Here is a 41,445-nt window from a genome sequence, read left to right as displayed (position 1 = left end):
GCTTCACAGACCTCATCACCCAGGCACGTCAGATTGGCAATCCTTTGTCTGACACCAACGCGGAAAGAAGAACTTCCAACGAAAAGCCATCAGGAATTTCAACCCGCCACATCTCCACCGCTTTCACGCCGCCGCTGACAGCAAAAGACGGAGATGGACTGACTTCGGCTTTCTCGTATGCCGCACCAGATCAGGAACGTGCGATCGAAGTGTTGTGTCGACTCATTGAAGACTCCATAGAGCGAGGATGACGGGTGTCTTTTTCGCTGTGCCGCAGAAGCAAGTGGCTGGGTTGCTACAATGTTGGCTGTGTTATTGGGTCTTACAGCCGATTTTAGAGTGGATAATGGGGTCCAATGGGGTCGCGTCTAAAGAGTTGACAAACAGGGTCTCTTGAGTGAGATGCGGGTATGGCGAGTCCGTTGAGTTTAGATGTTGCGGGGGCGTGATCGGTTTGTCTCCAAGCTCCAGATTTAATTGTCAACTTTCTAGATGCGACCCCATTGGACCCCCCACGCCTCGGAGCAGGAGGAATTCGGACCGGAAACGTAGAGGGCGGCGCCCGCCTGGGCGAGGGGCGCATCGGTTGTTCCAGAGCGCTCCGCAATGCGTGCGGTTTTCTCCGCCGGGCTGAGAAGCCCGGCTCTACGGCAGGCAAGGATGCCCGCCGCTACGACCGAGCCGGCTAACTCCGTGAACGCCGACCACTTGCCGAAGCCGTAACGCGGTATCCAGCAACATCTTTGTCTCATCTAGTCTTACGCTTTATCTCATGAGGTTGGCGGACCGGAGGGTCGATTGGGGTGATCACCCGGATGTTGAAGTTTGGGCGCAAAGCGTGATCATCAGGCGGCTGCCGTCAAACCATGAAACTGATCCTTCGCCTCCGCTACTACACGCGTCTCGGGGAAAGTCTGCATGTCACCGGAAATATCCCCTCGCTCGGCAACAACGATCCGAGCAACGCGCTGCCAATGCAGTATCACAGCCACGATTATTGGCAGGCTGTGCTGGACTTGCACGCAGCGGCGATTCCCAAGGAGGGCCTGAACTACAGTTATGTTTTTCGCGACATCGACGGCAGCACCAACATGGATTGGGGTGCTGGGCGGCTTATCACGGCACCCATGATCAACCCAGTTGAAACGCTGATCCTCGACTCGTGGAACCCCGCGGGATATCCGGAGAACGCCTTGTACACACAGCCGTTTCGCGACGTGCTGTTAAAGGCTAGGGATGCGCGGGCGGCATCAGCCGTTCCGGATGCCGCCACCCACACCTTCAGGATCAAGGTCCCCGGCGTTCGGCCTGACGAACGCGTGGTTCTGCTCGGCAATGTGGAAGCCCTCGGTTACTGGGATCCAGCTCGCGGCGTTTCGATGCAGGCAATTGCAGGAGATGAATACCTGACAGCGCATCTCGATCTGGGTGGCGCGTTGTTTCCGATCGAATACAAATACGCCATCGTCAGCGCGAGCGGCGTTATTCGGTTTGAAAGCGGCAGCAATCGGAGAGTCGATGAAGGAGGATGGAACGAACGGCGCGTAATACTAAACGACGGCTTTATCAGGGTTCCCTCGATCGACTGGAATGGCGCAGGCGTTGCCATTCCGGTTTTCAGCCTTCGCTCAGAATCCAGTTGGGGAGTGGGCGAGTTCCGCGATCTTCAGCGACTTGCGGATTGGGGTGCGAAGGCCGGCCTTTCTCTCATACAGATCCTTCCAGTCAACGATACAACCGCGGCGCACACGTGGGTCGATTCCTATCCTTATGCCGCGGTATCCGCCTTTGCCTTGCATCCGCTTTATCTGAACCTCGATGAAGTCGCGACACGGTCCACCCGCGCATCGTTGAAGGAGTTTGCAGCGGAACGAAAACGGCTCAATGCGATGCCCGCCGTGGATTACGAAGCGGTTATGACGCTGAAATGGACAGTGATCAAACGCCTGTTCTCGTTGCAGAAGGAAGCGACCTTTCGCAGTTCCGCCTATCGCGAGTTTTTCAAGGCAAGTGAAGCCTGGCTTGTCCCGTATGCCGTGTTCTGTGCGTTGCGGGACGAATACGGCACAGCCGATTATCGAAAATGGCCAAAGCATCGCGAATGCAGCCCCGCAACGGTGGCCGACCTGAGTTCGCAGAAGTCGCCGCGGCATGATGCCGTCGCGCTGCATTACTTCGTGCAGTTCCATCTGGATCAGCAACTGCAAGCTGCAGCCGCGCACGCGCATCAGCTTGGAATCGTGCTGAAAGGTGACATCGCGATTGGTGTTGCGCGGAATGGCGCTGACACGTGGCAGCAGCCAGAGCTGTTTCATCTGGACCGGCAGGCCGGCGCGCCGCCGGATCCGTTTGCCGAGAAGGGACAGAACTGGGGCTTTCCCACCTACAACTGGCCGCGAATGCAGGAGGATGGATTCGCCTGGTGGAAGCAGCGTTTCTCGCAAATGTCGCGCTATTTCGACGCGTTCCGCATCGATCACATCCTGGGTTTTTTTCGCATCTGGAGTATTCCACTCGACGCCGTGGAAGGGATTCTCGGTTCGTTTGATCCCGCATTGTCCGTCGAACCGGCGGTGTTTGCCGCGCGTGGCATTGATTACGATCGGCAACGGTTCGTCGAGCCGTTCATCAATAGCGTGGTGCTCGAAGAAATCTTTGGCTCATCCGCTAATGAAGTGATGCGAGAGTTCCTCGGGAGAGCCGGCGCTGATCGCTATGCTTTGAAACCGGAATTTGCAACGCAGCTTCGAGTGCGAACCCATTTTGAAAAGATTGCTGCGAACGTGGAAAACAAGAAGCTGGAGGCAGGACTGTTCGACCTCATCAGCAATGTGATATTGCTGGAAGTGGCAACCGCTGCTGGACCGCAATTGCACTTCCGATTCGACATGGCGAAGACATCGTCGTTCCGGCAGTTGGACACAGCAACTCAGGCGAAGTTGAAGGATTTGTATAACGACTATTTTTTCCAGAGACAGGATGCGTTTTGGCGGGATCGAGCGATGCAAAAACTTCCCGCGCTGAAACGGGTCACGGACATGCTGATCTGCGGCGAAGACCTTGGGCTTGTTCCGCGATCTGTTCCTGGCGTGATGAAGGATCTGGGCTTGCTGAGCCTGGAGATTCAGCGCATGCCCAAGACGCCGGGCGTGTCGTTCTCGCGGCCTGCGGATGCGCCGTACCTGAGCGTCGTCACGCCATCGACGCATGACATGAGCACGATTCGTGGCTGGTGGACGGAAGATCCAGCGTTGACCCAGAAATTTTACCGAGAGGAATTGCAGCAGGAGGGAGGTGCCCCGGCCGAATGTTCACCGGAACTCAACGAACTGGTCGTGCGACAGCATCTGGCTTCTCCCGCGATGTGGAGCATTTTTCAGCTTCAGGATTTGATGGGAATGGATGGAACGTTGCGGAGTGCTGACGTCGATGCGGAGCGCATCAATATTCCGGCGAACCCGAAGCATTATTGGCGGTATCGGATGCACTTGACGCTGGAGCAGCTTTCGGAGGCGGAGGGGTTCAATGCAAAACTGCGCGGGTTGCTTGATGACTCTGGTCGGTTGCGGCGCGAGTAGGACAGGTCTGGAAACCTGTTGCGCTACGGCGGGTTCAGTTTGGCTTGTCCGGCTTTTCGTCGTCCTTTTGTTTCCCGAGCACCCAGGACTTCATCACAAAACCAAGAACCAGGGAAACCGCTGCCACGATCCAAAAATAAATGACCTGCGTATCGTCGATTCCGTGGGCGAGATTCATGCCGAATAGACTTGCGACAGCTGTCAGGGGGAAGAAGAGCGCCGCGAGGATATTAAGGCGGTGACTGGCTTGGAGGGCTTGCTTTGAGAGCCGCGCCTGAACCTCGCTTTCACGCGCGGTGCGATATTGCAGTGCATTGCGGCAATCCTCCAGCAGCAGGTCCAGGTTGCGTTCAAGGGCATAGGCCTGGTCGCGCATTTCGATGAGAAACGTGTCATTGCCGATTTCATCACGGGCTGTTTGCAGCGCCTGGTGCAGGTTTCGGGCGGATCGGACAAGCGGCGTGAGGGATTCAATCAACTCGAAGAGTGACCGCGTATCGGTCGCGACATCGTATTGCTGTGCGAGGCTGGCCTCGAGATCGGTATACGACTGAAGGAACCGCTTGAGGCTTCCGGGACCCGGCCCGCCCCGGCTGAACTGCCATTCACCCTTCGGCGTCCTCCAGAACAACGCGGCTTCGCGATCGCGATCGTCGGGTCCCGGCGGCTGATTTAGAATAAGGAGCAGGTGGCCATCTTCGACGATCGCGCGCTGGCGTCCGAATGTGGATTGACCCAGGCGAACGCGGATGGCTTCGGGAAGGGACCAGGTGGGAGGTGTGATCATAGTGGCGCTCCGTCAGGTTTCTCGGCCGTGACAATGTCCAGCCCCAGCGTGCCGGTCAACGCAGAACTTGCCGAGCGAAGGAGGTTGTCGCAATGTGCGCAAGCCACGATGCCGCGCATCATTTTTCATCTGGATATGGACGCGTTCTACGCTTCAGTGGAGCAGCGCGATCAACCTGCTTTGCGCGGAAAACCGGTGATCGTTGGCGCACCGGCAAATCAGCGGGGGGTTGTCTGTGCCGCCAGTTACGAGGCGCGGAAATTCGGCGTGCGCTCAGCCATGCCCAGCGCGACTGCAGGGCGGATGTGTCCCAATGGGATTTTTGTTCGACCGCGCATGGAACAGTACAAGCACGAGTCGCGCGAGATCATGCGCATCGTTGCTGCCACAGGGGCGATCGTGGAGCAGATGTCCATCGACGAAGCTTATGTCGATGTTTCCGAGCTCGCCTGCGTTGACGACCTGGACGCAGCACTTCTCGCGAGCCGTCCCCTTGCGGAGGAATTGAAACAACGAATTCGCAGCGAACGCGGATTGACTGCGACGATTGGGATCGCTTCGAACAAGTTGCTGGCGAAGATTGCGAGCGATCACCAAAAGCCGGACGGGCTGACGGTGATTCTGGATTCGGAGAAGGTGGGTTTTCTTCGGCCGCTCGCGGTGCGTGCGTTGTACGGCGTTGGCCGCGTCACCGAACAGGTGTTGAAACAGGCGGGCATCAATACGGTGGGAGATTTGCAGGATTATCCCGGTGACCTGCGGGCACTCGCGGGATCCTTCGGACCGAAGCTGAAGCAGTTTGCGTTTGGGATCGATGACCGTCCGCTTGAACTCGGAGATGAGATCAAGAGCATCAGCGGCGAGGAAACTTTCGCCCGCGACACAGAGGATCGTGTCGTCCTGCGCGCCTGCCTGAGAACGCAGGCTGACGACATCGCCAACAAGCTGAAGCGCCGCCGCTTGGGCGCGCACACGGTGCAGGTGAAGGTGCGTTACAGCGATTTCACAACCTTAACGCGGCAGATCACGGTTGAGGAGCCACTTACGGAGGCGCGCGAGATCTACAGGCTCGGCTGCTTCCTGCTTGGGCGCGAGAAACTGGTGAAACGTCCGCTGCGATTATTGAGCCTGGGTGTCACCGGGTTGCGCGATCCCGTTGCGCAACAGCTGCAATTGAATTACCAGGCGCCTCGATAGCGTCCCCACCGGCTCATCGTCACGCCAGACTTCGAAGCGCGAGCAACTGGAGCTGCGGCTGGCCGGTTGTCCTGGCCTCAGCCAGATCCACTTGGAATTCCACCATCCAGTCGTTGTGTTCTTCAGGATCCACAAGCATCTGCTGTATTCGCCAGGTCTTCTTGTCTTCGCTTGGAACGACATAGGTGTGCCGCGCGTTGCGTGCATTCGGATCGAGGCAAATCCGGCCGTGCTCAGCTTCGAAAGCCTCGGTCGCCGACTGGAGTCGCTGTGCGGTCCACCCTTCGGTTCCTCCGTCGGCGGACGTTGTGGCTTGTCCACATTCTTTCTCCTCGTCGCGCAGCGAGATCAACGCACCTTCGAAGTCGCGCACGACCAAGCCGCGGAGAAAAGTGAAAATGCGATTTCGGATCAGCGCGGTGAAGGCCCGGGTGTCGCGCGTGATGTCCGCGGCGGCTTCGTCTGCTCCCGGTGGCCGGATCTCCTTTGCTTCGGCTGGTTGGAAGTTGGGATTGCGCATCTTTTCCCATTCGTCGAGCAAACTGGAATCGACCTGCCGAATCATTGATCCCAGAAAGACTTCCATTTCATGCACCTGATCGTTCTTGGCCGATTCCGGAACGGTTTGCGTCAGCACCTTGAACACGCTGTTGAGGTGCCGCAGCAGCACGCCTTCCGCGCGCTGGAGTTCGTAGTCGCGGATGTAATCCGCAAACGAGCGAAACTGCTCAAACATTTCACGAACGATGGATTTCGGTTTGATGTTTTCCTGCCCGACCCACGGGTGCCGATCCGCAAAGGCGTTGAAGGTCGAGTAGACGAACTCACGATTTGGTTTTGGGTATTCAAGCTTCTCCAATTCCTCAATGCGTTCGTCGTATTCGACGCCCGCCATTTTCATCTCGGCCATCTTTGCCGATTTCACCTTATCCAGCTGTTTGCGCAGGATGATGTCGGGATTTTCGAGAATCGATTCCACCAGCGTGATCAGCACCAGGTCGTAATCCGGCTGCTGGGTATCAACGAGCGGGAGCGTTTCGAGCAGATACAACGACAAGGTCTGGTCCATCGAGAAGTCGTCCTGCAATTCAACATTCACTCGAACCTTCGCACGGTTCGCAGCGGCTGCGCCGTGAACCGGCGGTATGAATTCAATGATCCTGCGTTCGACGAGCGAGCGGAACAACTGCCAGCCACGCCGGATGTGCGCCTGCTTCTGCCTGGGTGAATCATGGCAATCGCGAATGAGCGCCTGCATGGCGGCGCATCCATCGGTCTGGCGGCTGAGGACGTTCAGCAACATTCCGTGCGTGACCTGGAAGCGGGACGTCAGGCGTTCGGGTTGGGCGGCGATGAGGCGCAAAAACGTGTTCTTGTCCCAGTTCACGAAGTTCTTTTCAGGCGGCTGGCGTTTCACCGTTTTCTTGCCATCGCGCGCCGATTTTTCCGCCAGCTTCAGGTTTTCAATGACATGCTCCGGCGCCTGTGCCACGACCCAGCCGCGATCGTCGAAGCCCTTGCGGCCGGCGCGTCCGCTGATTTGATGAAAGTCTCGCGCGCTGAGAATCCCGGTTTTTTGGCCATCGAATTTGCAAAGCCGGGTGAATAGGACGGTGCGGATGGGAACGTTGATACCGACACCGAGCGTGTCGGTTCCGCAAATGACCTTTAGCAGGCCGCGCTGGGCGAGTTGCTCAACCAGCACGCGATATTTCGGCAGCAGGCCGGCGTGGTGCACACCGATTCCATGGCGCAGCCACTTTTTGATTTCAGGACCGTACGGGCTGTTGAACTTGAATCCTGCAACAGCGTCCCCGATCGCCGCCTTTTCCTCGCGGGTACAGACGTTGATGCTCGTGAAATCCTGGGCACTCTGCGCTGCTTCGAGTTGCGTGAAGTGCACGACATACACAGGGGCCTTTCCATCTGCGACCAACGTCTCCAGCGTGCGCGCGAGGGGCAATTCGGAGTAAGCGTGTTCCAGCGGGACCGGGCGGTTGGTCGATGACACCGTGACGCTTTCGCGGCCTGTGCGGCGCCGGAGTTCCTCCTCGAAGAAGACCGTATCGCCCAGCGTGGCTGACATCAGAAGAAAGCGGGATTGCGGCAATGTCAGCAAGGGAACCTGCCACGCCCAACCTCGCTCGCGGTCGGCGTAGTAATGGAACTCGTCCATGACGACATCCTGGACGTTGGCGTCGGCACCCTCGCGCAGTGCAATGTTGGCCAGGATCTCGGCCGTGCAACAGAGGATCGGTGCGTTGCGGTTGACGGAAGCGTCGCCTGTGCTGAGCCCGACGTTGTCAGGCCCGAACTCGCGGCAGAGCGCGAGCCATTTTTCGTTTACGAGGGCCTTGATCGGACACGTATAGATCGAGCGCCGGCCTTGCGCGAGTGCCTTGAAGTGCAAGGCTGCGGCGACGAGGGACTTGCCGGATCCCGTGGTGGTGTTGAGAATCACGTTTCGCTCTTCAAACAACTCCAGGATCGCGGATTCCTGGGCGGGATACAGTTGCAATCCCCGCGCGTCGGCGTAGTCGAGAAATCGTCCGAGCAAAATGTCGTTGCTGAGACGCTCGTTGCGAGGAATAAGATCGTAGAGGGTTTTTGACACCGCGCCGAATGTAAGGATCGGGAGGCGGAATGAGAAGGCTATGCTTGCGGGGAGCGGCGGCCTGTTGCCCCCGTGGCGGCTGGCATCCTTGCCTGCCGTGGAGCCGGGCTTCCAGCCCGGTGGAGGACCCTCAAACCACGCCGAGCGCACGGACAGGATCTGAGTGTCTCTCGCACTTATCGGTTTTTCCGGGCGGCAAGGATGCATGCCCTCCACGTCAGGCAAGATGCCTGATGCCACGCTCATGCACCTTCTTCGCTGCGACCTCCGGAACGGCAGGGTTTCCGCGAATGCGCGAGTGTCGCGAGTTTTGAGGACAATACGCTGTGATGCGAATGTCTAAAGTGATAACATATTCAAACCGATTGCAGCATGTGCTTGTGTTCGATAATGCCGTGTTGAAGCCGTGAAGACTCCTGATTCTGAATTTTCCGCTTTGGTTTTCCGAAACGTCAGCGTTGTGATTCTGGCCGCTCTTCTTCTTGGCTGCAGTAAAGAGGAGGAGGTCGCGCCAGCGGCAGTTATTGAGACAAACACGTCGGTGGAGCCGTCGCGCGCGCCAGTGTATCAGGCGGGTCCTGCACCTGCGCCGGTTGCGACTCCGGCGGGCGAGCCGGATTTTGCGGCGATGAACCGGGAGTTGCGGCGCTGGATTCTCAGGAATCGAAAACCGCCAAAAGACTTTGAGGAATTCGCGGCGTCGGCAGGCACACAATTTCCGCCGCCCCCTCCCGGCAAACGTTACGCGATCGACAAAACCATGCACGTGGTGCTGGTCAACCGGTGAACTATGATCCCCGTGGATTTCCAATCTCCTGTGCTGCGCAAACCCAACCTGCGCGGATTCACCCTGATTGAATTGCTTGTCGTCATTGCCATCATCGCGATCCTCGCGGCGATGCTGCTGCCGGCTTTGGCTTCGGCGAAGGCGAAGGCGCAGCGCACGCAGTGCCTGTCGCAGCAGAAACAAATCAACGTGGCGTTCAACATGTTCGCCGCGGACCGGAACGATAAGTTCCCCGCGGCGGGGCTTGGTTTCGGCGGAGGGCAGCTGTCGTGGGACTCTTTCATCCATCGTTATATAGGCGGCAATGCGTCCGATGCGGATCTGGCGGTCGGCATTCTGGATGTTGAAGTCACGCCCAGGGTGCTTCTCTGCCCTGCTGATCGCGGCATCAAGGTGTCATGGCTTGGCAACCCCGCGTTTTTCGGCCTGCGTTCCTATGCCATGAACAGCGTCGGGCCCAATTGGGGAACTGAATACCAGGTGGACACACTGTTGCGCCGCTATCCCCTGCCATCGCTGAACGCAGCTGGCCGTCGTGGAGTGGGCATATATTGGCGCGACAACGGGCCCGTGCCGGATTATGAAGCACCCGGTTATAAAACCTCTGCGGTGAAGGATCCTGCTGGCACGTTGCTGCTGGTGGAACAAACGGGCGGACAACAAGCGGCTGGCAACGAGTGGACGTGCGTCTCAATCGGACCGGAAACTTCGCAAAATGGCGGAGCCAATGGTAACCTCTACCAGATTGACAAGAACGCACCGAACCAGAATCCGAATGGCGAGCAGGGTGTCAACCAGGGCAAGGCGTTGTACGCGATGCATCGCAAGCGGTTCAATTACCTGTTCACCGACGGACATGTCGAAGGGCTTCGCATTGAACAAACGGTGGGTTCGGGGACCCTTGGCAATCCTCGCGGCATGTGGACCAATCAAGGCGGGGATTAAAGTATGTTCCCGGTTGCACTGTCGCCCATTTTGATGACATGTCACATGCAGGCCTGCTGATAGTATGGCCAACGATTCAAAGGAAACTTCGCGCGTCGAGCAGTTTGATTTTGAAGCAAACCTCCAACCTGATTAGTTCATATATGAAAAAACCAAACTTCGGAAAGTGGGCAGCTCTCGCCGTGATTGGCGCGGCGCTCACGCTGGCGGGCAGCAATGCCAGTGCCGCAGAGACGGTCAATAAGTATCCTTTCGATACGGACATCAACGGCTGGCACATTGGCTGGGGTGGCCAGGGACAAGTCCTGTGGGATGGAGCCCAGGATGCGGGCGGAAATCCGAGTTCGGGTGCTTTGCACATCACCGCCAACGGGACAGCGGGCGATCAGCTCGTGGCTCTCGGGCATTTTTCGGGATCCGCATGGTGGAATCCCGGCAGTGCACGGGTCGACCTTACGGAATACACAAACATCACTTTCGACATCAAGTGGGACGCTGCAACTTCCACAGTTGAGTTGCCCACTTACAATTCAACGGGTGAAGCCCTGCAGTTTTGGGGAATTCCAGTTGAGAATGGTGCGCAGAACACCCCGCCCTGGATCACGATCGCCAACGCGCCAATCCCGGCCGCCGCCAGCAACGGTTGGACGCGCGTGAGCGTTCCAATTGATCCGTTTACGGCGAACATTGACGCCGTTTATGGCGTTGGCTTCAAGAAATACACGGCGGCGAACCTGACCGGCACCGCTGCCTTCTGGATTGACAACATTGTCCTGCAAGCGAAGCAAGTTGCGACTCCTCCGCCTTCGTTCACCAAGGCGTTCGGCAGCCCGGTGTCGGGGCTGAATTTGTTCTCAAGCCCTGGCGGCGGCGAATTCCAGCGCACGAGCGTGAAGGTCAGCAACCAGAGCGGCTTGGGCTTTACGGATCAACCTGGCGACGTGACGTATGCATTCACGATCAAGGAATTCCCCAGTCCTACTGTTTACACGAACTATCAAGCTCACATCTTTTTGACAACGGGGCCGGGAACAGCTTCAGCATTGGACTTCAATGAAGCTGATTTGATCTGGTTGAACGTCCAGCCCAACACCAACGGCGGTGGAACTGCTTATTTCCGCTACAAGATTAACGAACCGAACTCGAATACGAATTTGTTCGGTGCGGAATTCACTGGCGGTGACGCTTGGGCGGGACAGTTGACAAACCTTGTCGCAGCCACACCGGTAGGCACGTGGAGCATGACCTTCAACCAGAACACGAATGTCACCTTGAGGGGCCCTGGCGGCGTCAGCGTGGCGTTCACCATTCGCCCCGAAATCGCAACAAGGTTCATCGATCCGTTGAACCTCGTGTTTGGAGCCCAGCCGAATCGGGTGTCCGAAGAGCAACCGCAGTTTAACGTGGGGCAGAAGGTGGTGTTGTCGAATGCTGGAATGACAAACAATGGCGTGGCGGTGGTATGGGACAACTTCCTAGACGACGCAGTTCTGGATACGAACGTCTGGACGCGTCTTACAGGGTCCCCCAATACGGCATTCGTCATTCCTAACGATCCTGGACAGAAGCTTGTGCAATGGTCGCTTCCGGACACTGGATTTGTGCTGCGGACGGCAACGAACATCGCGGGACCGTGGATGAATGTCACTCCAGTCGCAAGCTGGGCGGCCGGCGCGTTCCGGAACACGGTGGTGCCTTCAAGCCAGCTGAGCTCCAGCCAGAGCTTCTTCCGCCTGGAGAAGCCCGTATTCACCCAGTTGCAGGTTCTTCTGCCGGGTGAAACTGCGGCTCCCGGCACTCCGACCGGCAAAACGGGAACGCCTGATCCGGTCAGCCTCTCAGGGGGCGGTGTGATCGATATCACGGTGCGTGCCGTTGATGCGAACTTCAACCTGGTGCCCTCGGCCTCCGACGAGGTCGCAATTACCAGCACGGATGGGACAGCAATCAATCCGTTGAATGCAAACCTGAGCAACGGGAGCGCCACCTTCCAGTTGCTGTTTGGTTCGCCCGGGGAATTCACGATCACCGCCACAGATGTGACGGATGGTTCCAAGACTGCAGGGGTGAGTGCGCCTGTCACAGTGACTCCGTAAGCTCGACTGCAGAATATACGGGCGCCGGCCCAGCGCCGGCGCCCCTTTCACAACCTTCTATACCACCGCCGCCTTCATGAAGATCAACCAGACTCACCGCGATCTCTTGCCAGCTTTCACACTCATTGAGTTGCTGGTTGTCATTGCGATTATCGCCATCCTGGCCGCGATGCTTCTGCCGGCGCTCGGTAAGGCAAAAGAAAAGGCGCAGGCAGTCGGTTGCCTCAACAATACGCGGCAGATCATGATCGGCTGGCGGATGTACGCGGAGGACAATAACGATCAGCTCGCTCCAAACGAATTTCCCTATACGACAGCGTACACGACCTATGCGAACAAGGATCAGATGCGGAACTGGGTTGTCGGAACCATGGCCCAGCCATTCGACTCGCTGACCGCAAATCCGTTGCTTGCCGAACACAGCGTCCTCTCGCAATACATCAGGCAGGTAGACACCTACAAGTGCCCCGCTGATCGGCTTTTGGTGCAAGGGCGGTCCCGATCCCGCAGCTATTCAATGAGCAATGCGGTGGGAACGCGCTGGTGGAACACGGCCCGAGGTGGCGGGGGCGGCAACTTCCCGGTCGGGTCGGCAGTCGGCGGTGGCTGGCTGTCGGGCACTTATGCGGATCCGGATCCCAATTATCTGACTTTTGGCCGCATGTCCCACTTCACCCGGCCTGGCCCATCTTCCACCTGGGTGATCATGGATGAAAATCCGAACACGATTAATGATGGGTTGATGGCGGTAGCGATGCCAAACAGTGCCGCAGCGACGAAGCTGGTGGACTATCCGGCGAGCAGTCATAACAAAGCGGCCGGGCTTTCCTTTGCCGATGGGCATTCGGAAATTCGCAAGTGGCGCGATCGGCGCACCTACACCCCCCCGGCCAGCGCAAACCCCGGCATGGTTGGAGCCAGCGATTCGCCGAACAACGAAGATGTCGTTTGGCTGGCAGAGCGAACATCCGTCCGCCGCTAATGGGGGGCCCCTAAGCCTGGGCCGGTCCAGTTCGCGGCACATCGATTACTTTCAAATCGGGACCGTGTTTATTGTGCGCCAATGGTTCGGGCATTTCCTCCTTCCATCATCAACCGACCTTCATGCGCGCAATCTATTTCAGAACTGCGGCATTTACCATTGCCCTCGTAGGCGTCAGTAGCGCGGTTTCGCCCACCAGGGCACAGACTCCGCTTTCCGTTTATTCGGATCAGCTGGCCAGCGGGTTTCAGGACTGGAGCTGGGGATCCCGGGATTTCGCGAATACCTCGCCCGTGTTTTCCGGGTCACGTTCCATCCAATTCAGCGGGGCGTTTTGGGAGGCGATCTCCTTTTACCACGCGGATGTGAACACCGGTCCGTATACATCGTTCACCTTCTCCGCCAATGGTGGGAGCACGGGAGGGCAGCGATTGCAACTTCAGGCACAGACTGGTGACACAGCGGGGCCCACATTCGTCCTGCAGGGGCGGCTGCCCACGAACGAATGGCGAACCTACTCCATCCCGCTGAGTTCATTGGGCATCTCCAATGTCGTGAACTTCAATCGGATCAACATCGTCCTTCGGAATGATGGGAGTTCCGCCCCGTATTTTCTTGATGAGTTGCTATTCGATCCGAAACCCGCGCCTGATTTGGTGCGGGTAAGCGTCGACGCATTGCGACCCTTGCACGTGGTTGACGAGCGGCACTTTGGAGTGAACCTCGCAATGTGGGATCCGTATTTCGATCCGCCCCATCACACGACGACCATTGGACTGCTCGAGGAAATGGGAACCCTGGTTGTGCGAATGCCCGGCGGATCGCTCTCCGATGAGTATCATTGGGGCTCCAACACCACGCTTTCGAACTCATGGCAATGGGCGACTTCGTTCGGTGACATGGTGCGGGTGGCGACCAACGCAGGTGTGCAGGCGTTCATCACTGTGAATTACGGCACGGGCACCCCCGAAGAAGCCGCGGCTTGGGTGCGTCATGCAAATGTCACGAACAACCTCGGCTATCGGTATTGGGAAATCGGCAACGAATGTTACGGCACCTGGGAGCGCGACACCAACACGCTGCCGCATCACGCTTTCACATACGCCACCCGCGCCGCGCAATACATGGCACAGATGCGGGCAGCGGATTCCAGCATTCGCATTGGAGTCGTCGCCGCGCCAGGCGAGGACGCCTATGCCAATGGTTATACGACCCATCCCGTCTTCAATGCCCGCACTGGCGGGACGCATTACGGATGGACGCCCATTCTGTTGACCACGTTCAAGAACCTTGGCGTCACGCCGGATTTCCTTGTGCACCATCATTACCCGAACTGGACTGACCCATCGAATCCCGGCCAGTCACCGAACAACGACGCCGCCATTCTGCAGGCCACAGGAAACTGGGCTGCGGACGCCGCGGATCTGAGACAGCAGATCATCGATTACTTCGGGCCGGGCGGAACCAACATCGAACTCGTGGTCACCGAGAACAACGTCGATGCAGGCGCGCAGGGACGTCAATCCACAAGCCTCGTGAACGCGTTGTATTACGCGGATAGTCTTGGTGAATTGCTGAAGACGGAGTTTCGCAGCTTTGTGTGGTGGGATTTTCGGAACGGAACGGACACGCAGGGATTCTTTGGAGCGGATATTTATGGCTGGCGTGCATACGGGGATCTCGGGATGGTCAATGGCCCAAGCACACGGCACCCCGCATTTTATGCCGCGAAGTTGATGAAGTGGTTTGCGCGGCCAGGCGACAAGGTGATACCGGCACAGAGCGATTACTCCGGGCTGGCAAGCCATGCCGTCCGTCGATCGAACGGGGAGTTGACGTTGCTCGTGATCAACAAGTCACTCGTCACCAACCAGAACGCGTCCATCGCGGTGAATGGTTATCTGCCAAATGGAACTGCCATCGTCAGGATGTATGGCATTCCGCAGGATGAAGCTGCGCGAACCAATGCACCGCTGGGCGACCGTGACATAGCGGTGGCGTCCTTGACGGGCGTCGGAACAAACTTCGGATACAACTTCGCGCCGATGTCCCTCACGCTTTTCACGATGGCTCCCGCGGCGCCGTCCGTGACTGTGTCTGGTCCGTCAGCAAATAGTCTCGCGCTAAACGTGGACGGACAGGTGGAGGTGCCGTATCGCATTGAATCGTCGACGAATCTTCTCGAATGGGATGTGAGCGCAACCAACGTATTTTCCGGCAGTTCGATCATTTTCACGAACGATCCGTCAGCGCCGGCAGTGTTCTGGCGCGCGGTGTGGGAGCCGTAAAAACCGGACGCGCCGTTCACGTCGATTCAGAAGCCGGATGCGAGAAGCCTGAACGCGGGCTTACAGACCTGCACGTTTTGAGCTGGATGCGGAATGACCGCGGGGCGCCTTGGAACGACTCGCAAGTTTCGAATTGCGGTCGATCAACTCACATCGCTGCGCAACGCAAACGGACGAGCGCATTCCATCGGCCGGAGTATTCATCACGTAATCCAACAGTTTTTCGATCGTGCTTGTGGCGACATGCGTGCGGGTATCGGAGGAACCGTAGTAGATGAACACGTCGCCGTTTTTCTGCGCGACCCACCCATTTGCAAACACGACATTCGACACATCGCCCACCCGTTCCTCGCCTTCAGGCGCCAGGAAATACCCGCCAGGCGCGTGGGTGACGCGCGTCGGGTTGTTGAGATCGCACAGGAATAAATACAGCACGTAGCGCATTCCGGCCGCGGTGTTGCGCACGCCGTGCGCGAGATGCAGCCAGCCTGCCTTTGTGCGAATTGGCGCTGGCCCGAGGCCGTTCTTGCCTTCCTTGATTGTGTGATAAAACCGCGGATCAATAATTTGCTCCGCATCAATCGCGGCGTGCGTGATGTCATCGCATACGCCCCAGCCAACCCCATCGCCTGTGCCTGTCGCAGCGAAGTCGGTCATTGGACGCGTGTAGAACGCGTATTTGCCGTTCACGAATTCCGGATGCAGCACGCAGTTTCGCTGATGCAATGAATTGGTTTTCAGGTCGGGAAGCCGTTCCCAGGTTACGAGATCGCGTGTTCGCGCGATTCCGCAGCGCGCAACCGCAGCTGAGAGATCGCCAGGCTTCGAGTCATCGTGGCGTTCGGCGCAGAAGAGCCCATAGATCCAGCCATCCTCATGCCGCACGAGGCGCATGTCATACAGGTTCGTTTCCCTGTGATCGAGCTCAGGCATGCGCACCGGATAATCCCAGAATCGGAAGCCATCGATGCCGTTCCGGCTTTCGGCGACGGCGAAGAACGATTTGCGATCCCATCCTTCCACGCGGACGATGAGCACGATATCCCCGTCCCAGTCCATGGCGCCAACGTTGAACGTGGCGTTGATTCCCAGCCGCGTCATGAGGTGCGGATTGGTTTGCGCATTCAGGTCATACCGCCAGGCCAATGGAACGTGTTCTGCGGTGAGAACGGGATATTGGAATCTCTGGAAAATGCCATTGCCAAGCACCTCACCGCGATTCCTTCGGCGAAGCAGTTTTTCGTGTTCGAACTGAAGGCGGCGCATGCGGGATGCGAATTGGACTCGGGTGAGTTGTGACATCGGGCACCTTGATAGCGATGCGGATGTCGCGGGTAATGTCATCAAAACGCCTGACAAAAGGCTGGACGCGAGGCCGGGATGGAACGCCGAAATGCAGCCGGCTCGCGAGGAGGAATGAATGGATCGCTGGGCTGCTACGGAGGAGGGGCGGCGGCCGCCCTCTGCGGCTCTATCCATGCTGGCGCACGGGCGGCGGTTGGCTTATTCTCCCCGCCGACGTAAATGAGCAAGTTGTTGTTGATTGATGACGAAGCGGATGTTCAGTACTCGTTCCAGCGGATTTTTGATTCGCCGGAAATCGAGCTGACCACTGCTTCCAGCGGGGAAGAAGGACTAAAACTGATTCCGCAGTTGCACCCCGATCTCGTTCTGATGGATATCCGCATGGGCGGGATGAATGGCCTGGAAACGCTGCGGCGCATCCGGGAGATCGACTCCAAGCTGCTGGTCATCCTCATGACCGCATACGGCACCACGCAGACAGCGATCGAAGCGATGAAGCTGGGTGCTTACGATTACCTGCTCAAGCCTTTCGACATCCCGAAGCTGAAGGAGATCGTCACCAACGCCATCAAGGCCGCGCACGACATGCGCCAGGTGGTTTCCTATCAACCGCTGCTCGAGTCCGAGGATTACGAACTTGGAATCGTGGGACGCAGTGAGGCCATGCAGCAGGTGTTCAAGCTCATCGGCCAGGTTGCGGCCACCGATGCCACATCGCTCGTGACGGGCGAAAGCGGGACGGGCAAGGAGTTGGTCGCGCGCGCGATTTATCACCACAGCAACCGCAGTGAAAAGCCGTTCCTGGCGGTGAATTGCGCGGCCATTCCGGAGCAGTTGCTCGAAAGCGAATTGTTCGGGCATGAACGCGGCGCATTCACCGGCGCGACGATGCAGAGGATCGGAAAATTTGAACAATGCAACGGCGGAACGATCTTCCTGGATGAAATCGGCGACATGACGCCGCCGACCCAGACGAAGATTCTTAGGGTCCTGCAGAGTGGAACGTTTGAGCGCGTTGGGGGCAACCAGCCCATTAGAGTGGATGTGCGCGTGATCGCGGCGACAAACAAGCCCTTGGAGGAAGCAGTCGCAGCGCGGCAGTTTCGAGAGGACCTGTTCTACCGCCTGAACGTCGTCCGCATTCACATTCCCCCTTTGCGGGAACGGCGCGAAGACGTGCGATTGCTCGTGAACTACTTTCTGAAGAAATTCGCGCGCGACCAGAAAAGCCATCCCAAATCGATTTCCTCGAGCGTGATTCGAATTTTGGAGCAGTATCATTGGCCCGGCAATGTGCGCGAACTCGAGAACGTGGTTCGGCGGGCATTGGTGGTGTCCAAGGGCGATGCCATCCTCGTCAGCGAACTCCCCCCAGAAATCATCGGCCAGGGTTCGCCGAGTGCTCCCGCCGCGTCCTCAACGGTTGCGGCGCCAGTTTTGGCGCCTGCTGACGGCACGGGGAACGATGTCGTGGGGCTTGCGCGGAGGCTTTTCCAATGGGCGCGGAAGGACCCAAAGATGAAGGTCATTCCAGCAGTGGAGCGCGAGTTGGTCGTGCAGGCGCTCAAGGAAACGAACGGAAACCAGGTTCAGGCTGCGAAGCTCCTCGGCATCACGCGCGCGACATTGCGCAAGCGCATCGAAAAATTTGGGATTCAGCGGGAATTGAACCTCAAGTAGCAGCGGATTGATTTTGGATCGGGCTCTGCTAAATCCATCGCGTGACCGAACCCAGCCTGCTACTTCTGATCCCGGCCTACAATGAGGAGCAGCGCATTGAGCCGGTGTTGCGCGAGTACGGCGGCTACTTCCAAAAGAAATACCACGGCAAGTTTCACCTCGTGGTGGTGTTGAACGGCTGCCGCGACAACACATTGGCGGTCGTGCAGAAGGTGGCCGCGGATTATCCGTTCATCCAGGCGCTTGAGTTCAAGGAGCCGATTGGCAAGGGCGGCGCATTGATCGAAGGACTGAAGCTTGCGCCGCTGGCTGATTACATCGGGTACGTGGATGCCGACGGTGCCACGCCGCCGCGCGCTTTTCATGACCTGACGAAATACCTTTCGCGGGCGGATTGTGTCATTGGATCGCGCTGGCTGCCGGGGGCGATCGTTCCGCAGGCACAAACCCGTCTGCGGCGCTTCACCAGCCGGACATTTCATCTGATCGTGGAGCTGCTGTTCTGGATGAACATCAAGGACACGCAATGTCCCTGCAAGGTCATGCGCCGCGGCGCCGTGGAAAAAATTCACTCGCGGTTGCGCATCGCGGACCTGGCGTTCGATGTCAACCTGATCGTCGCCATGAAACGTGCGGGGCTGCACGTGTTGGAGGTCCCGACCGAATGGTCGGATAAAGCCGGATCGAAGGTGACTGCGACGTTGTTTCGATCCTCGCTCACGATGTTCCTCTCGGTCGTTCGCATCTGGCTTATTTACAAGCCGTTTTACAAATGGCTGAAGCCACTGCGGCCGCTGGAGCAATGGATTTACGGGAAATTGAAGGCACCGCCTCCGCGCCCTTCCTGACGATCAGGCGGCAGGCTTCGGATGCGCCCCACGGCGCTTGGTCCAGACCGCCGCGCCTGAAGCGCAGAGCAGCAGCAGGTTAAATGCGCCAAGCACCTGCAGGAGCACCACTGGCGTGCGTTCGATATGGTTCAACGCATAAGGGAGCGTGACGCCATAGGCCACGACCAGGATCACGAGGGCCGGGACGATTCTGAAGTCGTCGCTCGCCAGCAGATCATTGATCAGGACGTTCGCCATCGCGAGCGGGATCATCGCACCGAGATACCACGGCAACAGCGCGACCGTTGGGACAATGTAGCTGTCGGGGTAAACAATTTTCACCACGATCGGGCTCGCGAGGTAGAGGCAGCCTGCTCCGATGATCGACAGGACCGCGGTTCCCAGCACCACCAATCCCAGCAAGTTGCTCTTCTGCGAACTTGCGCGGCTGTGCACCAGTTTTGGAAACATCACCGCAGCCATTGGAAGCACCAGCCAAAGCAGCGCGCGGGAAAGCGTTCCTGCGGCGTAGTAATAACCGACCACATCGTCCCCGGCAAAAAATGTCTGGGCGAACATTTGGTCCGACGTGAACATGAATTGAAACGCCCAGAAACCGAGAATCAATGGGATGGCGTGGCGCAGCAGATTTTTGGTTGGGAATCGTTGAATTGGCAGAAGCCATAAATCCCGGGTTCTCCACGCCGCAATACCGGCGGCCGCGGTCATTCCGACAAGCGCGCCGACCATCATTCCCGTCGCCCCCTGATGCAGCCCAATGACGAGTAGAACGGCAAACAGCAGCCGAAAAACTCCCATCGAGATGGCGGCGTTGCCCATCCAGAGGAAATCCTGCCGTCCCTGCAGCGTTCCCCCGAAGATGGGATTCCACAGCCCCATCAGGACCGTCAGCAAAGTGATCCACAGCGCCGATGCGCCGGGTAATTTCCATCGGGCCACGATGTCGTCCTGAAAAACAAAAACCGCGACTGCGGCTGCCATCCAGAAGGCGAACGTAACGATCAGCCCCAGCCGGATCGTCCAGCTCAATTCGCGCGGACGTCCCGTCGCCAGTGCCGCCGCGGTCTGCTGCGCATACAACATCTGCAGGGGAATCGCGGGAAGGCACGACGTGAGCATCAGCAGCGTGCCGAAGGCCGCGTATTGCGACTGGTCCACCCGACCCGAGAGGAAATGCACCCCGAGCGACATAAACCCGCCTGTGACGTTCGCAACCATCAGCCAGCCGCTCTGGCGGAAGAAGGTGAGATGGTGTTTGCGCTGTTCGGCAGCTGCGGTGATGTCCATGTTCAATTAAGTGGTTTCGACCTGCGCGTCCTGCAAGTGTTCAAGGCAAGCCGCGCAGAAAGCGGGTCAGCAGCGCGGTGGCTGAATTTAGCGAAGACCGCGAAATCCATTCGTCATCCGTGTGTGCCTGCGCAAGGCTCCCAGGGCCGAAAACAACAGACGGGATTCCCGCCGCCGCAAGAACAGCGGCATCGCAGAAAAAGTCAACTCCGGCTGGGCGACGCTGGCCTGCCGATGTGAGAAACTGGCTGACGTGTGGGATTTTGTGATCGGTCTCGAGCGGAAGGCAGGGCGCGGGCTTTTCGTTGTCGAACCGGGCTCGCAGGCCGTGTTGCTTCAGCAGAGCGTTGATCTCGCGACGAACGGAGTTTTCGTTCTCGCCTGGCAGCGTGCGTCGATCGATTGCAATGGAGCACGCCGACGGAACAATATTCGGCTGTGTCCCGCCGGCGATCGTTCCGACGTTGATCGTTCCCGATCCGAGCAGCGGGTGCCGCCGCTTGCGGAGCTGCGCCGCGTATTTCGTTTCGAGCAAGTCAACGATGCGGGCCATCTCGTGCACCGCATTGCGGCCGAGGTTTGGAGTTGAGCCGTGCGCGGCCTTCCCGCGCGTTTCCATTCGCAACCAGAGGCTTCCCTTGTGCGCCGTCACGATCTTGAGCTGTGTTGGCTCGCCAATGATTGCCAGGCTCGCCGAGATTCCGCTTTGTGCGAACCCCCTTGAACCCGCCTGCGCGTTTTCTTCATCGACAAGGCCGACGAAAACAATCTCCGTTTTCGCGGGCCGCTTTCCATCGCGCGCGATGGCCGCGACGGCCGAAAGCATGGCAGCGACGGAACCCTTGGTGTCGCACGCGCCGCGTCCATGGATTCGCAAGGAACGTGCACGCGGCGAGAATCCGTCCGCCGCCGCACCGACCGTGTCGAGGTGGGGAGCGAGTAGGATGCGCTGCGTGACGGGTCCCGATGGCGTGAGGCGCGCTACGAGATTGGCGCGATTTGGCAAGACGGCCTGGAATTCGACGTCGAGGCCCGCATTGGCTGCGACACTGGCGAGGAATTCAGCGACTCGCTGTTCGCCCGCATGAGGATCGTTGGACGGCAGGAAAGCTGGATTCACGCTCGGCAAAGCGATCAGTTCCATCAGCAGCTTTTCCGTTGAAGTCATGACGTGCTGGTTCGAGCCGCCGAGATTATGTGGCCGACCGGAAGCTGTCGAGAAAAGCCGGGTTATTTATGATGAATGATTTACGATTTGTGATTGGCTGTTCGGGTATTGCTGAATCATCAATCATCCATCGTAAATCGTTCATCCCAGAAGATGGTGCGCACGAAAGGACTTGAACCTTCACACCTTGCGGTACCAGATCCTAAGTCTGGCGTGTCTGCCATTCCACCACGTGCGCAATGCTGGTCGCCAACATATTGCACGCACTCTGCGGCATCAACTTTTGCTTTAACGCCGCTCCCGTGGACGAATCGTTCAAAATCGCTTCCGCGCATCCCCCGTATCGCAGACTTTCAAGTTTGTCCTTCTGCACGAGCCTGCTGCGGAGGGTGGAGAGTGGAAAACCTGCACTACGGACTGGAACCAGCTTCCGCCGCGCGATGGCCAGGAGCCTCAGTGGAAATGAGGCGTTGACTGGCAATCGCCTTTGCTTTGGCGTTCCTGCGTCTGATTACCAATGGCTTGAGCCACATGTAGACCCCGGATAACGAAAGCAGAATCAACAGCAGCGACACAAGGGACATGACAGCCTTGCCAGCTTCGCCACCGATCTTGCCGGTGTGAAGGTCGATGAGAATCTTGCCCCAATCGGTTGACCGCGTCGGTGTGCCGTCGAGGGCGGCTTTTCCGACGCGTTCATACGCACCCTTTTTCAGATGTGCGCCGGATACTGCATTGATCCACAATTCACTGCCGTTCTTGTGTTTGAACTTGTAGAGCATTTCGCCGCGCTCGTCTTTCAGTTCAACGCGTTCCAAAGGCACGTCTCCCCATTCGGCTCGCGCGATTTCAAAAGCCCGTTCGATGCTTACGGGCAGGGCGGCGAAACCGTTGCCCATCGACAACTGAGGCGGAAGCTGCTTCGTTTGGCGGTGTTCCTTTTTCGATTTGGGAACCCGCGTTTCAAGGCCCAAGGCAGAGAAGATCGGATGCTCGTAGTTCAACACGATCCCGGAAACTCCAACGACCAGCAGAAACAGCCCGGCGGCCAGTCCTGCCCAGGCATGCCATTGGCGCGATTTCGCAAGCAGCCAATATTTCGATTTCGAAACGGTGGGATTCTGCATTGGAACAGCAAGGTTGCCGCAGTTTCAGTCGTCCGAGTTCTCACCCTTGGATTCCTTGTCCTCGATTTTGGATTTAACTGCGACCACGTGCCCGTCTCCCATGACCTTGTTATAAAATTTGGCGTGCCACTTGACCGGCCCAAGCTCGCCCTTGGCAATCTTCTCCTGCACCTTGAGGTGGTCGTCACTGTCCCACGGTTTGAAAATATCGCGGATGACATCGCGGGTATGCATGTACGCGAACTTGTTCTTGAATTCGTCCCCGGCTTTGCGATTCAGCTCCGATCCTTCAGCCTCGAAGCTTGTCCCTTTTCTTTCGAACACAGGCGTCCTGTCACCGAAGTCGCCGGCGTCTGACGGACAGCGCCATACAAGACTCGCCTTTCCCCCGATTTCGGACGCGAGAAGCGTGTGCATGCCGTTGGTCAACGTTTGAAGCTGCTTGCCCTTCGTAATGTCCTCGGGCTTCAGAGCATTCTTCTTCACTTCAAATTTCGGCGGAAGGAAATCGCGATGATCGGAGGCGTAATTGGCGTACGCGATGTACACCTGTCGCAGGTTGGAATAGCATCCAATGCGTTTGGCCTTTTGCTTGGCGGACGCGAGCGCGGGGAGCAGCATGGCCGCCAGGATCGCAATGATGGCGATGACCACCAGGAGTTCAATCAATGTGAAAGCCGATGGTTTTGAGCGGGAGCGATTTTGTGTCTTCACGCGACCCAGCCTAACGGTAATTCAACGACTGGCTTCCTGGCGGTTGCGAAAGGCTGTCGACCGCTTGCACTGGTGGCCTTGAACAAAGCACAAAAGAGGATTGGAAAATGTCATGATCTGCAAAGCATCACGCGGCATGGCGCACGGCCGCGATTCAGTTTAAGCTCCGTCCATGCCTGCTGAAACGATAGAACGGCCAAAGGCGGCGGGAGGTCCGGCTGCGACGGAATTGATGGTGACTGGGATGGATTGCAGCAATTGCGTCCGCCATGTCACCGATGCGCTGCAGAGCGTTCCGGGTGTTCACAGCGCATGGGTGAGCCTCGAGACGAAACGAGCCGCGGTTCGATGGAACCCCGGAGCACAGCCATCGGCCGACGCGCTTTTCAAAGCCGTTTCCGGCGCGGGGTACAACGCCAGCCTCGCGCCCGCGGCCACTCCTAACTCAACGGATCACGGCGAACATAAAATGGCCGGCTGGGAATTCACGCTTTGGATCGGAGTGCTGGGAACGATTCCAATCATGCTCGGCGAATGGGTCTTCCATGTCGCAATGACCCCGTGGTTTCAGTGGGTCGCGTTCGTGCTGGCAAGCCTTGTGCAGGTCCTGGCCGGAGCCCAGTTTTATCGGGGCGCCTGGAACCAGTTAAAGGTGGGACGCTCGAACATGGACACACTGGTGGCGCTGGGTTCCACGACGGCCTACGCCTACAGCACGTGGGCCCTTGTGACTGGCCGCGGCGGTCACGTGTATTTCATGGAATCGGCGGCGATCATTACCCTGATCAGCCTCGGCCATTGGATGGAATCGCGCGTCAGCCTCAAGGCTTCAGGCGCGTTGCGACAGTTGCTGAACCTCGTTCCGCAAACGGCGCGGCGACTGGAGGCCGATAATTCCGAAACGGAAGTTCCCGCATCAATGCTGCACGTGGATGATCGTATTGTGCTGAGGCCCGGAGATCGGGTGCCGACCGACGCGGCCGTGCTTGAAGGGGAATCGGCTGTGGACGAATCGATGTTGACGGGCGAATCGATCCCTGTGGACAAGAAGCCGGAAAGCGCGCTGTTCGCAGGCACCGTGAATGCGAACGGGCGGCTCGTGGCACGCGTGACGGCCACGGGTGATGCGACTGCTGTCGCACACATCATCGCCGCAGTGCAGCGTGCGCAAACGAGCCGGGCTGGCATCCAAAGGCTGGGCGATCGGGTCAGCAGCGTGTTTGTTCCGATTGTCGTTGGCATCGCCGTGATCGCCGCATTGTGGTGGGGACTTGCGCCCCAGTCGGCCTTGCACGCGCATCAGGCGGTCGCACCGTATTTGTGGCCTGCGACGATTCCCGACGGCCGGACGGCAGCAGCCTTCATCATTGCCGCGGCGGTCTTGATCATAGCGTGCCCCTGCGCGATGGGCCTGGCCACGCCCACAGCAATCATGGCGGGTTCCAATGCCGCGGCTCAACGCGGCATTCTCGTACGCGACGGCGTGGCACTGGAGAAAGCGGGAACCGTCACCGGCGTTGTGTTTGACAAGACAGGCACGCTCACACTGGGAAAACCGGACGTCGCCAAAGTTCTGGAACTTCGTGGCGACCTCGACGTCAAGACGTTTGCCGCATCGCTGGCGCGAAATTCAAATCATCCCATCAGCCAGGCACTCGCCAAAATTGCGGAGGGTCAAACGCTCGTCAGCCGCTGGCGTGAACTCCGGGGCGCAGGGGTCGAAGGGTTTATTTCGATCGACGGGCAGGAAAAGCGATTGATCCAGGGATCGATCCCGTGGTTGCGCGAAAGCGGGGTGGACCTGGCCGCTGGTGAAAGCTTCGTGCACGAATGGGCCAGCCAGGGCGCGACGCTCGCCGGCCTAGCGGCGGAAGGCGAACTGCTCGCCGTGTTTGCGGTTCGCGACACGCTGAAACACGGCGCCGCGCAAGTGGTCGCCGATCTGCAGGCACGCGGGCTGAAAGTTTATCTGTTAACCGGGGACAATCCGGTCACTGCGGCCAGCGTGGCCCGGCAGGTGGGCATCGCGCCAGATAACGTGTTCGCCGGCGTGAAACCCGAACAAAAGGCGGGCTTTGTGGAACGGCTGCAGAAGAGCGGCGAGCGCATTGCATTTGTGGGCGACGGCATCAACGACGCGCCTGCACTGGAGCAAGCCGACTTGGGCGTGGCAGTCACGCGTGCGAGCGATGTGGCAAGAGAGGCGGCGGATATCATTCTGCTCAAGTCGGAAATCGAAGCGGTCCCCGAAGCCTTGGGGCTGGCGAGGGCCACGTTAAGAACGATCAAGCAGAACCTGTTCTGGGCATTTTTTTATAATGCCGTCGGGGTGCCGCTCGCGGCGCTGGGATTTTTAAGCCCGATACTGTGTGCTGCCGCGATGGGTGTGTCGGATATCATTGTCATCGGAAACGCACTGCGCCTGCGCCGGTGGAGGTTGCCCGCACGGAACTGACCGCCTGCGGTGGGTTTGGTTTTTCTGGTCTGCGCAGCGGCCCGGCATGAAAGTCCTTTTTCCTTCACTTGCGATGCGAATTCCGATTCACTCTCCGGCGTTTGAACTATGCCCAAGCGCAACGACATCCATAGCGTGCTGATCATCGGCGCCGGACCGATCATCATCGGCCAGGCAGTTGAATTCGATTACTCCGGCGTTCAGGCCTGCAAGGCGCTGAAGGAGGAGGGTTACCGCGTGGTGCTCGTGAATTCGAACCCGGCGACCATCATGACGGACCCGGAGTTCGCCGATCGCACCTACATTGAGCCAATCACGCCCGACTGCGTGGAGAAGATCATTGTGCGCGAAAAGGCGGAGATGGCGCGGATGGGCGCGCCCGGCAAGCTCGTGCTGCTGCCAACCCTCGGCGGGCAGACCGCGCTGAACACTGCGATGGCCCTGCATAAGAATGGCGCCCTGGAGCGGCATGACGTGGAGATGATCGGCGCGAAGGCGGAAGCCATTCACAAGGGCGAAAATCGCGAGGCGTTCAAGCAGCTCATGCTCAGCATCGGCCTGGACGTTCCGATTTCGGGAACGGCGCACACGATGGAAGAGGCTCGTGCGGTTGCGGAAAAGGTTGGGCGCCTGCCCTTGATCATTCGCCCTGCGTTTACGCTCGGCGGCACAGGCGGGGGCATTGCGTATAATCGCGACGAGTTCGAGGAAATCGCCAAGCGCGGCATGGAACTATCGCCCGTCTCTGAAATCCTGATCGAGGAATCGCTGCTCGGCTGGAAGGAATACGAGATGGAGGTCATGCGGGACAAGGCAGACAACTGCGTGATCATCTGCTCGATCGAGAATTTCGATCCCATGGGGGTTCACACGGGCGATTCAATCACGGTCGCGCCGATCCAGACACTGACGGACAAGGAATACCAGATCATGCGCGACCAGAGTTTCGCGGTGATTCGCGCGGTCGGCGTTGAAACCGGTGGATCGAACATCCAGTTCGGCGTGAACCCGGACAACGGCCGCATGGTTATCATCGAGATGAACCCGCGCGTCAGCCGCAGTTCGGCTCTCGCCTCCAAGGCAACCGGGTTTCCAATCGCGAAAATCGCCGCAAAGCTTGCGGTGGGATACCTGCTCGATGAGATCAAGAACGACATCACACGCGAAACACCCGCGAGCTTTGAGCCGACGATTGATTACGTGGTCACCAAGATCCCGCGCTTTGCGTTCGAGAAGTTTCCGCAAGCCGATCCAACCTTGACCACGCAGATGAAGAGCGTGGGTGAGGCGATGGCGATCGGGCGCACGTTCAAGGAGAGTTTGCAGAAGTGTTTGCGCTCGCTGGAGATTGGACGTTACGGACTGGGTGGCGATGGGAAACCCTGGCGCATCGGAACCGAAGTATACGGCGACCGTGAAATCCTCCCGCGCGACGTGATCAGCCGGAAACTGACGGTGCCGAATGCGGAGCGAATCTTTTTTATTCGACACGCCATGCGCGCGGGTTTCAGCGTCGACGAGATTTTCAACCTGACGAAGATCGATCGCTGGTTTCTTACACAGATCAAGCAGATCGTGGATTTCGAAGAAGAGTTGGCGACGGCTGGACAGTAGCGCGTGGTTGTTAGCGCGGTTCCCGTGCAGGAGCGCGGAAGAATCTCCGCTACCTGCGGCTTATTCATTTCTCCCCAGGCACACTTCACCCGCAAACAGCGAATGTGACCTGTTGCCGCGCGCCTTGCACTGGAAGGCGATTGTCCATCGACAAGCCGTCAAAAGGTCTTATCTTCCGCGCGGATTTTATGGCAAACGCAGAACGCATCACGAACACGACGCCCGCGGAACTCGGATATTCCATGCCTGCAGAATGGGATAAGCACGCGGCGACATGGCTGGGCTGGCCGCACAACGAAACGGATTGGCCGGATAAGATCGACACCATTCGCTGGGTGTACGGCGAAATGGTGCGCAAGATTTCGCCGGGCGAACGTGTTCGCATCCTGATTCGCCACGCCAGCGAACAAAAGCTCGCAGCCAGCTACCTCAAGCGCGCGAACTGCGACCTTCGGCAGATCGATTTCATCGTGCATCCGACGAATCGGGGCTGGACGCGCGACAGCGGGCCAATCCACGTGAAGCTGAAACGGAAATCGAAGGGAGCCAATTCAAAGCAGGACAAGGCCATTGTTCATTTCCATTTCAATGCGTGGGCCAAATACGATGACTGGCAGAAGGACACGCGCGTGCCCGAGGTCGCCTCTAAGTTCCTGAAGCGGCCGCTGTTCGACGCGCAGTTCAACGGAAAGAAGTTTGTCGTTGAAGGCGGCGGCATTGAGGTGAACGGCAGCGGAACACTGCTCACCACCGAGGAATGCTACCAACATCCCAAGATCCAGGTGCGCAATCCTGGTATGACGCGCGCCCAGTATGATGAAACGTTCCGGAAATATCTCGGCGTGAAAAATGTCCTCTGGCTTTTGAACGGGCCGGTGGGTGACGACACACACGGGCACATCGACGACATCGCGCGCTTTACCGATCGCAAGACCTTGGTGTTGATCCAGGAGAAGAATCGGAAGGACATCAATTACAACCCGCTCGCTGAGAACTGGGAACGCGTCCAGGACCTGCGCCTTGAGGACGGCTCAAGGCCCGAGGTGGTTGCGCTGCCGATGCCGTCGCCACTGCATTACGGCGACTGGCGGCTCCCCGCAAGTTACGCCAATTTCTACATCTGTAATGCGTGCGTGATCGTGCCGACGTTCAATGACGTGAATGATCGGATCGCGCTTGGGATCCTCGGTGACTTGTTCAAGGATCGCCCCGTGGTTGGAATCCATGCTGTTGATCTCGTCCTCGGTTTTGGATCGCTTCACTGTCTGACGCAACAGGAACCCGCGTGAACAGCTAAAGGCGCGCAGGCATCAAGCGGTCTACCCTTCCTCGCGCACCAGCGGTGAATGCTCAGGTGGAAGCGTCTGAAAATGTCCGCAGGCGGGATCGTTCCGTAAAGCATCGGACGAGTTTCCGTAGTCCCGCGTGTTGTGCGGATCCCGGCCGCAGCCTGATGATCTGGGGCAACCGAACCTGTTGCCTGACCATATGACTGCCGCTGCCCTGCCTGAAGTGTCTGCTTGTACGCCACCCGCGGCGATTGTTGCCGGTGCAGCAGGCAGGAAGATTCGCACACTCGTCGCGGACGACCAGCAACTCGAGCGGGAGGTAATGCGCCGTTATCTCGGCGCAGAAGCAGACATTGAGCTGGTCGGCACCGCAGTGAACGGGCTGGATGCCGTCGCCGCGATCAAACGATTGGATCCCGATCTCGTTTTCCTCGATGTGCAAATGCCCGAGATGGATGGATTTGGAGTGGTTTCAAATTTGGATCCCGAGCACAAGCCGGTTGTCATCTTTGTCACGGCCAATGAGGAGTTTGCGCACAAGGCGTTCGACGTCCAGGCGTTGGACTACCTGATCAAGCCGTGCCGCCGGGAGCGCCTCCAGGTGGCGTTGCAGCGTGCTCGCAGCCACATCCAGACGCTGGATGAACAGCGGCAGAATCACTCACTGCGGCGAAATCCCGGAACACCCGAACGGATCGCGGTGAAAACCGACGGCCGGATCCTGCTCATGAACCTGTCCGACATCGAATGGATTGAAGCCGCGGATGACGGGGTGCGGCTTCATGCTGGGCGTTCGATCCATTTTTCCCGGGACACGATGAACAACTGGGAGCAGCGTCTTCCTGTCGGGCGATTCCTCAGGATCAACCGCGGCGAACTGGTCAACATGGACCATATTCGTGAACTCCGGCCAATTGCCCGCGGTGAATATGTGATCGTTCTTCATGGCGGGGCGCAACTCACCCTCACCCGGTCCCATCGGGATCAGCTGCATCGGCTGGGACTTTAGTTCATCCCTCTACCGGCCCTGCAAGAAACTCGTGCGCAGGTTTCTCCCGGCGAGTCGGGACTGTATCGCCGGCTTCCAAGTCGGCAGAGCGCCTTTGGCCGCGGGTTCTTTTGCGTTTGACCGGTTTTCACGGGCTGGTTACGGTTCGCACTCTTAAATCTATGTTTGGGACCATTCGTAAACATCAAACTTGGCTGTGGGTCGTGATCATCGGGGTGATGATTGTTTCCCTGGTCATCTTTTTCAATCCGGCCTCAGACGGAGGTGGACGTCCAAGTGCTGGGCAGCTTGGCAACATTGATGGGGAGCGAATTTCCCGTCCCGAATACGCGAATGCCGAACGCGAAGCGATGCTTGCTTATTTCATGAGCACGGGCGAGTGGCCCAGCGGCCGCTCCAATTTTGACCTGCAGCGGGAAACGTATATCCGGTTGTTTTTCATCAAGAAGTTCAAGGATTACAACATCTACGTGAGCGACGAAGCTGTGGCGCAGGCGGCGAACAACATTCTTTCGCGCGCAGGCGGCGGCCGCCCCGTCCCGCTCGAGGAATTCGTCAAGCGGGCGTTGATGCCGCATGCCACCGAGCAGGATTTTGCGCGTTACGTGCGTCATGAGCTTGCGCTGCAACAGTTGCTCTCAATCGTTGGATTGCCGGGGGATCTTGTGACGCCCCAGGAAGCTCGCGCGCTCTTCACGCGCGAAAACCAGCAAATCGTCAGTCACGCGCTGTTCTATTCGGGCACCAATTACCAGACGAGTGTTGCCGCGGCGACCCCCGAGGTCCTGACGGAATTCTACACCAATCGATTGCATCTGTATGAACTGCCGGAACGGGTGCAGGTGCACTATGTGACTTTCAGCGCGAGCAATTTCCTGGCGCAAGCCGACACGGAGCTTTTCGGGATCACGAATCTGAACGAGGTGATCGAACAGGAATACCAGCAGCGCGGAACCAACGCGTTTCCGGACCTCGCCCCCGAACAGGCCAGGCAGAAGCTGCGCGAGGAACGCCGGCACGACCAGGCATTGCTGGCGGCCTACCGAACGGCGGAGCGATTTATGGATGACCTGTTGAGCCGCGAACGCACGCCGAACGTTGAGGATTTCCTTACAGCCGCGCGCACGAATAACTTCGTGGTGCAGCAAACCGCGCCTTTCGACCAGGAGAATGGGCCGGACGGATTGGACGTCGGACCCAACTTCGCTCCCACTGCCTTTCGGTTAACCGAAGAGGAACCGCTGGCTGATCGGCCCATGGTCGGCGAAAATGCGGTGTTTGTGATCGCCCTGGCGAAGCGATTGCCCGTCGAGACCCAGTCCTACGACACCGTGAAGGACCGGGTGGCAGACGACTATCGCCGCACCAAAGCGGTGGAGAATGCGCGACGCGCGGGTTCAGAATTTTCCCGGGTCCTTCAGGAAGGCTTGAAGGCAGGCAAGACTTTCTCGGAACTGGTGTCCCAGGCCAACCTGCGCAGCGTCGCAGTCGAGCCGCTTTCAATTGCATCCACGAACGCGCCGCAGGTGGAAGCGCATGTGCCACTTCCGCAATACAAACAGGCGGCATTCATGATAGAGCCCGGAACCGCCACCGAGTTTGTTCCGACCATGGACGGCGGCTTCATTGTGTTCGTTGAAAAACTTGTTCCACTGGATGAATCCAGGATTTTGGCAGACCTGCCTGAATACACCGAGCGGTTCCGCCGTGCACGCCGCCGTGAAGCCATTGATGCGTGGCTGCAGGCTGAAGCAAGCAAATCGCTGCGCGAGACACCGCTGATGCAGCAACAACAGCAGCAGCAAGCTCCCGCCGGCACCGGGGCCGCGCGTTCCTGATTCGCCCTCTGGCGGTTGTGGAACCGTTAATCAAACTGTCGTCGCCGGGTACCCGGGAGTTCTGGGAAATTCCGGTCCGGTTCGAAGACGAGCACCTCCTCGCCGTGGACAAGCCGAGCGGCCTGTTAACGTCGCCCGACCGTTACGATCCCGATCGTCCGAACTTGATGAAGCTCCTGCACGCGGGTATCACCGCGGCCAAACCGTGGGCAAAGGAGCGCGGGCTCGATTACCTGATGAATGCCCACCGCCTCGACTTCGAAACGAGCGGCATCATTCTTCTAGCCAAGAGCAAACCAGTCCTGGTGCAGTTGGCAAACTTGTTCGGCTCGGAGAAGCCGCTGAAGAAGTATGTGGCTCTGGTGCGGGGCGCTCCCGCGCAGGACGAGGTGGAGATCGACCAGAAACTCGCAGCGCACCCAACGCGGATCGGTCTGATGCGCGTCGACCCGAAAAACGGAAAACGATCACGCACGGTGGTTCATGTGATGGAAAAGTTCAGCCGCTTTACGTTGCTTCGTTGCGAGCCGCTGACTGGCCGGACCCATCAGATTCGCGTTCACCTCCGCCACCTCGGATTGCCGATTGTCGGCGATTCACTCTACGGGGGGAAGGCGCTGTACCTATCGAGTTTGAAGAAGAATTACGTCCTGAAGCCTGGAAAAGAAGAACGCCCCCTGATGGGGCGAGTGGCCCTTCATGCGGAGCAACTGGAACTGACGCATCCTGTGACGGGCGAAACTGTCGTGATGCAATCGCCCCTGCCCAAGGATTTTACCGTCACGATCAAGTATCTGCGCCAATTCGGGATGACGCCGGGCTGAACGCCATCGGAGTGGCCGTCCCGCCACCGCATCGTGCAGATGCCTATCCAGCGTCCAGAGTGGCGAGCCTCGTCGCCGCTGCTTCCCACTTCGGCGTGAGTTCCTCAAGTTCTGATTGCACATCCACAAGTTCGCGGTTGATCTGATTGGCGCGTCCTGGTTTTTCGTACGTTTCTGGTTTCTCCAACTCGGCCGTCAGTTCGCTTTGCTTCTGTTCCAGCGCCTGGATTTGCTTTTCAAGCTGATGCACCGCCTGTTGCTGCGACTTCCGTTCTTTGGATCGCGCCTGCCGCTGTTCTGCTTCGATTCGTTTTTGATCCTTTCGCGAGAGACCATCGGTCACGGCAACCGCAGATCGCTGCGGAGGCTCTCCAATCCGGCGTCCTTGCCCGCCCGCCGTCAGCGCTGCCCGGGCCGAGCCGGCACGGGTTTTATCAAGGTAATATTGATAGCCGCCAGGGTAGGGGGTAAGACGGCCTGCGTTCACATGGACCACGTGATTTGCCAGGGCGCGGATGAAATAGACGTCGTGGCTGATGAAGATCAGGGTTCCCTCAAATTGATCCAGCGCATACAACAGCGCGTCGATGCTCGACATGTCTAGATGCGTCGTGGGTTCATCCATGAGCAGCAGGTTGGGCGGATCGAGCAACAGCTTCACCAGAGCGAGGCGGCTCTTTTCGCCACCGCTCAGGACACTCACGCGTTTGAAGACATCGTCACCTTGAAACAGGAACGAGCCGAGCAATGTGCGCACGAATTGTTCGGTCACACGGGACGGAGTGTCCAAAGCTTCCTCAAGCACGGTCCGGCTCAGGTCGAGCATGTCCACCCGATACTGCGAGTAGTAACCGGATTTCACGTTGTGACCGAGTTCTCTGATTCCATTCTGCGGTTCAAGCACGCCGCCCAGCAGTTTTAACAACGTCGATTTCCCGGCGCCGTTCGGCCCGACGAGGACGATGCGCTGTCCGCGTTCCGCTTCGAAGGCGAGCCGTTCATAAATCAAATTCTCGCCCTGTGCGCCCGGGTTGCTCGCGGACGAGAGCGGGTAGCCGAAGCGAATGTTTTGAAGCCGGATCACGCGCTGGCCGCTCCGTTGCGGCTGGGGAAACGAGAAGCTCACCTTTCGATCATCGCTGGTGGGCGCCTCGATCTTGTCCATCCGTTCGATCTGCTTCAATTTGCTTTGCGCTTGCGACGCCTTGGAAGCCTTGGCGCGGAAGCGGTTTGCAAAGTCCATCAGGCTTGCGATTTCGCGCTGTTGATTCTTGTAAGCCGCGAGCAACTGTTCCTCGGCCGCCTCGCGCTGAACAAGGTATTCGTCATAGTTGCCGCGGTAACGCATCAGGCGGCTTTGTCGAATTTCCACGATGCTCCCGACAAGGTGGTTCAGGAATTCACGATCGTGGGAAATGACGAGGATCGCTCCCGGATAATTCTTCAGGTAATCCTGGAACCAGATGAGCGCCTCCAGGTCGAGATGGTTGGTGGGCTCGTCGAGAATCAGCAGGTCGGGCTCCATTGCGAGCAGGCGCGCCAGATGCGCGCGCATGACCCAGCCACCGCTCATTTCGCGCGCCGGGCGTTCGAAATCGGTTTCCCGAAAGCTCAAGCCCGCAAGAATCTGTTTCGCCTTCGCCTCGAGTTGGTAACCACCCAGCTCGTTGAAGCGATCGTGCACGTCATCGTGGATTTCCTCAGGATGCAGCGCTTCCACGGGATGGTTGTTGTCCCAGGCTTTGATGATGCGGCGCAGCTTGAGGAATTCGGGTGACGAAGCGGTTGCGAGTTCAATCACTGTCTCGTCTGCGACAGGCATGCTCTCCTGCGGCAAATGCCCGATGCGAACACCGCGTTCAAGAATAACTTCGCCGGCATCCGCCTCTTCCTCCCCAAGGATCAACGAGAGCAGGGTGGATTTGCCCGCGCCGTTCGGGCCGACAAGGCCGATGCGGTCGTTGCGGTTCACCTGCAGCGTGGCGTCGGCGAACAGGACGCGTTCGCCATAAGCCTTCGAAATGCCGGAAAGAGTCAGCATGGAGCGCACAACATACGTGATAAACAGGCCGCAACTCAAGAGCCGTGGCGAAGTTGCGGGTTCGAGCCGGTGCAAACATGAGATGGAATGCGGTCGATTCTGCGAAATCACTCAAAGGATCCTTTGCTGGGGTTTGTCCTAACTTTAAAATCAGAACGCAAATGGACGATGAACAAAGGGCTGTGATCCTCAGATGCCGGCAGGGCGATCACTCAGCCTTTGGGTCCCTGGTCCAGATGCATCAACGGATGATTCACGCCGTCACATACCGCATGACAGGGTCGATGGCCGACGCCGAGGACCTGGCGCAGGAAACGTTCATTCAGGCATTCCAGAGGCTGGAGAGTTTTCGGGGTGATGCGGCGTTTTCATCGTGGCTGTATCGAATCGCGATGAACCTTTGCCTCAACTGGCACAAACGCGAGAGCCGGCGGAACAGGCTGCACGAGCAATGGGAAATCCCTGAAAACCCGGCGGAATCCCGCGACGTTGCGGAGCCGTGGCGAGTGCAGAATGCCCTGATGAAGTTGCACCCGAAGCAACGGGCGGCGATCGTCCTGACAATTTACGAGGGCAAAACCCACGCTGAAGCGGGACGCATTCTTGGTTGCTCGGAAACCACCGTTTCCTGGCGGGTATTTTCAGCAAAACAGAAACTAAAGCGCTGGCTGGCGGGAAAGGTCCGCGATGAATGATTCCGAGTTGGAGAATAAATTGAAAGCCGCGGCAGTGCCTGAACGGAACGCGGAGTATTGGGACTTGTTTCCGCAAGCGGTCCTTTCCCAGCTGGATCGCCGTGCGCGCCGGCGGGATCGGCCAGCCGTGTCGCTGCGCTGGCTGTGGGCCCTGGGATTGGCGTCCGCGTGCGTCCTCATCGCGTTCATCCTTTCTCCGTTCAACGCTGAACGGCAGCCTGTGTTTGCTGCGCTTGAAAACTCGGAGGTGATCCGACAGACGCTTGGGATGTTCCCGAACCAGGTGCGGGCGATTGTGCAGGATGAGGAGGGGACGCGCCTGGTTTTGTCAGAAAAGCCCGATGTTCCTGATTCGCCTCCACTCTGGATCAGGATTTGTAACGGAAAGGAATGCAGGATTGTGATCACATTCAGCGGACAAAGTTTTGAGGTTGCCAAGGAGAGGGTGGAGGTGCTGGCGGATGCGCAGGGTCAGGTGATGCTGGTTGGGGACCGGCTTTTCTGGTCGGAAGCGGAACAATCCCGTTCCGCCCGACACCTGCGCATCCAGGCCAGGAGCCTGGAGATGCTGTGAGATCTTCAAACTCGCGTGAGATTCGTCGCGCGCTTTTCATTCCACCCGGGCTTCCCGCCGGGTGGAAGGATTCTCAAACGTTGAGAGAATCTGAGTGTCTCGCGTGGTTAACGGTTTTCCGGGCGGCAAGGGTGCACGCCCTCTACGTCAGGCAAGATGCCTGACGCCACCCTGCCTTCGCTTTGGCCGCCTAGAGATTTGGGAGACTTCTCCTCCGGCTTCGCCCGGAAAGAGAGTGAGTTTGATAACGACGCCCCGGTCGCGCTGGGCCCTCTGAATTCAACTCGCATTCGACCGTTCGCTTCGGCTAATCTCCCCGCCTGAATTTTTTCGCGGTTATAGCACCTTGCGACAGATGATGACGTCAAAGCAGATTCGCCAATCGTTCCTCGACTTCTTCAAGTCGAAGCAGCACACCCTTGTTCCTTCGAGTTCGCTCATGCCCGACTCGCCGAACCTGCTGTTCACCAACGCTGGCATGAACCAGTTTGTGCCTGTCTTCCTGGGCCAGAAAGAAGCCGATGTCAGCAGGTGGGCGGGAGCTGTTCCAGGCAGCGACACGCGGGCGGCCGACACCCAGAAATGCATCCGCGCGGGTGGCAAGCACAATGACCTCGACGACGTGGGACTCGACACCTATCACCACACGTTTTTCGAGATGCTCGGGAATTGGTCTTTTGGAGATTACTTCAAGCAGGAGGCCATCGAATGGGCATGGGAACTCGTTGTTGAAATTTGGAAATTCCCGCCGCAACGGATCTACGCCACGGTTTACAATCCAGACAAGGCGCAAAATGATCCAAGTGATTTCGATCGTGAGGCCTGGGAATTCTGGGCGGCGAAGTTCCGCAGCGCGGGCCTTGATCCCGCCGTGCACATCGTCAACGGCAACAAGAAGGACAATTTCTGGATGATGGGCGAGACAGGCCCGTGCGGTCCATGCTCGGAACTGCATGTGGACCTGACGCCGAACGGCGACACGAAGGGCGCGCTGGTCAACAAGGGAAGTCCGCAGTGCATCGAGATCTGGAACCTGGTGTTCATTCAGTTCAATGCCAATCCCGACGGCACGTTCTCCCCGCTGCCTTCCAAGCACATCGACACGGGAATGGGTTTTGAGCGCGTGACTTCAATCATGCAGGGCACGAACGGATTGAAGGATTTCGCGAAAGCACGGATTTCCAATTATGAGACCGACATTTTCCGGCCGATCTTTGACGCGCTCGAGAAGCTGAGCGGCAAGCGTTATTGCAGCACGTTGCCGGGCGACGCCGGATCCGTGGACGTTCCCGCGAAGCCTGCGAAAACCAGTGGTGAAGCTCCGAGCAAGATTGTGGAGGTGGAAGCTGAGAAGGCCGGCCCGCGTCCAGGCCCTGCGAGTGATCTCAAGCAGGTCCCGACGGACTGGCAAAGCAAATCTACGCAGGAGCAGGTGGCGATCGACATCGCATTTCGGGTGATCGCCGACCATATCCGCACGCTGAGTTTTGCGATCGCTGATGGCATTCAGCCTGGCAATAACGATCGCAACTACGTGCTGCGGCGCATCCTACGGCGGGCTGTTCGCTATGGGCGGACGCTCGGCTTTCGTGAGCCGTTTTTTTACAGGCTCGTCGATGTCCTCGCCGAAACCATGGGCGACGTGTTTCCTGAAATTCGTGCAAAGAAGAAACACGTGCAGGACGTCATCCGCGGAGAAGAGGAGTCTTTCAACAAAACATTGGATCGGGGCATTGAGCTGTTCAACGAAGCAGCGACGGGCGGGAGCGTCACGGGCGAATTTGCATTCAAGTTGTATGACACGTACGGCTTCCCGCTCGATCTCACCGAGTTAATGGCGCGCGAACGGGGGCTTTCTGTCGACAAGGATGGTTTTGAGCGGTTGATGGAAAAACAACGCGCGCTTGCCCGTGCAGCGCAGAAGAAGCAGGTCATTTCGCTATCAGAAATCGAGACGACAACGCCGACGCGTTTCGTCGGGTTCGAGGTGCTTGAGATTCCGGCCACGGTCCTTGAGGTGGTTTCAATCAAGGACAAGACGGCTGTCATTCTCGACGCTTCGGCAGCCTATGCGGAAATGGGCGGGCAGGTGGGAGACACGGGCGAACTGCGGGCCGGCACAGAAGGCTGGCGTATTGCGAATACGCAAAAGTCTGGAAACACGTGGCTCCATTTTTTGGAGACTGAAAATGGCAGGGCGGAGGCGGTTCCCGCGGCAGGCAGTTGCGTGACGCTGTCAGTCAATGCCCTCCGCCGCCGTGCAATCGAGCGTCATCATTCCGTCACGCATCTGCTGCATTGGGCGCTGCACGAAGTCGTCAGCAGGGAAGCTTCCCAAAAGGGTTCCTTTGTCGGACCGGACAAGCTCACCTTCGACTTCAATTCACAGCCGCTCACACCGGCGCAGGTGGCTGATATCGAAAAGCTGGTCAATGAACGCATCGTGGAGAACGCGGCGGTGAGCTGGACGGAAGTGCCCTATGCTGATGTGAAGGCGCGCAAGGATGTGATGCAGTTTTTCGGCGATAAATACGGCGACACAGTTCGCGTCGTGCAGATCGGCGGCCAGGCGAAAAAGCTCGACGGTTATTCGATGGAACTTTGCGGCGGTACGCACACTCGCGCGACGGGGGAAATCGGATTATTTCGCATCGTTGGGGAAAGCGCGATTGCAGCCGGGGTGCGGCGCATCGAGGCTGTTGCAGGGTTGGAAGCGTATCGCAAGGCGGCGGATGAAGTTGCGTTGATCAAGGCCCTCGCGGCGAAAGTGAACGCACCGCTTCACGAACTGGACAAGAAGATTGAAGCCCTGCTTTCGCATCAGAAGGAATTGGAAAAGCAGATTCGGTCGGGCCAGCAGCGCGAAGCTGCAAACATCGCCAATAGCCTCCGCGAGCGCGTTGTCGAGATCAATGGCGTGCCGGCAATCATCCACAGCCTGGGAGCCGTCGATGGCGACTTCTTGCAGGCTGTAGTGGATTCACTCAAATCGAGCTTCAAGGGCGTGATCGTGCTTGGAGGCGCCAGCAACGGCGCCGTGGCACTGATCGCTTCGGTTTCGCCGGAGTTCATCGCAAAGGTGCAGGCGGGAAAAATAGTGCAGCAGATTGCCCCGATTGTGGCAGGCAAGGGGGGAGGGAAGCCGGACAACGCGAGGGGTGGAGGCAAGGACGCGGCGAAGCTCGACGACGCTTTGGCGCACGCGCGGACACTGATCTGACGCGGCACGGCGCGATGGTAAGTTGCACGAGTATGGGATTCTTGCGCAAACGTTTGGGCCGCCGTTCTGGCGCATCTTCCCCGATTGAAATTCGGGAGATGCAATTGAAAGACGTCGCGGAAGTATTCGAACTGGGCCAGAAGATCTTCACGGCCGAGGAATGGCCGACGTTGTATCGATCCTGGGATGACCATGAGCTCGCGTTGTTGTTCAGCAACGATGCTGAGACATGTCTCGTCGCTGAATCCGACGAGCGGATTGTTGGCTTCGCGCTTGGCCGCGTAATGGAAAAGCCGAGGAGCGCGTGGCGTTATGGCTGGCTGCTCTGGCTCGGTGTGGAACCGCGCCTCAAGCGCAGCGGCATTGCCACTCGCCTGCTGAAACAGTTGACCGTGCTGTTCATAGATCGGGACGCCCGGATCATGCTGGTTGACACCGCGGCAAAGAATTATAGCGCGCTCGCGTTTTTCCGTCGTAACGGCTTCGGGCAGGAAATTCGACACGTTTACATGTCGCAGAACCTGGAGGATCATCCACGGTACCTCGAACGCAGGAGCGAAGCGGGTGGTGGAAGTGATTGATGATGAGCGAAGAACAGACACTGTATGCGCGCCTTGGCGGGCATGAAGGGATCCTCAAGCTGATCACGGGGTTCTATGCGGATGTGCGCCAGGATGCGGTGATAGGGCCGATTTTCAACACCCACATCCCGGATTGGCCGGCGCACTTGGAAAAGATTGCCGATTTTTGGGCGCTGCAGGCGGGAGGGCCTTCGCGATACCGCGGCGGCTTCGGGGCGGCGCATTTGCCGCTGAACCTGAAACCTGAGCACTTTGAACATTGGCTCAGGCTGTGGGAGTTCAACAATGCTCGGTCGCTTCCGCCGTGGGAAGCTGAGCAAATGAATCAACTCGCCCACGCGTTCGCCCGCCGCCTGTTCGGCCTGACCCAGCGGCAACCCTTTGCGTCATAACGAGCGGCTTGGCGGAGAGGTCAGGCCGGGTCGATGGCTATTCCCATATTGCGGAAGCGCTGGATTTTGTAGATCAACGCGCGGCGGCTGATGCCGAGGGCGCGCGCCGTCTCGGTGCGGTTGTATCCATGCTTGCGGAGCCCTTCGAGGATCGCTTCGCGTTCGATTTCCTCCAGTTGCCGAGCCTCGGGCGATGCGATCGGCGCCGGTTGTGCGGCGGCTTCTCGAACCTTCGATGGGAGGTGTTCGGGAAGGATTAATTCGCTGCGCGAGAGCAGCACTGCCCGCTCCATCGCATTTCGCAATTCGCGCACGTTACCCGGCCACGCATAACGTTCAAGGCACGTGGCGACGGCTTCCGAAACACGTCCTTTGCCCTTGGCGAATTCCGCGATGAAGTGACTGGCCAGCGGGAGAATATCCTCGCGCCGTTCGCGAAGGGGCGGGAGATGCAGTTCGACAACGTTCAGCCGGTAGAAGAGGTCCTCGCGGAATTTCCCGCTCTTCACGAGTTCCTCAAGGTTGCGGTTGGTTGCGGTCAGCAGGCGTGCGTTGGTCCGGATCTCCCTGTTGGATCCGACGCGTTGGAACGTTCCGTTTTGTGTCACACGCAGAAGTTTCGCCTGCAACTGCGGCGACATCTCGCCAATTTCGTCCAGGAAGATCGTGCCATTGGTCGCCTCTTCGAATCGTCCAATCCGCTGTGCATGCGCCCCCGTGAAAGCGCCTTTCTCGTGGCCGAACAGCTCGCTTTCCAGAAGAGTCTCGGGAATCGCGGCACAGTTCACCTTGACGATGGGACCTTTTGAACGGGTGCTCCATGCATGGACGACATCGGCCAGGATCTCCTTGCCCGAACCGCTTTCGCCCGTGATAAGCACGCGGGTGTCGGAAACGGCCACGAGCGATGCCTCGCGGAAAACGGCCTGCGTGAGCGGGCTTCGAGCGACGACATAGTCCGGCAATTGCTTATTCTCGCTGTATTTCAGGGTGACCGACTCTGAAACACCCACGGCCTGTTGCACCAGGGTCAGCAACTCATCGAGGTCAATCGGCTTCGCCAGGTAGTTCAATGCGCCATCGCGCATCGCAGCCACGGCGTCGCGCACATCTGTAAATGCGGTAACGAGCAGGATCGGCAGGGCATCGTGCTCCTTGCGCGCGCGGCGAAGTGTTTCGAGTCCGGACAATCCCGGCATGCGCACGTCGGAAATCATGAGGTCGAAGCGGGAACTGCGAAGCTTCTCGAGCGCGCGTTCGCCGGAATCCGCGGCGTCCGTCTCGAAACCTTGTGATCTGAGGAACGACGTCAACAGGCTGCGCTGCCCCGGATCGTCGTCCACGATCAGGATGCGCACTTGTTCGCTATGATTGCCGCGTTGTTCAGCCACAGCCGCAAGCTAGTGAAGCTCGAGCGGGTATTCAAGGTGGATGCCCTAGGGGAAATGTGGAACAGATCTCCGAGCGCGCCGGACCTGCCCCACTTTCAATCGCCCCCCCCCCCCAA

30 protein-coding genes and 1 tRNA gene are annotated in these 41,445 nt (G+C 58.4%); 21 read left to right on the top strand and 10 right to left on the bottom strand.

Annotated elements, in window-relative coordinates:
- Together VEH04_10265 and VEH04_10260 are read left to right on the top strand one after the other, a co-directional pair.
- On the top strand, positions 1–251 hold a 251-nt coding region (locus VEH04_10265; GenBank protein HYG23155.1), incomplete at its 5' end, for a hypothetical protein.
- Between the two features lie 615 nt (positions 252–866).
- The gene (locus VEH04_10260; GenBank protein ID HYG23154.1) at positions 867–3,578 is read left to right on the top strand and encodes a 4-alpha-glucanotransferase; all 2,712 of its coding nucleotides are present in this window, start codon (positions 867–869) and stop codon (positions 3,576–3,578) included.
- A 34-nt stretch (positions 3,579–3,612) separates the two neighbouring features.
- Here the strand turns inward: VEH04_10260 and VEH04_10255 are convergent, their stop codons facing one another.
- Positions 3,613–4,365: a CorA family divalent cation transporter gene (locus tag VEH04_10255; protein ID HYG23153.1), complete on the bottom strand. Its 753-nt coding sequence runs from the start codon at positions 4,363–4,365 to the stop codon at positions 3,613–3,615.
- Between the two features lie 108 nt (positions 4,366–4,473).
- Between VEH04_10255 and dinB the strand changes: the two genes are divergently transcribed.
- The gene (dinB, locus tag VEH04_10250) at positions 4,474–5,562 is read left to right on the top strand and encodes a DNA polymerase IV (GenBank protein HYG23152.1); all 1,089 of its coding nucleotides are present in this window, start codon (positions 4,474–4,476) and stop codon (positions 5,560–5,562) included.
- Positions 5,563–5,581: 19 nt separating this feature from the next.
- Here dinB and VEH04_10245 read toward each other — a convergent pair whose 3' ends face one another.
- Positions 5,582–8,176, bottom strand: coding sequence for a DUF3516 domain-containing protein (locus VEH04_10245; GenBank protein HYG23151.1), 2,595 nt, complete (start codon positions 8,174–8,176; stop codon positions 5,582–5,584).
- 406 nt (positions 8,177–8,582) lie between these two features.
- Between VEH04_10245 and VEH04_10240 the strand changes: the two genes are divergently transcribed.
- The 5 genes from VEH04_10240 to VEH04_10220 all read left to right on the top strand — a co-directional run bounded on the left by VEH04_10240 (position 8,583) and on the right by VEH04_10220 (position 15,274).
- Complete coding sequence (locus VEH04_10240) at positions 8,583–8,963, top strand: hypothetical protein (protein ID HYG23150.1); 381 nt, start codon at positions 8,583–8,585, stop codon at positions 8,961–8,963.
- 3 nt (positions 8,964–8,966) lie between these two features.
- The gene (locus VEH04_10235) at positions 8,967–9,908 is read left to right on the top strand and encodes a prepilin-type N-terminal cleavage/methylation domain-containing protein (GenBank protein HYG23149.1); all 942 of its coding nucleotides are present in this window, start codon (positions 8,967–8,969) and stop codon (positions 9,906–9,908) included.
- A gap of 143 nt (positions 9,909–10,051) precedes the next feature.
- Positions 10,052–12,004, top strand: coding sequence for a hypothetical protein (locus tag VEH04_10230; GenBank protein ID HYG23148.1), 1,953 nt, complete (start codon positions 10,052–10,054; stop codon positions 12,002–12,004).
- Positions 12,005–12,080: 76 nt separating this feature from the next.
- Positions 12,081–12,986 carry a prepilin-type N-terminal cleavage/methylation domain-containing protein gene (locus VEH04_10225; protein ID HYG23147.1) on the top strand — a complete coding sequence of 302 codons (906 nt, stop codon included), beginning with the start codon at positions 12,081–12,083 and terminating at the stop codon, positions 12,984–12,986.
- A 122-nt stretch (positions 12,987–13,108) separates the two neighbouring features.
- The gene (locus tag VEH04_10220) at positions 13,109–15,274 is read left to right on the top strand and encodes an alpha-L-arabinofuranosidase (GenBank protein ID HYG23146.1); all 2,166 of its coding nucleotides are present in this window, start codon (positions 13,109–13,111) and stop codon (positions 15,272–15,274) included.
- Positions 15,275–15,334: 60 nt separating this feature from the next.
- Here VEH04_10220 and VEH04_10215 read toward each other — a convergent pair whose 3' ends face one another.
- Positions 15,335–16,576, bottom strand: a complete 1,242-nt coding sequence (locus VEH04_10215) for a glycosidase (protein HYG23145.1) — start codon at positions 16,574–16,576, stop codon at positions 15,335–15,337.
- A gap of 222 nt (positions 16,577–16,798) precedes the next feature.
- Here VEH04_10215 and VEH04_10210 point away from each other — a divergent pair, with 222 nt between their 5' ends.
- Entirely contained in the window at positions 16,799–18,259 is a 1,461-nt protein-coding gene (locus VEH04_10210) for a sigma-54 dependent transcriptional regulator (protein HYG23144.1), read from the top strand.
- Between the two features lie 41 nt (positions 18,260–18,300).
- Entirely contained in the window at positions 18,301–19,107 is an 807-nt protein-coding gene (locus VEH04_10205; GenBank protein ID HYG23143.1) for a glycosyltransferase, read from the top strand.
- Between the two features lie 3 nt (positions 19,108–19,110).
- Here the strand turns inward: VEH04_10205 and VEH04_10200 are convergent, their stop codons facing one another.
- The 5 genes from VEH04_10200 to VEH04_10180 all read right to left on the bottom strand — a co-directional run bounded on the left by VEH04_10200 (position 19,111) and on the right by VEH04_10180 (position 23,406).
- Positions 19,111–20,397 (bottom strand): hypothetical protein, encoded by a 1,287-nt coding sequence (locus tag VEH04_10200; protein ID HYG23142.1) that lies wholly within the window; start codon positions 20,395–20,397, stop codon positions 19,111–19,113.
- A gap of 40 nt (positions 20,398–20,437) precedes the next feature.
- The gene (locus tag VEH04_10195; protein HYG23141.1) at positions 20,438–21,565 is read right to left on the bottom strand and encodes a M20/M25/M40 family metallo-hydrolase; all 1,128 of its coding nucleotides are present in this window, start codon (positions 21,563–21,565) and stop codon (positions 20,438–20,440) included.
- Between the two features lie 154 nt (positions 21,566–21,719).
- Positions 21,720–21,803 (bottom strand) — tRNA-Leu (locus VEH04_10190).
- A 172-nt stretch (positions 21,804–21,975) separates the two neighbouring features.
- Positions 21,976–22,692, bottom strand: coding sequence for a PepSY domain-containing protein (locus VEH04_10185; protein ID HYG23140.1), 717 nt, complete (start codon positions 22,690–22,692; stop codon positions 21,976–21,978).
- A 24-nt stretch (positions 22,693–22,716) separates the two neighbouring features.
- Entirely contained in the window at positions 22,717–23,406 is a 690-nt protein-coding gene (locus tag VEH04_10180) for a prepilin-type N-terminal cleavage/methylation domain-containing protein (protein ID HYG23139.1), read from the bottom strand.
- Between the two features lie 172 nt (positions 23,407–23,578).
- On the opposite strand from VEH04_10180, the gene VEH04_10175 reads away from it, so the two are divergent.
- From VEH04_10175 to VEH04_10150, 6 genes are all read left to right on the top strand, one after another.
- Positions 23,579–25,861 (top strand): cation-translocating P-type ATPase, encoded by a 2,283-nt coding sequence (locus tag VEH04_10175; protein ID HYG23138.1) that lies wholly within the window; start codon positions 23,579–23,581, stop codon positions 25,859–25,861.
- A gap of 108 nt (positions 25,862–25,969) precedes the next feature.
- Positions 25,970–27,475 carry a carbamoyl-phosphate synthase large subunit gene (carB, locus tag VEH04_10170; protein ID HYG23137.1) on the top strand — a complete coding sequence of 502 codons (1,506 nt, stop codon included), beginning with the start codon at positions 25,970–25,972 and terminating at the stop codon, positions 27,473–27,475.
- Between the two features lie 188 nt (positions 27,476–27,663).
- Complete coding sequence (locus VEH04_10165) at positions 27,664–28,764, top strand: agmatine deiminase family protein (protein ID HYG23136.1); 1,101 nt, start codon at positions 27,664–27,666, stop codon at positions 28,762–28,764.
- A 199-nt stretch (positions 28,765–28,963) separates the two neighbouring features.
- Positions 28,964–29,773 (top strand): response regulator, encoded by an 810-nt coding sequence (locus VEH04_10160; GenBank protein HYG23135.1) that lies wholly within the window; start codon positions 28,964–28,966, stop codon positions 29,771–29,773.
- A 161-nt stretch (positions 29,774–29,934) separates the two neighbouring features.
- On the top strand, positions 29,935–31,611 hold the full coding sequence (locus VEH04_10155) for a SurA N-terminal domain-containing protein (protein HYG23134.1): 1,677 nt from the start codon (positions 29,935–29,937) through the stop codon (positions 31,609–31,611).
- A gap of 17 nt (positions 31,612–31,628) precedes the next feature.
- Positions 31,629–32,435, top strand: a complete 807-nt coding sequence (locus tag VEH04_10150) for an RluA family pseudouridine synthase (GenBank protein ID HYG23133.1) — start codon at positions 31,629–31,631, stop codon at positions 32,433–32,435.
- 43 nt (positions 32,436–32,478) lie between these two features.
- On the opposite strand, the gene VEH04_10145 is transcribed toward VEH04_10150, so the two are convergent.
- Positions 32,479–34,476 carry an ABC-F family ATP-binding cassette domain-containing protein gene (locus tag VEH04_10145; GenBank protein HYG23132.1) on the bottom strand — a complete coding sequence of 666 codons (1,998 nt, stop codon included), beginning with the start codon at positions 34,474–34,476 and terminating at the stop codon, positions 32,479–32,481.
- 161 nt (positions 34,477–34,637) lie between these two features.
- Between VEH04_10145 and VEH04_10140 the strand changes: the two genes are divergently transcribed.
- The 5 genes from VEH04_10140 to VEH04_10120 all read left to right on the top strand — a co-directional run bounded on the left by VEH04_10140 (position 34,638) and on the right by VEH04_10120 (position 39,938).
- Positions 34,638–35,171 (top strand): RNA polymerase sigma factor, encoded by a 534-nt coding sequence (locus tag VEH04_10140; GenBank protein ID HYG23131.1) that lies wholly within the window; start codon positions 34,638–34,640, stop codon positions 35,169–35,171.
- Positions 35,164–35,745 (top strand): hypothetical protein, encoded by a 582-nt coding sequence (locus VEH04_10135; protein ID HYG23130.1) that lies wholly within the window; start codon positions 35,164–35,166, stop codon positions 35,743–35,745. Before VEH04_10140 ends, VEH04_10135 begins: the two co-directional genes overlap by 8 nt.
- A 358-nt stretch (positions 35,746–36,103) precedes the next feature.
- Positions 36,104–38,965, top strand: a complete 2,862-nt coding sequence (alaS, locus tag VEH04_10130; protein ID HYG23129.1) for an alanine--tRNA ligase — start codon at positions 36,104–36,106, stop codon at positions 38,963–38,965.
- Between the two features lie 98 nt (positions 38,966–39,063).
- Positions 39,064–39,546 (top strand): GNAT family N-acetyltransferase, encoded by a 483-nt coding sequence (locus VEH04_10125; protein HYG23128.1) that lies wholly within the window; start codon positions 39,064–39,066, stop codon positions 39,544–39,546.
- 2 nt (positions 39,547–39,548) lie between these two features.
- Positions 39,549–39,938, top strand: coding sequence for a group III truncated hemoglobin (locus VEH04_10120; protein HYG23127.1), 390 nt, complete (start codon positions 39,549–39,551; stop codon positions 39,936–39,938).
- Positions 39,939–39,958: 20 nt separating this feature from the next.
- Here VEH04_10120 and VEH04_10115 read toward each other — a convergent pair whose 3' ends face one another.
- Complete coding sequence (locus VEH04_10115) at positions 39,959–41,329, bottom strand: sigma-54 dependent transcriptional regulator (GenBank protein HYG23126.1); 1,371 nt, start codon at positions 41,327–41,329, stop codon at positions 39,959–39,961.
- Positions 41,330–41,445: the final 116 nt, after the last annotated feature.

It is taken from the genome of Verrucomicrobiia bacterium, assembly GCA_035629175.1.
Classification (GTDB): Bacteria; Verrucomicrobiota; Verrucomicrobiia; order Limisphaerales; family DASXHY01; genus DASXHY01.
This window is presented reverse-complemented; position numbering and strand designations above follow the sequence as displayed.

What these genes read in the sequence shown, in the direction of transcription:
- VEH04_10165 (HYG23136.1), top strand. Translation starts at nt 27,664, where the DNA reads ATGGCAAACGCAGAACGCATCACGAACACGACGCCCGCGGAACTCGGA.
- VEH04_10175 (HYG23138.1), top strand. Translation starts at nt 23,579, where the DNA reads ATGCCTGCTGAAACGATAGAACGGCCAAAGGCGGCGGGAGGTCCGGCT.
- VEH04_10155 (HYG23134.1), top strand. Translation starts at nt 29,935, where the DNA reads ATGTTTGGGACCATTCGTAAACATCAAACTTGGCTGTGGGTCGTGATC.
- VEH04_10220 (HYG23146.1), top strand. Translation starts at nt 13,109, where the DNA reads ATGCGCGCAATCTATTTCAGAACTGCGGCATTTACCATTGCCCTCGTA.
- VEH04_10145 (HYG23132.1), bottom strand. Translation starts at nt 34,476, where the DNA reads ATGCTGACTCTTTCCGGCATTTCGAAGGCTTATGGCGAACGCGTCCTG.
- VEH04_10125 (HYG23128.1), top strand. Translation starts at nt 39,064, where the DNA reads ATGCAATTGAAAGACGTCGCGGAAGTATTCGAACTGGGCCAGAAGATC.
- VEH04_10235 (HYG23149.1), top strand. Translation starts at nt 8,967, where the DNA reads ATGATCCCCGTGGATTTCCAATCTCCTGTGCTGCGCAAACCCAACCTG.
- VEH04_10225 (HYG23147.1), top strand. Translation starts at nt 12,081, where the DNA reads ATGAAGATCAACCAGACTCACCGCGATCTCTTGCCAGCTTTCACACTC.
- VEH04_10135 (HYG23130.1), top strand. Translation starts at nt 35,164, where the DNA reads ATGAATGATTCCGAGTTGGAGAATAAATTGAAAGCCGCGGCAGTGCCT.
- VEH04_10185 (HYG23140.1), bottom strand. Translation starts at nt 22,692, where the DNA reads ATGCAGAATCCCACCGTTTCGAAATCGAAATATTGGCTGCTTGCGAAA.
- dinB (HYG23152.1), top strand. Translation starts at nt 4,474, where the DNA reads ATGCCGCGCATCATTTTTCATCTGGATATGGACGCGTTCTACGCTTCA.
- VEH04_10230 (HYG23148.1), top strand. Translation starts at nt 10,052, where the DNA reads ATGAAAAAACCAAACTTCGGAAAGTGGGCAGCTCTCGCCGTGATTGGC.
- VEH04_10260 (HYG23154.1), top strand. Translation starts at nt 867, where the DNA reads ATGAAACTGATCCTTCGCCTCCGCTACTACACGCGTCTCGGGGAAAGT.
- alaS (HYG23129.1), top strand. Translation starts at nt 36,104, where the DNA reads ATGACGTCAAAGCAGATTCGCCAATCGTTCCTCGACTTCTTCAAGTCG.
- VEH04_10200 (HYG23142.1), bottom strand. Translation starts at nt 20,397, where the DNA reads ATGGACATCACCGCAGCTGCCGAACAGCGCAAACACCATCTCACCTTC.
- VEH04_10160 (HYG23135.1), top strand. Translation starts at nt 28,964, where the DNA reads ATGACTGCCGCTGCCCTGCCTGAAGTGTCTGCTTGTACGCCACCCGCG.
- carB (HYG23137.1), top strand. Translation starts at nt 25,970, where the DNA reads ATGCCCAAGCGCAACGACATCCATAGCGTGCTGATCATCGGCGCCGGA.
- VEH04_10120 (HYG23127.1), top strand. Translation starts at nt 39,549, where the DNA reads ATGAGCGAAGAACAGACACTGTATGCGCGCCTTGGCGGGCATGAAGGG.
- VEH04_10195 (HYG23141.1), bottom strand. Translation starts at nt 21,565, where the DNA reads ATGACTTCAACGGAAAAGCTGCTGATGGAACTGATCGCTTTGCCGAGC.
- VEH04_10210 (HYG23144.1), top strand. Translation starts at nt 16,799, where the DNA reads ATGAGCAAGTTGTTGTTGATTGATGACGAAGCGGATGTTCAGTACTCG.
- VEH04_10255 (HYG23153.1), bottom strand. Translation starts at nt 4,365, where the DNA reads ATGATCACACCTCCCACCTGGTCCCTTCCCGAAGCCATCCGCGTTCGC.
- VEH04_10215 (HYG23145.1), bottom strand. Translation starts at nt 16,576, where the DNA reads ATGTCACAACTCACCCGAGTCCAATTCGCATCCCGCATGCGCCGCCTT.
- VEH04_10140 (HYG23131.1), top strand. Translation starts at nt 34,638, where the DNA reads ATGGACGATGAACAAAGGGCTGTGATCCTCAGATGCCGGCAGGGCGAT.